50 protein-coding genes (1 of these 50 running past the window's edge) are annotated in these 57,671 nt (G+C 49.8%); 38 read left to right on the top strand and 12 right to left on the bottom strand.

What is annotated here, in order from left to right; all coding sequences use genetic code 11:
• The 4 genes from rfbA to IT527_RS06955 all read left to right on the top strand — a co-directional run.
• On the top strand, positions 1–717 hold the 3' portion of the coding sequence (rfbA, locus tag IT527_RS06970; protein WP_292967809.1) for a glucose-1-phosphate thymidylyltransferase RfbA. It extends 165 nt beyond the left edge of the window; 717 of the gene's 882 nt are visible here — the last part of the coding sequence; its start codon lies beyond the left edge, outside the window; it ends in the stop codon at positions 715–717.
• Positions 717–1,262 (top strand): dTDP-4-dehydrorhamnose 3,5-epimerase, encoded by a 546-nt coding sequence (rfbC, locus tag IT527_RS06965; protein ID WP_292967808.1) that lies wholly within the window; start codon positions 717–719, stop codon positions 1,260–1,262. The genes rfbA and rfbC overlap by 1 nt, the downstream gene beginning before the upstream one ends.
• 28 nt (positions 1,263–1,290) lie before the next feature.
• Positions 1,291–2,298: a UDP-glucose 4-epimerase GalE gene (gene galE / locus IT527_RS06960; RefSeq protein WP_292967807.1), complete on the top strand. Its 1,008-nt coding sequence runs from the start codon at positions 1,291–1,293 to the stop codon at positions 2,296–2,298.
• 166 nt (positions 2,299–2,464) lie between these two features.
• Positions 2,465–3,382, top strand: a complete 918-nt coding sequence (locus IT527_RS06955) for a formate/nitrite transporter family protein (protein WP_292967806.1) — start codon at positions 2,465–2,467, stop codon at positions 3,380–3,382.
• 47 nt (positions 3,383–3,429) lie between these two features.
• On the opposite strand, the gene IT527_RS06950 is transcribed toward IT527_RS06955, so the two are convergent.
• From IT527_RS06950 to IT527_RS06935, 4 genes are read right to left on the bottom strand one after another with little or no spacing between them, the layout of a single operon-like run.
• Positions 3,430–3,999 carry a hypothetical protein gene (locus IT527_RS06950; protein WP_292967805.1) on the bottom strand — a complete coding sequence of 190 codons (570 nt, stop codon included), beginning with the start codon at positions 3,997–3,999 and terminating at the stop codon, positions 3,430–3,432.
• The gene (locus IT527_RS06945) at positions 3,983–4,663 is read right to left on the bottom strand and encodes an SCO family protein (RefSeq protein ID WP_292967804.1); all 681 of its coding nucleotides are present in this window, start codon (positions 4,661–4,663) and stop codon (positions 3,983–3,985) included. The genes IT527_RS06950 and IT527_RS06945 overlap by 17 nt, the downstream gene beginning before the upstream one ends.
• A gap of 44 nt (positions 4,664–4,707) precedes the next feature.
• Positions 4,708–6,186 carry a cbb3-type cytochrome c oxidase subunit I gene (locus tag IT527_RS06940; protein ID WP_292967803.1) on the bottom strand — a complete coding sequence of 493 codons (1,479 nt, stop codon included), beginning with the start codon at positions 6,184–6,186 and terminating at the stop codon, positions 4,708–4,710.
• Positions 6,187–6,229: 43 nt separating this feature from the next.
• Positions 6,230–6,688 (bottom strand): cytochrome C oxidase subunit II, encoded by a 459-nt coding sequence (locus IT527_RS06935; protein WP_292967802.1) that lies wholly within the window; start codon positions 6,686–6,688, stop codon positions 6,230–6,232.
• Between the two features lie 424 nt (positions 6,689–7,112).
• Between IT527_RS06935 and leuC the strand changes: the two genes are divergently transcribed.
• The 17 genes from leuC (at position 7,113) to ilvA (ending at position 25,757) form a co-directional block, all read left to right on the top strand.
• Positions 7,113–8,528 (top strand): 3-isopropylmalate dehydratase large subunit, encoded by a 1,416-nt coding sequence (gene leuC, locus IT527_RS06930; protein ID WP_292967801.1) that lies wholly within the window; start codon positions 7,113–7,115, stop codon positions 8,526–8,528.
• 17 nt (positions 8,529–8,545) lie between these two features.
• Positions 8,546–8,677: an entericidin A/B family lipoprotein gene (locus tag IT527_RS06925; RefSeq protein WP_363278104.1), complete on the top strand. Its 132-nt coding sequence runs from the start codon at positions 8,546–8,548 to the stop codon at positions 8,675–8,677.
• Between the two features lie 5 nt (positions 8,678–8,682).
• Positions 8,683–9,342 (top strand): 3-isopropylmalate dehydratase small subunit, encoded by a 660-nt coding sequence (gene leuD / locus IT527_RS06920; protein WP_292967800.1) that lies wholly within the window; start codon positions 8,683–8,685, stop codon positions 9,340–9,342.
• 2 nt (positions 9,343–9,344) lie between these two features.
• Positions 9,345–10,415, top strand: a complete 1,071-nt coding sequence (leuB, locus tag IT527_RS06915; RefSeq protein ID WP_292967799.1) for a 3-isopropylmalate dehydrogenase — start codon at positions 9,345–9,347, stop codon at positions 10,413–10,415.
• A 124-nt stretch (positions 10,416–10,539) separates the two neighbouring features.
• Positions 10,540–11,661, top strand: a complete 1,122-nt coding sequence (gene asd, locus IT527_RS06910; protein WP_292967798.1) for an aspartate-semialdehyde dehydrogenase — start codon at positions 10,540–10,542, stop codon at positions 11,659–11,661.
• A gap of 139 nt (positions 11,662–11,800) precedes the next feature.
• Entirely contained in the window at positions 11,801–14,146 is a 2,346-nt protein-coding gene (locus tag IT527_RS06905) for a FimV/HubP family polar landmark protein (RefSeq protein WP_292967816.1), read from the top strand.
• 80 nt (positions 14,147–14,226) lie between these two features.
• The gene (gene truA, locus IT527_RS06900; RefSeq protein WP_292967797.1) at positions 14,227–15,012 is read left to right on the top strand and encodes a tRNA pseudouridine(38-40) synthase TruA; all 786 of its coding nucleotides are present in this window, start codon (positions 14,227–14,229) and stop codon (positions 15,010–15,012) included.
• 43 nt (positions 15,013–15,055) lie between these two features.
• Positions 15,056–15,682: a phosphoribosylanthranilate isomerase gene (locus IT527_RS06895; RefSeq protein WP_292967796.1), complete on the top strand. Its 627-nt coding sequence runs from the start codon at positions 15,056–15,058 to the stop codon at positions 15,680–15,682.
• The gene (trpB, locus tag IT527_RS06890; protein WP_292967795.1) at positions 15,669–16,868 is read left to right on the top strand and encodes a tryptophan synthase subunit beta; all 1,200 of its coding nucleotides are present in this window, start codon (positions 15,669–15,671) and stop codon (positions 16,866–16,868) included. Before IT527_RS06895 ends, trpB begins: the two co-directional genes overlap by 14 nt.
• Positions 16,869–16,918: 50 nt before the next feature.
• The gene (gene trpA, locus IT527_RS06885; RefSeq protein WP_292967794.1) at positions 16,919–17,743 is read left to right on the top strand and encodes a tryptophan synthase subunit alpha; all 825 of its coding nucleotides are present in this window, start codon (positions 16,919–16,921) and stop codon (positions 17,741–17,743) included.
• A 3-nt stretch (positions 17,744–17,746) separates the two neighbouring features.
• Positions 17,747–18,640, top strand: a complete 894-nt coding sequence (accD, locus tag IT527_RS06880; RefSeq protein WP_292967793.1) for an acetyl-CoA carboxylase, carboxyltransferase subunit beta — start codon at positions 17,747–17,749, stop codon at positions 18,638–18,640.
• Positions 18,641–18,795: 155 nt separating this feature from the next.
• Positions 18,796–20,088 (top strand): bifunctional tetrahydrofolate synthase/dihydrofolate synthase, encoded by a 1,293-nt coding sequence (gene folC / locus IT527_RS06875; RefSeq protein ID WP_292967792.1) that lies wholly within the window; start codon positions 18,796–18,798, stop codon positions 20,086–20,088.
• A 20-nt stretch (positions 20,089–20,108) separates the two neighbouring features.
• Positions 20,109–20,807, top strand: coding sequence for an SPOR domain-containing protein (locus IT527_RS06870; RefSeq protein ID WP_292967791.1), 699 nt, complete (start codon positions 20,109–20,111; stop codon positions 20,805–20,807).
• Complete coding sequence (locus tag IT527_RS06865) at positions 20,804–21,304, top strand: CvpA family protein (protein ID WP_292967790.1); 501 nt, start codon at positions 20,804–20,806, stop codon at positions 21,302–21,304. Before IT527_RS06870 ends, IT527_RS06865 begins: the two co-directional genes overlap by 4 nt.
• 110 nt (positions 21,305–21,414) lie before the next feature.
• Positions 21,415–22,935, top strand: coding sequence for an amidophosphoribosyltransferase (gene purF / locus IT527_RS06860; protein WP_292967789.1), 1,521 nt, complete (start codon positions 21,415–21,417; stop codon positions 22,933–22,935).
• Between the two features lie 16 nt (positions 22,936–22,951).
• Positions 22,952–24,133 carry an O-succinylhomoserine sulfhydrylase gene (locus IT527_RS06855; RefSeq protein WP_292967788.1) on the top strand — a complete coding sequence of 394 codons (1,182 nt, stop codon included), beginning with the start codon at positions 22,952–22,954 and terminating at the stop codon, positions 24,131–24,133.
• A 112-nt stretch (positions 24,134–24,245) separates the two neighbouring features.
• Positions 24,246–25,757: a threonine ammonia-lyase, biosynthetic gene (gene ilvA / locus IT527_RS06850; protein ID WP_292967787.1), complete on the top strand. Its 1,512-nt coding sequence runs from the start codon at positions 24,246–24,248 to the stop codon at positions 25,755–25,757.
• Positions 25,758–25,779: 22 nt separating this feature from the next.
• Here ilvA and IT527_RS06845 read toward each other — a convergent pair whose 3' ends face one another.
• The gene (locus IT527_RS06845) at positions 25,780–27,171 is read right to left on the bottom strand and encodes a sensor histidine kinase (RefSeq protein ID WP_292967786.1); all 1,392 of its coding nucleotides are present in this window, start codon (positions 27,169–27,171) and stop codon (positions 25,780–25,782) included.
• A complete protein-coding gene (locus tag IT527_RS06840) occupies positions 27,158–27,829 on the bottom strand; it encodes a response regulator transcription factor (protein ID WP_292967785.1) in 672 nt (223 codons plus the stop codon). The genes IT527_RS06845 and IT527_RS06840 overlap by 14 nt, the downstream gene beginning before the upstream one ends.
• A 48-nt stretch (positions 27,830–27,877) precedes the next feature.
• On the opposite strand from IT527_RS06840, the gene IT527_RS06835 reads away from it, so the two are divergent.
• Genes IT527_RS06835 through rhuM form a run of 5 tightly spaced genes read left to right on the top strand, consistent with a single transcriptional unit; the run spans position 27,878 to position 33,810 of the window.
• Entirely contained in the window at positions 27,878–28,063 is a 186-nt protein-coding gene (locus IT527_RS06835; protein ID WP_292967784.1) for a hypothetical protein, read from the top strand.
• The gene (locus IT527_RS06830; RefSeq protein WP_292967783.1) at positions 28,056–29,063 is read left to right on the top strand and encodes an efflux RND transporter periplasmic adaptor subunit; all 1,008 of its coding nucleotides are present in this window, start codon (positions 28,056–28,058) and stop codon (positions 29,061–29,063) included. The genes IT527_RS06835 and IT527_RS06830 overlap by 8 nt, the downstream gene beginning before the upstream one ends.
• Before the next feature lie 6 nt (positions 29,064–29,069).
• On the top strand, positions 29,070–32,159 hold the full coding sequence (locus IT527_RS06825; protein WP_292967782.1) for a CusA/CzcA family heavy metal efflux RND transporter: 3,090 nt from the start codon (positions 29,070–29,072) through the stop codon (positions 32,157–32,159).
• Entirely contained in the window at positions 32,156–33,409 is a 1,254-nt protein-coding gene (locus IT527_RS06820) for a TolC family protein (RefSeq protein ID WP_292967781.1), read from the top strand. Before IT527_RS06825 ends, IT527_RS06820 begins: the two co-directional genes overlap by 4 nt.
• Positions 33,406–33,810 carry a RhuM family protein gene (gene rhuM / locus IT527_RS06815; protein WP_292967780.1) on the top strand — a complete coding sequence of 135 codons (405 nt, stop codon included), beginning with the start codon at positions 33,406–33,408 and terminating at the stop codon, positions 33,808–33,810. The genes IT527_RS06820 and rhuM overlap by 4 nt, the downstream gene beginning before the upstream one ends.
• Positions 33,811–33,975: 165 nt before the next feature.
• On the opposite strand, the gene IT527_RS06810 is transcribed toward rhuM, so the two are convergent.
• Positions 33,976–34,485, bottom strand: a complete 510-nt coding sequence (locus tag IT527_RS06810) for a DUF2807 domain-containing protein (protein WP_292967779.1) — start codon at positions 34,483–34,485, stop codon at positions 33,976–33,978.
• On the opposite strand from IT527_RS06810, the gene IT527_RS06805 reads away from it, so the two are divergent.
• Entirely contained in the window at positions 34,484–34,729 is a 246-nt protein-coding gene (locus IT527_RS06805; protein ID WP_292967778.1) for a hypothetical protein, read from the top strand. The two genes, IT527_RS06810 and IT527_RS06805, sit on opposite strands and share 2 nt — an antisense overlap.
• Positions 34,730–34,870: 141 nt before the next feature.
• Here IT527_RS06805 and IT527_RS06800 read toward each other — a convergent pair whose 3' ends face one another.
• The gene (locus IT527_RS06800; protein WP_292967777.1) at positions 34,871–35,368 is read right to left on the bottom strand and encodes a hypothetical protein; all 498 of its coding nucleotides are present in this window, start codon (positions 35,366–35,368) and stop codon (positions 34,871–34,873) included.
• A 593-nt stretch (positions 35,369–35,961) separates the two neighbouring features.
• Between IT527_RS06800 and IT527_RS06795 the strand changes: the two genes are divergently transcribed.
• The 4 genes from IT527_RS06795 (at position 35,962) to IT527_RS06780 (ending at position 45,725) form a co-directional block, all read left to right on the top strand.
• Positions 35,962–37,995, top strand: a complete 2,034-nt coding sequence (locus tag IT527_RS06795) for a methyl-accepting chemotaxis protein (RefSeq protein WP_292967776.1) — start codon at positions 35,962–35,964, stop codon at positions 37,993–37,995.
• Between the two features lie 79 nt (positions 37,996–38,074).
• Entirely contained in the window at positions 38,075–43,252 is a 5,178-nt protein-coding gene (locus tag IT527_RS06790) for an Hpt domain-containing protein (protein ID WP_292967775.1), read from the top strand.
• A gap of 94 nt (positions 43,253–43,346) precedes the next feature.
• A protein-coding gene (prfB, locus tag IT527_RS06785; protein ID WP_292967774.1) for a peptide chain release factor 2 occupies positions 43,347–44,451 on the top strand; the annotation gives its coding sequence in 2 pieces (ribosomal slippage) (positions 43,347–43,427 and positions 43,429–44,451; 1,104 coding nt in all).
• Positions 44,452–44,471: 20 nt separating this feature from the next.
• Positions 44,472–45,725: a putative Na+/H+ antiporter gene (locus IT527_RS06780; RefSeq protein ID WP_292967773.1), complete on the top strand. Its 1,254-nt coding sequence runs from the start codon at positions 44,472–44,474 to the stop codon at positions 45,723–45,725.
• Between the two features lie 75 nt (positions 45,726–45,800).
• Here IT527_RS06780 and IT527_RS06775 read toward each other — a convergent pair whose 3' ends face one another.
• The gene (locus tag IT527_RS06775; RefSeq protein ID WP_292967772.1) at positions 45,801–46,964 is read right to left on the bottom strand and encodes a helix-turn-helix transcriptional regulator; all 1,164 of its coding nucleotides are present in this window, start codon (positions 46,962–46,964) and stop codon (positions 45,801–45,803) included.
• A gap of 356 nt (positions 46,965–47,320) precedes the next feature.
• Between IT527_RS06775 and IT527_RS06770 the strand changes: the two genes are divergently transcribed.
• The 3 genes from IT527_RS06770 (at position 47,321) to IT527_RS06760 (ending at position 49,886) form a co-directional block, all read left to right on the top strand.
• On the top strand, positions 47,321–48,265 hold the full coding sequence (locus tag IT527_RS06770) for a tachylectin-related carbohydrate-binding protein (protein ID WP_292967771.1): 945 nt from the start codon (positions 47,321–47,323) through the stop codon (positions 48,263–48,265).
• A 146-nt stretch (positions 48,266–48,411) separates the two neighbouring features.
• Positions 48,412–48,777, top strand: coding sequence for a hypothetical protein (locus IT527_RS06765; RefSeq protein ID WP_292967770.1), 366 nt, complete (start codon positions 48,412–48,414; stop codon positions 48,775–48,777).
• Positions 48,778–48,863: 86 nt separating this feature from the next.
• A complete protein-coding gene (locus IT527_RS06760; RefSeq protein WP_292967769.1) occupies positions 48,864–49,886 on the top strand; it encodes a patatin-like phospholipase family protein in 1,023 nt (340 codons plus the stop codon).
• 161 nt (positions 49,887–50,047) lie between these two features.
• Here IT527_RS06760 and IT527_RS06755 read toward each other — a convergent pair whose 3' ends face one another.
• Genes IT527_RS06755 through IT527_RS06745 form a run of 3 tightly spaced genes read right to left on the bottom strand, consistent with a single transcriptional unit; the run spans position 50,048 to position 51,501 of the window.
• Positions 50,048–50,731, bottom strand: a complete 684-nt coding sequence (locus IT527_RS06755) for a nucleotidyl transferase AbiEii/AbiGii toxin family protein (RefSeq protein ID WP_292967768.1) — start codon at positions 50,729–50,731, stop codon at positions 50,048–50,050.
• The gene (locus IT527_RS06750) at positions 50,728–51,024 is read right to left on the bottom strand and encodes a hypothetical protein (protein WP_292967767.1); all 297 of its coding nucleotides are present in this window, start codon (positions 51,022–51,024) and stop codon (positions 50,728–50,730) included. Before IT527_RS06750 ends, IT527_RS06755 begins: the two co-directional genes overlap by 4 nt.
• 60 nt (positions 51,025–51,084) lie before the next feature.
• Complete coding sequence (locus tag IT527_RS06745) at positions 51,085–51,501, bottom strand: hypothetical protein (protein WP_292967766.1); 417 nt, start codon at positions 51,499–51,501, stop codon at positions 51,085–51,087.
• Positions 51,502–51,970: 469 nt separating this feature from the next.
• On the opposite strand from IT527_RS06745, the gene IT527_RS06740 reads away from it, so the two are divergent.
• The 4 genes from IT527_RS06740 (at position 51,971) to IT527_RS06725 (ending at position 57,552) form a co-directional block, all read left to right on the top strand.
• On the top strand, positions 51,971–52,915 hold the full coding sequence (locus IT527_RS06740) for a multicopper oxidase domain-containing protein (RefSeq protein WP_292967765.1): 945 nt from the start codon (positions 51,971–51,973) through the stop codon (positions 52,913–52,915).
• A gap of 44 nt (positions 52,916–52,959) precedes the next feature.
• The gene (locus tag IT527_RS06735) at positions 52,960–55,716 is read left to right on the top strand and encodes a multicopper oxidase domain-containing protein (RefSeq protein ID WP_292967764.1); all 2,757 of its coding nucleotides are present in this window, start codon (positions 52,960–52,962) and stop codon (positions 55,714–55,716) included.
• Between the two features lie 289 nt (positions 55,717–56,005).
• Positions 56,006–56,893: an AraC family transcriptional regulator gene (locus IT527_RS06730; RefSeq protein ID WP_292967763.1), complete on the top strand. Its 888-nt coding sequence runs from the start codon at positions 56,006–56,008 to the stop codon at positions 56,891–56,893.
• 227 nt (positions 56,894–57,120) lie between these two features.
• Complete coding sequence (locus IT527_RS06725; protein WP_292967762.1) at positions 57,121–57,552, top strand: SpvB/TcaC N-terminal domain-containing protein; 432 nt, start codon at positions 57,121–57,123, stop codon at positions 57,550–57,552.
• Positions 57,553–57,671 lie beyond the last annotated feature (119 nt).

Here is a 57,671-nt window from a genome sequence, read left to right as displayed (position 1 = left end):
ACGCCGCAGGATACTCCGCGTTTTCAGCAGCTGCTGGGTGATGGCGACCAGTGGGGTCTGAATCTGCAATACGCGGTACAACCCTCACCCGATGGTCTTGCCCAGGCTTTTCTGATTGGAGAGGATTTCATTGGTAACCATCCTTCCGCACTGGTGCTGGGAGATAATATCTTCTATGGCCATGATCTCCAGCAGTTGCTGGCCAATGCAATGGCGCGCCCCGACGGAGCGACAGTATTTGCTTACCACGTACATGATCCGGAACGCTACGGAGTTGTTGAATTTGATACTGATGGCAAAGCGCTGTCTCTGGAGGAAAAACCCGCACAACCCAAATCCGGCTATGCAGTGACGGGACTTTATTTCTATGACAACCGGGTTGCCGGTTTTGCTAAAGCGCTTAAGCCTTCGGCACGCGGCGAACTGGAAATTACCGATCTCAATCGGTTTTATCTTGAACAGGGTAATCTCGGTGTGGAAATCATGGGTCGCGGCTATGCCTGGCTGGATACCGGCACCCATGAATCGTTGCTTGATGCCAGCCAGTTCATCGCCACCCTGGAAAATCGGCAGGGGTTAAAAGTTGCCTGTCCCGAAGAGATTGCTTACCGGCAACGCTGGATAGATGCAGCGCAACTGGAAACACTGGCCCGGCCTTTGGCCAGAAACGGGTATGGCAGGTATCTGCTGAGAATTCTCAGGGAGAATGTATTCTGATGAAGGCTGTATCACTTACTATCCCTGATGTTGTGCTCATTGAGCCCAAGGTGTTTGGTGACGGGCGCGGTTTCTTTTTTGAAAGTTTTAACCAGGCCGGGTTTGAAAAAGCGGTTAATCGATCTGTCCGGTTTGTGCAGGACAATCACAGCCGCAGCATGAGACATGTTCTGCGCGGCCTGCATTACCAGATTCAGCAGCCGCAAGGCAAGCTGGTGCGCGTGGTGCAGGGCGAGGTGTTTGATGTGGCTGTCGATCTGCGCAAAAGCAGCCCGACCTTTGGTCAATGGGTCGGCCAGGTTCTTTCTGCAGAAAACAAACATCAGCTCTGGATCCCGGAAGGGTTTGCCCACGGTTTTACTGTGCTGAGTGATACCGCTGAATTCCTCTACAAGACAACAGACTACTACGCGCCTGCTTATGAGCGTTGTATACGCTGGGACGATATTACCCTCAATATCACCTGGCCCGCGGGTATTCAGCCGGTCCTGTCCGCTAAGGATGCCGGGGGAGTGTCATTTGCTCGGGCAGAGGTGTTTGATTGAGATGGATTCGGAAAAGAGGAAAACAGATATGAATGTTCTTGTTACCGGTGGCGCCGGCTATATTGGCTCACATACCTGCGTGGAATTACTGACAGCCGGCTATGGAGTTGTGGTACTGGATAATTTTTGTAATAGCCACCCGGAAGCATTGCGCCGTGTTGAGCGGATTACCGGTAAAAAACCGGTTGTGGTAAATGGCGATGTACGGGATCAGGCTGCAATAGAAAAAGCCTTGAAAGAATACGGATGCGAAGCAGTGATTCATTTTGCCGGACTCAAGGCGGTGGGTGAGTCAGTCGGGAAACCGCTCGAATATTATGACAACAACGTTGTCGGCACACTGCGGCTGCTGGCTGCAATGCAGAATTGTGGTATTGGTACACTGGTTTTCAGCTCCTCGGCGACGGTTTATGGTGAGCCGCAGCGGTTACCCCTGACGGAAGATCATCCGCTGTCTGCTACCAATCCCTATGGCCGCAGCAAGCTGATCATTGAGGATATATTGCGTGATGTATATCAGGCGGATTCCCAATTCCGTATTGCTATTCTGCGTTACTTTAACCCCGTTGGTGCACATGAAAGCGGGCTGATTGGTGAAGATCCACAGGGTATTCCCAACAACCTGATGCCATTCGTTGCCCAGGTTGCGGTAGGGCGGCGTGAATATCTGAACGTGTGGGGAAGTGATTATCCGACCCATGATGGTACAGGTGTACGGGATTACATCCATGTTGTGGATCTTGCACTGGGGCATCTCAGCGCGCTGGATCGTCTTGCTGCGCCGCAATGTGTGGCAGTCAATCTGGGTACGGGGACGGGCTACAGTGTGCTGGATGTGGTTAACGCTTTTGAAAAAGCCTGCGATCGGAAAATCGCCTGCCAGCTGGCACCCAGGCGGGCCGGTGATGTGGCTGCCTGTTATGCCAACCCTGCCCTTGCCAGGGAACTTCTGGGGTGGGAAGCGCAACGTGATCTGGCTGCGATGTGCAGGGATCACTGGCGCTGGCAGAAGAATAATCCGGAAGGATATGCGTGAATCCGTGCCGTGGTGGAGTATTACCACAGATGGCCGTAACCTGCTAAATTCGCAGAACTATTTGCTTGCTGGGCATCTTGAGTTATGTCAGAATCCTGCCCGCCGTGCGTGAATTGCACAGCTTATTCATCATACATTCCCTCAATTAATCTATCTTGAAAAGAATATGAAAGAATCTGAACAACCTTCGATCATCTCGCATGAACGAGTCATTCAATCGGGTATTGCTGCGGAAACCATGTCGGCGGGTGGCTCTGCGATGGGTGCAGCTCCGGCTAAAGTGAGTAATGAGCCAACTGCAGTGATTGACAGTGTTACACCCGTTCAAATGGGAAGTGATCTTGTCGAGGATGCAACGAAAAAGAAAAAATTTAAAGTTGGCCAGATTCTGGTAAGAGGTTTTTTATGCACACCTTTTCTGGCTTATGCCACGGCGTTGTGTGCATTGCTGGTATCACAGGGTTGGCCAACGGCCGCTGCGGGTCTGTTGTTCCCGGTGGGTTACGTTATGCTGTCAATACTGGGCCTGGAAATGGCAACAGGCAGTTTTTCCGTGATGCCAATGGGGTTCTTTGCCGGCAGATTTGGATTGGGCAGTGTAATCCGCAACTGGATCTGGACATTTATAGCCAATCTGATCGGCGGTATTTTCTTTGCATTTTTGCTGTGGTTCTCACTGACCAAGGGGGGGGCTGTTGAACCGCCGGGGGTACTTACGACACTGGCGCATCTCGCCGAGAAGAAAGCTTCTTACTCGGGGTATGGAGTAAATGGCTGGGTTGCAGCGATTGGAATGGGAATACTGTGTAACTGGCTGGTGAGTCTTGCTCCGGTTTTTGCCAAGGGATCGCGCAGTGTGCCTGGCAAGGTCATGCTGATGTGGCTGCCACTGGCGACCTTCTTCTCACTTGGTTTTGAGCACGCAGTGGTAAATATGTTTGTTTTCCCGATTGGGATACTGTCGGGGGCTGATGTAACCATTTCCCAATGGTGGCTGTGGAATCAAATCCCGGTAACGATAGGAAATATGCTGGGCGCAGTCATATTCAATTCAACCTTGTGGTATCGCACACACAGTGCATAACACGGGACCTGCAGTGATCTGTTTAAAACCGGATCACTGCAGGTTTTTCAGGTATTGATGATTCTGGTTCCAAATGTGACACGAAGAGTCCAGGTGATTGCCCAGGCGCTTCCGGCCAGTAGCAGTAATTGCCCTAAAACACGCTGATCACTCAAGAGGTAATTGGCACAGAGTCGATCAGGCAGATCAAGGTAAAGCCACCCTAAACGCATAAAAGTTGCCCAGAATTCCAGTTTGAGAACACCCTGAGCAATTGGGTTGAGCTGAGGCCAGCTGACTCCCAATGCAATACCCATCGCCGGGATGGTAATAAATTTAGCCAGTTCAGCGTACCACTCAGCTACAGCTGCATCCAGTGCACGTGGCAACATCCAGTAAGTCATGATGGCAATAGCGAAAACCATGCCCGTTATACCCCATCGGTTCCATGGAGCTAATTGATTACCCCAGTTTTCGGGCAATGCCCTGCCGAGAAACCATCCGATAACTGCCAGTGCCGGTATCTGGACAAGCATGTGCGTTACCATGCTTTGCTCCAGAAATTTCTGCATTGGAGGGAGGGCGAGTATTACCAGCGCTGCCACGGGCAGCCATTCCATTTTAATTGTCAGATGCATTTTCCCTGTCCTCCAGAGCCTGGTTAAGGTAACTGCGAAGTTCATCCATCTCATCTACCCCGAATATGGCGATCAGCTTTCCGTCCGGGCTGATGATGTGATAGCCGGCAGAATGGGTATAGCCGCCGTATTCGTCAGGGATAACGACGACTTTAAAGAAATCCAGAATCGCTTTTTTTTGAGATTCGCTGGTGGGTCGGAGAGCCATCCAGTTTGTGAAGTCAGCAGAAAAATGACTCAGGTGCTCTTTTAATCTTTGGGGGGTATCTTTTTCCGGATCAAAGCTGATACTGAGAAAACGCAGCCTGTCAGATTTTCCCGCGGCGGAAAAATCTTTTTGCAAATTCCTAAGGTTGCTGCTGAGTATCAGACATACACTGGGGCAACTGGTGTAGATAAAATCCACAACGATGAAATGCCCGTGCCAATCTTGAAAGGTGAAGGGTTCTGCTTCCTGATTTTGTAATTGCCAGTCAGGCACAGGGCGGGGATTTTCACGGATTTCAAGGCGGCGCGCTTCTTCTGCTGTAAAAGCGCGCCCTCCGTCAGTACTTATCCAAAGAATGAGCGTTCCTGCGAGTGCGATGAAAAGCGTTGCCAGGAAAGTCCTCACTCCTTTTCCTCCTTTATGGTGAGGTGTGTCGACTGCCTTTTCAGATGCCAACAATCGCACACTTTATTCAGTGAGCGATTGTTGGGCTTTCTGTTTTAGCGGGGATTGCTGGCGCCAGGCAAACTTACCAGTGCGCGAACAATGAAGAATAACATCCCGATTACTACTAGTGAAGCAGCAACTGTACCTACCTGAGCATAACCTACCCATTCAGGCAAATGAGCTGCCCAGCGGCGGGGAATGCTGTTTGCTCCGCTGGCCAGGAAGACCATGGATGTCATGAAGGCACCGATCAGATAAGCATAGAAACCAAGGTTGTCAACAGTTTTGGTTTCTTCCTTGCTGTCACCTTCGCCTGTCAGATAATAAGTAAACCCGATAATCATGGGCAGCAAACCAATCAGAAGATAGAAATGAAAATGTCCTGGCACCCACAATGTGTTATGGAAGGTACGGTTTACGGTAATCATTGCATCCAGAATAGCCGGAACGACACCAGCTCCCCAGCCAAACATGGATAAGACTAACAGTTTGGCTGTGGTACTCCATTTGATGCCCGAACGATATACGATCATTAAAGCGCCGTAACCGGTAACGACCATAACCGGGATACCACTACCAAAGGAGAGTATCTGTGCAGCGATAAGTGCCCATGAAGGCATTGGAAAGTCCATCATAAGGTGATGCGGGTAGACACCCATTACCATGAATACGATGGCAAACCAGGCTGCATAGAATGGCTTGTTGGTTTTCCATGGACGGCCGGTGAAGCGTGGCAGCAGTTCATAAACAGCAATGACTGATGCGTAGATGGTGGCATTGATGATGACATGACCGAAGAAATAGATCAGATTTTTCATCAACAGAGCATCCGGCTTGAATTCCGGGTAATACAGATTGATCAGGCCCATAACCAGTACCACAGCACCGGCTGCAATACCCAGGAAATTGACGATCAGTACCATTGTGCTGGCAACTACGGCTGCAGGATGTTTGTAATCTACCGGCTCTTTACCAAAAAGCTGGGTAAGACCCAATGCACGAGCCAGGCTGCCGTAACGTGCCAGAATGGCGCGACCAAAATCCAGATAGAGGATCAGCAGACCAACACCGATGATGAGCACCCCTAGCTGGAAAAGTGCTGCGGCACCATTTGACCAGGCTCCCATTGAAATGGCGGGCAGAGGATAGAGAAAAGTCCAGGCGCCACCATATTTACCCACAAAAATGGAACCGAGGATCATGACGACCCCGGTCAGGAAAATAATGAAATTTGTCCAGAAAATACCATTGCTTAAGCGAACATACTGACGCAGAAAGTACCACTGAACGCCAGTTGATGCGATTACTGCCGCACCGACAACGCCTACGCCATGTACCGTCATGATCTGATAGAACAGATCTGCACCAATTTCCAGCCAGGTGCCTTGTGCTGCCCGCATGGTCAACCCGCCGAGCATCATCAGTAAAAACACCAGTAAACCCGCTATCAGGTGAGCCTTGACAGCGATCAGTGCATTCCGATTCACTGAATCGGAATACTCAATCTTCCCACTTGTTTCTGCTGCACTCATTGTATCCTCCAATATGTTCTTAACTTTGTTAATGCCGGATTAGTTACTCTACGGTCAATTCGGAAATCATGGCGTGGTGTGCCAGGCCGCAATATTCCAGACAAAGAATCTTGAATTTTCCCGGTTTATCAAATGTGTGAATAAGCTTGTTGGTATAACCAGGCATAGCTTGAGTTTGTGCAACGAGTTTCAGGTTTTCGTCATAGATACCAAAGCCATGGTTAACATCTGCAGCAGATACCTGAAATTCGACCGGCTGACCTGCTTTAATCGTGACAGGAGCGATGTTCCAGTACCACTGGTGACCATCTACAGTCACAACCTGGTATTCACTGCTTGAGTATTCTTTTTTCTGATCCGGAAGTGGAAATGGATTCAGTGAAAGGAAAGTGATGGTGATTCCCAGTGTAATCAGGAAAAGAAACCATTTACTGCGAAATCCATACCACTTTTTTGTGACTGACTGATAGTCAGCCTCGGCTTCCTTGGAGTTGACGATCACAAAATAAAAAACCGCTATGATCAAGCCTATACACGTAAGTGTAATGGCATAAACTGTTGAGACCATTTGAAATTACCCCCTCTATTTGTTGTTAAATGGCGCGCGGAATTTACCTTCGATAAAGGTTGCTGTCAACTAATTATTGAGGTGAGAAAAATCCATTTTTGCCTTGTGGTTTATTGAGTTAGCGTTACTGGCCTGATTATTTTTTTATGTGGCGGACGGGTATTAGTCTGGTGTTTTTCTTGCTGTAAAATATGCCATTGTATTGGGTGGTATTCGTGCTGATCTGTAAACACAGCCATTAAATACAGCTTTTGAAGTGTATTGAATGACAACTTGCCGGGTAAACAGTGAATCTGTTACTTGCACAGGCTTTATGGGATAATTTCGCGCACATGAAACCGGCACTCGTAATTGGAAAATGAAAACGTTATACGACAAACTCTGGAACGATCATATTGTGCACTCGGAATCGGATGATCCGAATGGCATGGTAATTCTCTATATTGATCGTCATTTGGTACATGAAGTTACCAGCCCGCAGGCATTTGAGAGTTTGAAACTGGCTGGCCGAAAACCCTGGCGAACTGATTCGATTCTGGCTGTGGCTGATCACAATGTGCCGACAACGGATCGAAGCAAGGGTATCAGGGATCCGGTATCTCGTTTGCAGATTGAAACTCTGGATCAAAACTGTGAAGAATTTGCCATTACAGAATTCAAAATGAATGATGAGCGCCAGGGAATCGTTCATGTAATCGGTCCCGAGCAGGGAGCAACTTTACCCGGCATGACAGTGGTGTGTGGCGATTCTCATACCAGTACACACGGAGCGTTTGGCTGTCTGGCTTTTGGCATTGGGACTTCTGAAGTTGAACATGTCCTGGCGACACAGTGTCTGGTTGCCCGCAAATCTAAAACGATGCTTGTCAGGGTTGAGGGTGATTTGCCTCCCGGGATAACGGCCAAGGATATTGCACTGGCTGTTATCGGTGAGATAGGTACTGCTGGTGGCACGGGCTACGCTATTGAATTTGCGGGCAGCGCGATACGATCACTTTCCATGGAAGGCCGGATGACGCTGTGCAACATGGCAATCGAAGCGGGTGCACGTGCCGGCATGGTGGGTGTGGATGAGGTAACGATCAGTTATATTAAGGGGCGGCCCTTTGCCCCACAGGGTGATTTATGGGATCGGGCAGTCGCTCGCTGGCGCACTTTGATCAGCGATGAAGGTGCGATCTTTGATCGGATGGTTGAGCTGAAAGCCACCGACATTAAGCCACAGGTGACCTGGGGGACTTCTCCGGAAATGGTAGCCTCGGTTGATGGTTATGTACCTGATCCCGCGGAAATCAGTGATCCGACTAAACGTAACGATATTGAACATGCGCTGCAGTATATGGGGCTGAAGCCAAAGATGCCCATTCAGGAAATCTCCCTGGATAAAATTTTTATTGGATCCTGTACCAACTCGCGCATAGAAGATTTGCGTGCGGCAGCGGATGTTATTAAAGGAAAACAAATTGCTCCCAATATCAAGCTGGCATTGGTGGTTCCCGGCTCCGGCCTGGTTAAGTCTATGGCGGAGAAAGAAGGGCTGGATAAGGTTTTTCTGTCGGCCGGGTTTGAATGGCGTGAGCCCGGGTGTTCAATGTGTCTGGCGATGAATGATGACAGGTTATTGCCGGGAGAACGCTGTGCGTCGACTTCCAATCGTAATTTTGAAGGTCGGCAGGGGCCGGGTGGCCGAACGCACTTGGTTAGCCCGGCTATGGCGGCTGCAGCTGCCATAGCCGGACATTTTGTTGATATCCGTTCTTTTTCCGTTAAATAAAATTTTTTAGGAGATTAATGATGAAGATGTTTTCCACATTATTTCTGGTGCTGGTAATGGCTGCTCAATTAGCTGCCTGCAATACCATGCAGGGGTTTGGTAAAGATGTTCAGCGAGGTGGAGAGGCCATTGAAAGAGGCGCCAGATAGGCAGAATGAAAAAATTCAGGAAATTTAAGGGAATCGTTGCGCCGCTGGATCGTGCAAATGTGGATACGGATGCGATTATCCCCAAGCAGTTTCTAAAATCAATCAAACGTTCTGGTTTTGGCCAGAATTTATTTGATGAATGGCGTTATCTTGATTACGGAGAGCCAGGCAAGGATATGTCATTGCGCCGGCTGAATCCGGATTTCATACTAAATCAGCCGCGTTACCAGGGGGCCGGAATACTGGTTACGCGTGATAATTTTGGTTGCGGATCCAGCAGGGAGCACGCGCCCTGGGCTCTGCAGGATTATGGTTTTGATGTAATTATTGCCCCTGGTTTTGCTGATATTTTCTATAACAATTGCTTCAAGATCGGCCTGCTGCCAATCATATTGGATACATCTGTTATTGACAGGCTGATCGGAGATGCGCTCGCGATAAATGGTTACCGGCTGGAGGTGGATCTGGATGCACAAACTGTAACTGCCCTGTCCGGCGAGGTTTACCGGTTTGATGTGGATCCGTTTCGCAGACATTGCCTGTTGAATGGATTGGATGAAATCGGGCTGACGTTACAACATGCCGATAAAATCAGAAAATTTGAAGCCAATCGGCGAAACGATCAGCCCTGGTTGTTTTTACAACAGGGCAGGGGCGGGCTGTAAATATGAAAATTGCACTGCTTGCCGGTGATGGTATCGGCCCTGAAATTGTGGCCCAGGCTGAACGGATACTGCTGCATTTCAGGCGGGAAGGTTTGAAGATTGAGCTTGAACCGGGTTTATTGGGTGGCTGTGCCGTGGATGCGACAGGCGAGCCTTTCCCTGATACGACACGTAAGCTCGCGGTAGAGGCGGATGCGATATTGCTGGGCGCTGTGGGTGGAGTGCAATACGATAATCTTCCACGTGAAAAACGGCCGGAGCAGGGTTTGCTGGCGATTCGGAAGGAATTGAACCTGTTTGCCAATTTACGGCCTGTTGTGTTGTATCCCGAATTGGCGAATGCTTCGACATTAAAACAGGAAGTTGTAGCCGGATTGGATATTCTGATTGTGCGTGAATTGACCGGGGATATTTATTTCGGAAAACCGCGGGGTATTGAATTCAGAGAGGGGCAGAAAGTGGGGTTCAATACGATGATCTACTCTGAATCAGAAATCAGGCGTATTGCTCATGTGGCTTTTCAGGCAGCCGGCAGACGAAATGGCAGGCTGTGCTCGGTGGATAAAATGAATGTTCTGGAATGTACCCAGCTATGGCGTGATGTGGTAACGGAAACAGCGCAGTTTTATCCGGATGTAACGCTCTCACATATGCTGGTGGACAATGCTGCAATGCAGCTGGTACGCAACCCCGGGCAGTTTGACGTAATGGTTACCGGGAATATGTTCGGTGATATTCTTTCTGACGAGGCGTCTATGTTGACAGGCTCGATCGGGATGCTTCCTTCTGCTTCTCTGGATGACAAAAACAAAGGGTTGTATGAGCCCATTCACGGATCGGCTCCTGATATCGCCGGTAAAGGAGTTGCTAACCCGTTAGCAACGATTCTGTCTGCTGCAATGATGTTGCGATACTCTTTTAATGAAGAATCAATAGCGTCACAAATTGAACATGCCGTTCAAAAAACATTGGAGCAGGGTTACCGTACCGCTGATATCTATGAAACAGGTACAAAAAAGGTGGGAACCTTGGAAATGGGAGACTGTGTTTTGGAAAATCTGCAATCCCGCTAACCTGATACTGTTTTACTTATAGCCCGGTTTTACCCCTTTCTTCTGATTTATTGATGGTATGCCGGGTAGTAAGCTGTCAAAGCTGGTATGGATAAAACTATTTTGTAAAGGCTGGGTGAATTACATGAAACGTGTTGGGTTTGTAGGCTGGCGTGGTATGGTGGGTTCTGTTCTGATGCAGCGGATGCGTGAGGAAAATGATTTTTCATTGATTGAGCCCGTATTCTTTTCAACTTCACAGGCGGGTGGAAAAGGCCCGGATATTGGTCGGGAAACGGGTGTGCTCAAGGATGCCTACGATCTTGCTGCCCTGCGTGAAATGGAGATCATCATATCCTGCCAGGGTGGGGACTATACCAGCGATGTTGTTAAGAAACTTCGGGATTCCGGCTGGCAGGGCTACTGGGTTGATGCCGCTTCCAGTCTCAGGATGAATGAGGATGCCATTATTATTCTTGATCCGGTTAATCGATCAGTTATTGATGATGCATTGAACAAGGGTGTTAAAAACTATATTGGTGGGAACTGTACGGTTAGCCTGATGCTGATGGCGGTTGGCGGGCTGTTCGATCAGGATATGGTTGAGTGGGCCAGTATCATGACTTATCAGGCGGCATCGGGTGCAGGTGCACAGAATATGCGTGAACTGTTGCAGCAAATGGGTGAAACCCATGATGTTGCAAAAGATCTGTTGAATGATCCGTCTTCCAACATATTGGATATTGATCGCAAGGTCGCTGAAAAATTACGTGATAAGGAATTTCCTGCCCGGAATTTTGGTGTGCCGCTGGCTGGAAGCCTGATTCCATGGATTGATCGTGAAGTTGCGCACGGGCAGAGCCGAGAAGAATGGAAAGGGCAGGCCGAGACCAATAAAATTTTAGGCCATGCAGATAATCCGGTCCCGGTTGATGGGATTTGCGTGCGGGTGGGCGCTATGCGCTGCCACAGCCAGGCACTGACAATCAAGCTGAAGGAGGATATTCCGCTGGAAAAAATTGAGGAAATTATTGCTGCGTCTAATAAATGGGTTCATGTTATTCCTAACGAAAGAGAAGCCACTACCAGGGAACTGACTCCGGTAGCTGTTACCGGAAAACTGGATATTCATGTTGGCCGCATACGCAAATTGAATATGGGAGGTGAATATCTCTCTGTTTTCACAGTAGGAGATCAGTTATTATGGGGCGCTGCAGAACCATTGCGCAGAATGTTGCGTATCCTGGTCGAAGATAAGGCAGCATAAATCTTTCAAAGGTTTTTTGGTTTTTATGTTGATTCAATTACTGATAAAAGCAGTTGGCAGTATTTCTGCAGGGCTGCTGTTTTCTGGATTCTTGAATCAAGGGATTCGGATAACGTCAAGGAGTGTTTGTGTGAAGATAATGAATTTCAGCGTTAAGAAGGTATCTCCTTACGTTTTATACAAAACGTTATTCCTGGCCGGCATATTCACGTCTGTCTCTATTGCCCAGGCAGCCGGCCTGGGAAAGCTGAATGTAAGCTCATATCTTGGCCAACCTTTAAAAGCAGAAATAGTGCTGGAATCTGTGACTGACAAAGAGGTTGATACATTAGCAGCCAAACTTGCCTCACCCAGGATTTTTCAAAAAGCGGGTATCAATCTTGCCCCCTACCATGCAACCCTGTCTGTTGCTGTAGAAAAACGAACAGACGGACAGCCTTACATACGCGTGACTTCATCTCAGGCGATTAGCGAACCTTTCCTGAAGCTGCTGATTGAGCTTCATTCATCCTCAGGGCGTATGTTGCGTGAGTACAATGTACTGCTTGATCCTGCAGATACCCGAAAACCGACTGTGGCGGCCCCGGTTGTGCAGTCCGCCGCCAGCAAGTCTGCTGAATCTGCGTCGATTGATGTTCCAGAGGAGATCCGGCACCCTGCTAAAGCTGAAAAACAGTCACCAGCATCTCGAATAAAACCGGCAGCTCAGGATGGCAATACATACGGACCGGTTATGCATGGTGATACATTAAGCAGAATTGCAAGACAGGTGTCGCCTGATGGAATTAACCTTAATCAGATGCTGGTTGCCCTGTACCGTGCCAACAGGGATGCATTCCTTGAAAAGAATATGAACCTGCTCAAGGTTGGCGTTATTCTGCGCATTCCTGATGAAAGCGAAATTACTTCCATTACCACAAGAGAAGCTTCCCGCGAAGTAACGGTACAAAAAGAAAACTGGGAGGATTATCGCCAGAAAATTGCAGAGTTGGCTGGCGGCACGCCCGGCAAGAGCAAGAATAAGCTGGAGCAATCTCAATCAGGGAAAATTACAACTGTTACTGAAGAATCCGCTGGTGCAGGGGCAGGGAAACCTGAGGAAGTACTGATTCTCTCAAAAGGAGAGTTGCTGGATGACAGCCATACATCTGATAAACATGCGGATAATAAGACTGCCCAGAATTATTTGCACATGATGGAAGAAGATGCGATCGCAAAAGAGCGGGCGCTGCATGAAGCAAATGAGAGAGTGGCTATTCTGGAACAGAATGTTGCCAAATTACAGCGTTTGTTAGAACTGAAAGGTGAAGCAGCTGAAAATAAAGCCGGGCCGGAATCAGCAGAGGCTAAGCCTATTCCCGGCCTTCAGCCTGCCCCAATAGGGGTTGAACAAACCGGATCTGCAACTGAAACTGCAGAGCCAGCAGTTCATGCGCCAGAAAAATCAGCGCTGCCTGTTACCATTCCTGTACAGCCGGTAAACCCGGCACCATCGGCGAAACCACTACAACCGGCCAATTCTGGACCGGAAGAGCCTGCTCTGATGGATACACTGGTCGGGTTTGTTACAGAAAATACTGAATGGGCTGCAGGTGGTATAGCAGCACTGCTGGTACTGGTGCTGGGAGCTTCGGTGATTCGTCGCAGAAAGGCACAGGCGGATGATACAGATGCCGAAGATGATATTTATGATTATGACGACAAGGCTAGTAATTCAGCAGACGCAGGGGTAACTGCAATCACATCTTCAGATCCGGGAAGTGCGATCGAATTGAATGAGCAAGCGGTTCATTTAACGGAACAGGAAAATGTTAATTCAGCCGACAGCCATACTGATATTGCCCCGGGGGTGTTTTTTAGTGGCAGGCAGGATGAGGCGACTGATGAAAATTTCTTCCTTGATCCGGATTCAGATAACCCGGCCCTGCAAGAGGATAATTCAACATTTAACGAATTGGATCATGAAATCAGGATTAGCACAGCTGAATCTGAGCAAACTCAATACGGAAGCGATGCTGCTGAATCAGAAAAAGACGATCAGAACACGAATACCGGTATAGGTGAACAGTGGATTTTTACTGTTCCTGATATGAGCCAGGAAGGCAAGACAGACGCAGTACAGACGCAGAATGTTATTGAAGGGTTTGCTGCACCGCATGGTGAGCACCAAATTGATTTTGATCTGCATCTGCCGGGTGATCAAGAACCTGGTGTGGTAAGTGAATTGTCAGATATCAGTGCCAGCCTGGCAAATATTGACCTTGATCTGGGAGATGGGGCGGATACGAAACGTCAACCCGCGAAAGAATATTCTGAGGCAGAGGAAATGCAGTGGCAGGAAGTGGCAACCAAGCTTGATCTGGCCAGGGCCTACCTTGAAATGGATGATCAGGAGGGTGCCAGGGAAATTCTTGAAGAAGTCTTGCGTGAAGGCGATGATGAGCAACAGTTGACAGCGCGTTCCATGCTGGAAAAAACAGGTTGACAGCCCGGTTTTTAAGAAAGACCGGAATTTGTATGATAAAAAATATTGCGGCATTGTCCGGAGGATAAAAACCTTTACTCGTGAAAATTGCCTTAGCGCTGGAATACAATGGCTGTGGTTATTATGGCTGGCAAAAACAGCCTGGCCATATCACTGTACAGAGTCAACTGGAAAAAGCATTATCAGGAGTTGCAGGCGAAAAAATACAGGCTGTTGCAGCGGGAAGGACGGATACCGGGGTACATGCGCTGTGTCAGGTGGTACATTTTGAGACTCAGGCAAAACGGCCCCTGACTGCCTGGGTAAGAGGTACAAATGCGCTTTTGCCGGGTGACATCTCGGTTCTGAATGCTTTCGAAGTGAGTGACGATTTTCATGCCAGATTTAGTGCAACTGAGCGCACCTACTTGTATTATCTGTTGAGCCGTTCGGCTCGTCCCGGGGTAAATCATGGAAAGATCGGCTGGGTACATTACCCGCTTGATCTGGAAAAAATGAGAATAGCAGCAGGGTTGTTAACGGGTGAGTATGATTTCAGTGCTTTCCGCTCGTCAGAGTGTCAGGCAAAAACTGCTGTGCGGCAACTGACCCGGTTGAGCATTGTCCGGCACCGGCAATATTTTATCTTCGAATTTCGTGCCAATGCATTCCTGCATCATATGGTTCGAAATATCCTTGGCGCACTGGTTTATGTGGGGCAGGAGAAATACCCTCCTGAATGGGTGCAGATGCTCCTGGAAAAGCGGGATCGAGCACTTGCCGCGCCAACCTTCTCTCCCAATGGGCTGTATCTGTCCGGGGTCCGGTACGATGCCAGATGGAATCTGGCTGTTTCTGGCGTTACCCGGCCAATCGATACCCTGTAAGACACATTATTTAATCAGAAAATTACTATCAGAGGGAAATTGAGTGCGTGTCCGTGTCAAAATATGCGGTATTACTCGCCTGGAAGATGCCATGGCTGCTGTGCAGCATGGAGCAGATGCGATTGGTTTTATTTTGTGGTCACAGAGTGAGCGGTATATTTCACCGGAAGAGGCAGGTCGAATTGTGAAACATCTGCCTCCATTCGTGCAGGCAGTAGGGGTTTATGTTAATCCTGATAAATCATGGGTGGATACTACAAGTACAGTTGCCGGGCTTGATCTTTTGCAGTTTCATGGTGAAGAAGCTCCTGATTTTTGTAATCAGTTCTGTCTGCCGTATATCAAGGCTGTCCGTGTCCGGAACGGGTTGAATTTGCTACAATATGCGCAGCAATACGAAGGGGCAAGGGGGGTATTGCTGGATACCTATACAACAGGAATACCGGGAGGGACGGGGCACGTTTTCGACTGGAAGCTGATTCCTGCAGAGTTACCGTTGCCGTGGGTACTGTCAGGTGGTCTGCACCCGGATAATGTTGCCGATGCAATTATTCAGACGCATCCATCGGCAATTGATGTTTCAAGTGGCGTTGAAGCGGCCAGGGGCATCAAGGATGCGAATAAGATTTCTGCTTTTATGCAAGGAGTAAGATCTTGTGAAGACGTATGATCTTCCCGATAAGCGCGGTCATTTTGGCCCATATGGCGGTACGTTCGTTGCAGAAACCCTGATTTCTGCATTGGATGAGCTTTGTACGAAGTATGAATATTATCGTGATGATGCCGAGTTTCAGGCCGAATTTTTTCATGAACTTAAGCATTATGTAGGTCGCCCCAGTCCTGTTTATCATGCCAGACGCTGGTCAGCGTATTTGGGTGGCGCACAGATTCTGCTGAAACGCGAAGATCTGAATCACACGGGTGCGCATAAAATAAACAATACAGTTGGTCAGGCACTGCTTGCACGACGCATGGGGAAGAGCCGTATCATTGCTGAAACAGGTGCCGGTCAGCACGGTGTGGCAAGTGCCACCGTTGCTGCACGTTACGGAATGGAATGTGTTGTTTACATGGGTTCCGAAGATGTCAAACGGCAGGCAACCAACGTTTACCGTATGAAGTTGCTCGGCGCTACGGTTATTCCGGTGGACTCCGGCTCACGCACGCTTAAAGATGCGTTGAACGAAGCTATGCGTGACTGGGTTACCAATGTAAATAACACTTACTACATTATTGGAACAGTTGCGGGTCCGCACCCTTATCCGATGATGGTCAGGGATTTCCAGGCAATTATTGGTAACGAAGCAAAAAAACAAATGCTGGAGGAATACGGCAGGCAGCCGGATGCTTTAATTGCCTGTGTGGGAGGAGGATCTAATGCCATTGGCCTGTTCTATCCCTATATTGGCGAAGAAAATGTACGAATGATTGGTGTGGAAGCAGCCGGTAAAGGGATTGATACACAGGAGCATGCTGCTACCCTGGTAACGGGCAGGCCGGGTGTATTGCATGGTAATCGTACTTATCTGATACAGGATGAAAACGGTCAAATTATTGAGACTCATTCGATCTCTGCCGGTCTGGATTATCCGGGAGTGGGGCCCGAGCATGCATGGTTAAAAGATTGTGGCCGAGCTGAATATGTGGCCGTAACAGATGATGAGGCACTGGCTGCATTTCACGCGCTGTGCCGGTTTGAGGGCATCATCCCCGCACTGGAATCCAGTCATGCCCTGGCATATGCGGCAAAGCTGGCACCAACGCTTAATAAAAACCAGCTGCTCCTGGTAAATTTATCGGGTCGTGGGGATAAAGATATGATAACGGTGGCACAGCAATCAGGTATTACGCTCTAAACGAGCTTAATCCGTTTTTCCAACCTTGAGTTCTTCAGATTGTCAGTTAAATGAATCGTATCGAATCTGTTTTTTCCCGACTTAAATCACAAAATCGAGCTGCCCTTATTCCTTTCATTACGGCCGGTGATCCGGATTCAGCTGCAACAGTCGCCCTGATGCACCGACTGACACAGGCTGGAGTGGATTTGATTGAGCTGGGAGTGCCGTTTTCTGATCCTATGGCAGATGGTCCAACTATCCAGCGTTCTTCAGAGCGCGCGCTGAAGCATCACATCAGTTTGAAAGATGTGTTTGCAATAGTGGCTGAATTTAGAAAAACAAATCAAAATACTCCTGTAGTTCTAATGGGATACGCTAACCCGATAGAGGCGATGGGTCATGAAAATTTTGCGCAGGCTGCAAGCCATGCCGGGGTCGATGGTGTACTCGTTGTTGATTACCCGCCGGAAGAATGTGCTGAATGGGTGGCACACTTAAAAGCGCAGCATATTGATCCAATTTTTCTGTTATCTCCAACAACACCGGAGTCGCGAATCAAACAGGTCGCGGAGCTTGCCAGAGGGTATGTTTATTATGTTTCCCTGAAAGGGGTGACAGGTGCGTCACATCTTGATCTGCAGGAGGTTGGCAATAGACTGTCACAACTTCGGGCCCATATCAAAATACCGATCGGAGTAGGATTTGGCATAAGGGATGAGCAGACCGCCCGCAGTATTGCTGAACAGGCAGATGCAGTCGTTATAGGCAGCCGCATCGTGGAAGAAATCGAACATTCTTCAAAAACGGACCTGCTGATGAATGTGGGTGCTTTGGTTGAATCCCTGCGACGTGCTGTCGATACCAGATCCAATTCTTCTGCTACAGGGAAATAATATATGAGCTGGTTTGAAAGCATCATTCCACCCAAAATCAAACGTAAAGAAAACGGTGAGAAGAAAGCTGTTCCTGAAGGGTTGTGGAGCAAGTGTGCCAACTGCGAGGCCGTTCTCTATTACACAGATCTGGCAAAAAATCTGAATGTATGCCCGAAATGCGGCCATCATAATCGTATTTCGGCGCGCAAACGGCTTGAGTTTTTACTGGATCCTCGGGATCGTCATGAAATCGGGGCGGATGTCGTGCCGCAGGATCTTTTGAAATTCCGCGACAGTAAGCGGTATACAGACAGACTGAATGATGCTCTTGAAGCAACTGGCGAATCTGATTCGCTCGTGGTCATGCGCGGGAATATTAAATCAGTCCCGGTTGTTGCTGCTGTTTTCGAATTTGGTTTCATGGGAGGGTCAATGGGATCCGTGGTTGGCGAACGTTTTGTACGCGCCATAAAAGCCTGTGTGACACATCACCTTCCTTTTATCTGTTTCAGCGCAAGTGGTGGGGCCCGTATGCAGGAGGGTTTGTTTTCATTAATGCAAATGGCGAAAACAACTGCCGCACTGGAGCAGTTAAGCCGGGAGAAACTGCCTTTTATCTCGGTATTGACAGACCCCACGATGGGGGGAGTTTCTGCCAGTTTTGCATTTATTGGAGATGTTGTCATTGCAGAGCCCGAAGCATTGATCGGCTTTGCCGGGCCGCGCGTCATTGAACAGACCGTCCGTCAGACATTACCGGAAGGCTTTCAGCGAGCAGAATTTTTATTAGAACACGGTGCCATTGATCTGATAGTTGATCGCCGTGAAATGCGAAATCGACTGGCAAATCTCTGCACTTTACTGATGCGTACCCAGGCGCCTGCATTACAGCTCACCATGCCTACAGAAGCCTGATACCACGTTTATTGTTGCTCTGGCACAAATGTATTCTGATTTTTTTCCTGAAGTCTGCAAATTTTTTGACTGACTGCCATGTCAACCGCAGGTGATCGTGTAAGTCTGTTGCCTGTTAATATGACCGCTGTTTTCATTCCATTTGGTCAGAATTAATGATGGATATCCGGCTGTCAACCCTTGAGGATTGGTTAAGTTACCTCGAAAAACTTCACCCTAAAACAATCGATATGGGTCTGGAGCGGGTAAAAAAAGTAAGGGATACGCTGGGATTAAAGCCGGAATTTCCTGTTATTACCGTTGCCGGTACAAATGGCAAGGGTTCTGTCTGTACAATGCTTGAATCAATTCTCAACCATGCATCCTATCGGGTGGGGTGTTATACCTCGCCGCACTTGTTGCGTTATAACGAGCGGATCAGGATTAGTCAGCGTGAAATCAGCGATGAAGCCTTGTGTGAGGTATTTGCAGAGATCGAAGCTGCTCGCGAATTAACGCATACAACACTCACTTACTTTGAATTTGGCACTTTGGCTGCCATGCTGTTATTTCTGCGATCCCGTATTGATGTGGCAATCCTGGAAGTCGGGTTGGGCGGTCGCCTGGATGCGGTTAATGTTTTTGATGCCGACTGCGCGATTCTGACCAGTATTGATCTGGATCACATGGAGTATCTTGGGACTACCCGAGAAGCTATTGGTCAGGAAAAGATCGGGATTTTCAGGGAGAACAGGCCGGCGATCTGTGCTGAACCGGAGATACCGGGCAGTCTGTACAAAAAAATGCTGGCGACAAACGCTAACTTGTATTGTATCGGTGAAGCTTTTAGCTACGTTGCTGATAATCAGCAATGGTGTTACCGGGGAATTTCCGGACACCGCCAGAATTTACCCTTGCCGGCCTTAAAGGGACGTTACCAGCTGCAAAACGCGAGTGCAGTTTTGGCAGCGTTGGAAACCCTGGAAGAAACTTTGCCGGTTCCAATGGATGCCGTCCGGCGAGGGTTGGTTGATACTGCTTTACCGGGCAGATTTCAAATGATTTCGGCACGTCCGATAATCATTCTGGATGTGGCACATAATCCGGCAGCAGCGCGTAAGTTATCCGCCAGTCTGGAAAGCATGCCTGTAAAGGGGTGCACTTATGCTGTGGCAGGGATGCTCGGTGATAAGGATATGACTGGTACGCTGGGTGCTTTAAAAAAAAATATTGATTACTGGCTGATTGCCAGGCTGGACGTGGCGAGAGGTGCATCCGAGGATGAAATGATGCAGGCCCTGAAAGAGGCAGGTATTGAGCAGAAAGATATTTTGTACACATTCCAGAACGTGTGGAGTGCCTACGTTTACGCACGTGATCACGCTGGTGATAATGATAGAATATGCGTGTTTGGGTCGTTTTACACCGTTAGCTCGGTGATGAGGGGTCTTGAAGGATTACATTCTTAAAGGTAAGCGGATAAGTAAAAATGGTTAAAAATGTCAGCGAAGAAGAAATCCTCCTGAGAAAGCGCGCCAGAAGGCGCCTTATTGGTGCTATCACTTTCGTGATTCTGTCAGTTGTTTTTTTACCCATGATTCTTGATGATGCACCTCAGCAGGAAGAGCAGCAGATTGATATTAAAATTCCTTCTGAAGAATTAACAGCAGAAGCTTATCCCTGGATGACCCCGGAAAGTGCTCCAGTACCTGATACTGATGAAGCTGAGATAGCACCTGATCCTGATAAACCACAACCTTTCAGTGATTCAGAACTCCCGGGAAAATCCAAAAATATAAAATCGGGCAATGAGGGCGTGGATAGCATGCCGGTTCCGGCACGCAAGCCTGCATTCGTAAAATCTGCTCCGGTAGTGCAGGAAAAAGCTCCTGCCCTTCAAGAAAAATCACCTGTTGTGCAGGAGAAAGCCCCCGTCAGTAATACAGCAAAAGTACAGGAAGGCGCATTCGTTATACAGCTGGGTGCATTTTCCGATGTGGCCAAAGCCAGGCAGCAGCAGCAAAATCTTGTTGCAAACGGGATCAGGGCCTACACCGAGACAATCAGGGTCGGAAGCAGTGAGATGACCCGTGTACGTATTGGTCCGTTTACCACACGTGAAGCAGCTGAAGCAGAGCATGAGCGGTTGAAAAAAACCGGTTTGAGTGGAGTTGTGACAACTAAATGACCGTCTTTGACTACGCAGTTATTGGCATTGTGGCTTTCTCGGCTTTGCTGAGTATTACGCGTGGTTTGGTACATGAAATTGTGTCATTGCTTGCCTGGGTCGTTGCATTTTTTACAGCCAGCCGTTATTCAGTAAACGTGGCACCGTTATTATCCGGGCTGATTGAAAATGAATCCATGCGCATGCTGGCTGCATTCAGTGCGACTTTTTTTATAGCGCTCCTGATAACGATGCTGGTATCCCAGCTGTTATCTGCATTGGTAAAGGGGGTAGGACTCGGCCTGATAGATAGAATGCTGGGGGCGTTATTTGGGGTGGCACGCGGACTGGTGATAGTGCTGTTCCTGATGACAGCAGCCGGGTTTACGCCATTGCCGCAACAACCTTTCTGGAAACAGGCGGTATTGAGTGAACCTCTTGAGATACTGACCGCAGACATCATTCCCTGGCTGCCACAGGATTTCAAAAATCTTATTGGTTTTGGCAGGGCGGGCTAGCGTATTTTTCAGGTTTGCCGGACAGAAGTTTTATACCCTGTAGCTGATGCGGATACGGGGAGTTTTGGTTTCGTAAAATTTTTATAATCCACTTTTTCAGCGAGCTCGCTATGTGTGGAATTCTAGGTGTGGTTGCCCGATCACCTGCTAATCAGCTGCTTTACGATGGCTTGCTCATGCTGCAGCATCGTGGCCAGGATGCTGCCGGTATCGTTACAGCACAAGGTAACAGTTTTCATATGCATAAAGGGCTTGGCCTGGTACGGGATGTTTTTCGTACCCGGGATATGCGGGCGCTACCCGGAAATATGGGTATTGGACATGTACGCTATCCCACCTCAGGATCTTCAACTTCACCGGCAGAAGCACAACCTTTTTACGTAAACTCTCCATTTGGTATTGTACTGGCCCATAACGGCAATCTGACCAATGCAGAGACGCTCAATCAGGAGCTGTTTCTTTCCGATCGACGGCATGTCAATACACATTCCGACTCGGAAGTGCTGCTGAACGTGCTGGCACATGAGCTGCAGGAACGAACAACCGGTTATCAGCTTGATCCGGCTGAAATTTTTTCAGCCGTGGCCGGTGTTCATGAGCGCTGCCAGGGAGCGTACGCTGTTATTGCCATGATTGCCGGCTATGGACTGCTTGCATTTCGTGATCCTTACGGAATCAGGCCGCTGGTATTCGGTTCCGTTGAAACGGATGCCGGAGCCGAATACATGGTGGCTTCCGAAAGTGTTGCGCTGGATACAATGGGATTTCGCCTTATTCGCGATGTGGTTCCCGGGGAAGCTGTTTTTATTGATATGGACGGGCAATTTTATAGTCAGCAGTGTGCTGCCCGATCCAGCCTGAATCCCTGTATTTTTGAATACGTTTATCTCGCTCGACCTGATTCCATGCTGGATGGTCTTTCAGTTTATGAGACCCGCCTTAATATGGGAGTGAATCTGGCAGATAAAATCAGTACTGATATGAAGCATCTGGATATTGATGTCGTCATTCCGATTCCTGAATCCAGCCGGCCCAGTGCCTTGCAACTTGCCAATCGCCTTGGCATCAGTTTCAGAGAAGGATTTGTCAAAAATCGCTATGTGGGCAGAACTTTTATCATGCCGGGCCAGCAGCAGCGCCGGAAATCAGTCCGGCAAAAACTGAATGCGATTGAAATTGAGTTTCGTGGCAAGAATGTTCTGCTGGTTGATGATTCCATTGTGCGCGGGACAACCAGCCGGGAAATTGTCCTGATGGCACGTGAGGCGGGAGCCAATAAAATTTATTTTGCTTCAGCTGCGCCGCCGGTACGCTTTCCTAATGTCTATGGTATTGATATGCCAACCCGCCAGGAGCTGATTGCAACAAACCGTACCGATAAGGAAATCTGCCGTGAGATTGGTGCAGATTATCTGATCTATCAGGATCTGGATGCACTCAAACAGGCGATTATCCGGATTGATCCACATATCAGAAATTTTGAAACCTCCTGCTTTGACGGGCGATATATCGCAGGTAATATCACACAGGAATATCTTTACAGGATAGAGTCACAGCGCAATAACCCCGGTTTATCCCAGGGAGAGCGTACCACCCAGCTTGATTTAACCCTGTCGTCAATGGATCAGTAATATAAAAAAAACAACTATGAATGATGAATTAGACCCGGAAACACTGGCCATACATACAGGTATACACCGCAGCCAGTTTAATGAACACTCGGAAGCGCTTTATCTGACTTCAAGTTTCGTATTCGGCAGTGCCGAGCAGGCCGCAGCGCGCTTCTCAGGGCAGGAGCCCGGCAATATCTATTCGCGCTTTACCAATCCGACTGTAACAGCCATGCAGGAACGGCTGGCTGTTCTGGAAGGTGCAGAGGCCTGTATTGCAACATCAACCGGTATGTCTGCGATTCTTACCTGTGTAATGGGCCTGTTATCCGCCGGGGATCATATTGTCGCTTCACGCAGCCTGTTCGGATCTACCGTTAGTCTGTTCAGCAATATTCTCAGTCGCTTCAATATCCAAACAACCTTTGTTTCAGCCACTGACCCCGCTGAATGGCAGGCTGCAGTCAAATCCGGCACCCGGTTGTTTTTTCTGGAAACACCCTCCAACCCGTTAACTGAAATTTCTGATATTGCCGCACTGGCAGAAATCGCCAAACGAGCTGGGGCGTGGCTGGCTGTCGATAACTGTTTCTGTACCCCGGTCATACAGCAACCGCTCAAGCTGGGGGCAGATCTGGTAATCCACTCGGCTACAAAATATTTGGATGGACAGGGCCGGGTGCTGGGAGGAGCAATCCTGGGAAAACGCGATTTACTGATGGACAGCGGGATTTTCAGTTTTTTGCGAACAGCCGGCCCGTCTCTGAGTGCATTTAATGCCTGGATTATTTTAAAAGGACTGGAAACATTAAATCTCAGAGTGAAGGCACATTCTGATCATGCTTTGGAAATGGCGCGCTGGCTGGAAGCGCATCCCCGGATAGAGCGGGTGTTTTACCCCGGTCTGTCATCACATCCACAGCATGAACTGGCAATGCGTCAGCAAAAAACAGGTGGAGGTATCGTTTCATTTGAGGTGAAAGGTGGCAGGGAAGCCGCCTGGCGTGTAATCAACGCAGCCAGGGTGATATCGATTACCGCAAATCTGGGAGATGCCAAAAGTACACTGACTCACCCGGCGACTACAACCCATGGGCGCATCAGCCAGGAAGCCCGTGAAGCTGCCGGAATCCGGGATGGTTTGCTGCGCCTTGCCGTTGGCCTGGAATCACCGGATGATCTCAAAGCTGATCTTGCTCGCGGACTGCAACAGGCCTGACGTTTGTGATAACCGATCACAAACCGGGTTCATTTCTCATCAGAATCTGATACAGATACAAAAAACAGTTTTTTTCTCCGTACGACGCTGAACACCTCCAGGCATTCATAACATGGCAAATGACTACCTTGAAAGAATACTGACTGCGCATGTTTATGATGTTGCCAGCGAGACGCCGCTGGACTCTGCTCCATCGCTGTCTGCCCGAATTCATAACCGGGTATTACTGAAAAGAGAAGACATGCAGCAGGTTTTCTCATTCAAGTTGCGCGGCGCGTATAACAAGATGGCCAGGCTTGCTCCTGATGTGCTGCAGCAGGGGGTGGTTGCGGCTTCGGCGGGAAATCATGCGCAGGGCGTGGCGCTGGCTGCACAGAAACTGGGTTGTTCCGCCACGATTGTCATGCCGGCAACAACACCGCAAATCAAAATTAATGCCGTGATGGCAATGGGTGCAGCCGTGCTGCTGCAAGGGGATTCTTACAATGATGCCTATGAATATGCCCGGAACCTTGCTGAAGAAAAAGGGGTTGCATTTGTTCATCCTTACGATGATCCGGATGTAATTGCCGGGCAGGGTACGATTGCCATGGAAATCCTGCGCCAGCATCCGGGCAAAATTCACGCTATTTTTGTACCAATAGGTGGTGGCGGGCTGATTTCAGGTATTGCTGCGTATGTGAAACGATTGCGCCCGGATATCAGAATTATTGGGGTGGAGCCTGTTGATTCAAATGCCATGTATCTCTCTTTGCAGGAGGGGCGTCGTGTTGAACTTCCGCAAGTGGGTTTGTTTGCCGATGGGGTAGCCGTTCGCCTGGTTGGTGAGGAAACTTTCCGGCTGTGCCGCGAACTGGTGGATGAAATCATACTGGTAGATTCAGATGCAATTTGTGCGGCCATCAAGGATATTTTCGAGGATACGCGTTCTATCGTTGAACCTTCCGGAGCACTTTCAGTTGCCGGGCTAAAGCTGTATACCCGGCAAAAAAACATAATGCATGAAACCCTGGTTGCAGTTGCCTCCGGTGCAAACATGAATTTTGATCGCCTGCGTCATGTTTCTGAGCGGGCTGAGCTGGGTGAACAGCGTGAAGCGGTATTTGCCGTGACGATTCCGGAAAAACCGGGAAGCTTCAAAAAATTCTGTAACCTGCTGGGAGCTCGTAATATTACAGAATTCAATTATCGCTATGCAGATCCCAGGATGGCTCATGTTTTTGTAGGTGTGTCAGTGCGTAATCGTGAAGAGTCACAGCACCTGATCCGGATACTGCGGGAAAACGATCTGAGAACCGAGGATATGACCGATAACGAAATGGCCAAGCTGCACATCCGCCATATGGTGGGCGGGCGTTCCCGGGGGGTTGAACATGAAATCCTGTATCGCTTCGAATTTCCGGATCGCCCTGGTGCGCTGATGAATTTTCTGAATAACATGAGCGATCACTGGAATATCAGTTTATTTCACTATCGCAATCATGGCGCTGATTTTGGCCGTGTCCTGATAGGTATACAAGTCTCGCCGGAAGAAAAACAGACATTTAATCTGTTTCTCGATAAATTGGGCTACAACTTCTGGGATGAGAGCAGCAACCCCGCTTACCGGCTTTTTCTCGCCTGATTGTCCGGTAATTTTTTCGGTGTCAGACCGCTGTTACAGCTGGAATTTCAACCGTTACACATAATCCGGTATTTTGTGGTGCCGCGGCAAGTGTCAGACGTCCGCCATGCAGTTTGAGAATCTCCTGCGCGATGGCTAATCCCAGACCGCTCCCTTCAGTACTGACTTCAACTCCCCGATAGAAACGCTCCAGAACGTGCTCCCTTTCGGCTTCAGGGATCCCCGGGCCATTGTCCGTGATAATCAGGATCACGCTTTCATCAGCGTACTGGGCAACAATCTCGATTTTTCCATCTGCCTGTGTATAGCGGATGGCATTATCAACCAGATTAGCCAGCATTTCGAACAGGAGCTGCCGGTTTCCGCGTATCGCCGGCATGTCATCTGCAATGCTGACACTGACTTCGATATGTTTATCCAGCGCAGCCGGTACATATTCGGCAACAACATCTTCGACCCATTCACCCACTCCAAATCGGGTGAATTTTGTTGTATCCGTCAATCCGGCTTCGGCCCGGCTCAGATTAAGCAACTGATTGGCCAGGCGGGAAAGACGGGCTGAAGCGGCTGCCAGTTTTATAACAAAAGTATGCAAATCTTTTGCATCGGCTCGCAGAGCAAGCTCGGCCTGGGTGCGCAGGACAGTGATGGGAGTGCGTAACTGGTGAGTGGCATCCGCAATAAAACGTTGCTGTGTTGTAATCGTCCGGCCTAAACGCATCATCAGATCATTGATGACACGTACCTGTTCACAGACCTCCACCGGTAATCCGGTTTCATCCAGCGGGCTTAAATCCTCGTGAGTACGCAGCGCTATCGCATCGCGTATCCGGCTCAGCGGGGCAATACCACGGCCAATACCATGCCAGACAAGCAGCACAATGCCGGTAAGAAAAAGAAACTGTGCTGCCAGCACATAGATAAGAATTTCGCGTGCGAGTGTTTCGCGTTTGTTCAATGTTTCGGCTACACGAACATAAATTTCACCCCTGTTATGTTCATTTGCAATGACATATTCCGCCAGGCGTAAATTCACTCCGTTGATAGTGTCGCTGTAAAACCGGGTTTTTTCTGGTGTTTTGCTGCTTTCCGGGTTGGGGGGCAGTTTGTGATTACCGGCCAACTGTTGCTCATGTTCATCCGAAACACTGAAATAGACCGTATCCATCTGATCGAACTCCAGCATACGGTGTGCAGCCGGTGGCAGGTTGATGTTAATCCGGTTTTGTTCAATATGAACCTGTCCGGCCAGCGTCTGCACGGTATCTTCCAGTGCCCGGTCATGGGCGAGATTGGCGAAATACAAAACGATTGCGTAGGTGGCCCAGGCCCAGATTGCGATCAGCCCCACAATGGGGAGTAATAGCCAGAGCAGCAGTCTCTGACGTAATGTCAGACGATTAAGTGGTGACATAAGGCTCAAGTAAATAGCCTAATCCGTGAATCGTACGAATGCGTACCCCTCTCGGCTCCAGCCTTTTGCGCAGCCGGTGGATATAAACCTCAATCGTATTAACACCGATTTCATTTTCCCAGTCACTGATTCTCTGGGCAAGGCGGGTTTTAATTACCACTTGTCCCGAACGCTGCATCAGCACTTCCAGAATCGCCATTTCGCGTACGGAAAAATCTGCCGGTTTGCCATCGATCAATACAATACGGCCGTCCAGGTCAAATTCCAGTGGCCCGTGAACGAGCTGCATTTTTCCACCGGATGCACGGCGAAGCAATGCTTTGATGCGGGCTTCCAGCTCCGGTAGTGCGAAAGGTTTGGTGAGGTAGTCATCGGCCCCTGTTTTAAGCCCCTGTACACGTTCACTGATGTCATCACGAGCAGACAGGACCAGAACGGGAGTGTGGTCCTGTCGGTTACGCAGGCGTTGCAGTACTTCTATGCCGTCAAGATAGGGTAAACCAAGATCAAGCACCACCAGATCGTAGGAATTAGCCAGTAATGCGTTGTCTGCCGCCTGACCATCCGACACAGGATCAACACCGTAACGCGCCAGTCGCAATGCCTGAGAAAGTGCATCGCGCAGTGCACTGTCATCTTCAACCAGAAGAATTCTCATCTCGTTATTTTTATGCTGCTTTCAGGATTTTTTAAGGAATGCCCTGTTATGGTGCGTGCTCTTGATTTGCTCAAAAAACAATTACTTCTCCTACTGGATTTGAATGAGGTTAATAAGTTCCACTTTACATTACCTCTGCTTGTTACTGGCTATGATGTTTCCGGCTGCCTGCTCGCAATCGGGGGAACCTGTACTGCAACAGAAAAGCAAAACAGATGGATTGACGATGGCTGAAGCCTCCCGCCGGTTTATTGTGGTTGAAGCAGCCGGTACAGGAGGGAGCGTTTTAAGCGGCATCCTGCCCGGGAGAATCGCTTTCAGGCCACAGGCAATGGCAGCGATCGGTTCTCCTGTGACAGCACGTGTTCTTTCAGTTGATGTGCGGCCAGGCGAAGTTGTCAGGGCCGGTTCGCCACTCATGACTTTGCAAAGTGCGGATGTGGCAGCGGCGCGAGCAGAACTGAATCAGGCTCTGGCCAGAAATGCAGCAGCAGAAGATCTGTTGCGCCGCCAGAATGAGATGATCAGAAAAGGTATCGGTCTGGAGGTGGAGCATTTCAGTGCGGCAACCGCTCTCAGGGAGGCCCGGGCCGAGCTGGAGCGGGCCAGGCATGCTGTTGAGTTATTCGGAAGCGGCAAAGGGGATCATTTTGTGCTGCGTGCACCAGCAAATGGTACCGTTCTCAGCATTAAAGCAAGTACCGGCAGCGTGGTATCTCCAGGAGATGAAGCACTGGCAGAGATAGGTGATCCTGACAGATTATGGGTAATTGTCGATATTCCGGAGAACGATATTGGCAAGATTGCCGCTGGCCGGTCAGCCGATGTGTATATACCGGGAACGGGAGCCAGGCTGGAAGCGGTGATAGATGGCATGGGGCAGGTTGTCAGTGCAGATCAGCGTCGTGTTCCCGTTTACCTTGCTTTCAGGGGACGATCGGAACAATCAGGGCGATCGAATCATCTGTCAGCCGGAATGCTGGCCGAGGTGCAATTAAACATGACGGATGATGCCATTCGTTTGAACCTGCCAGCCACAGCTGTTTTGATTAAAGAAGGCGGTCAGCAGATTGTGTATGTTCAGCGCGCCGATGGTTCGTATGAATCGCGCTCAGTTCGTACCGGCAATTCATACGGTAATCGTGTAATTATTCTGGAAGGGGTGCAGGCAGGTGAAAAAGTGGTGGTAAAAGGAGCTTTGTTGCTGGATGGTGCTGCCGAACAACTGCTTTAAGTGCCTATGCTGAACCCGGTTATTGAAAATAGCGTTCACCGGCGGCTGGCTGTGTTGTTCTTCGCAGTCATCGTTGCCATCTTTGGTATCCGGGCTTATCAGGCGATTGCAATCGAGGCTTTTCCGGACGTCACCAATGTTCAGGTGCAGGTCATTACGCAGATGCCAGGTTATGCAGCCGAGGAGATTGAACGCCAGGTGACCATCCCACTGGAGCGCGCACTTAACGGCACACCAGGCATGACACTGTTACGCAGCGAGAGTCTGTTTGGTTTATCGCTGGTAACACTGATTTTTGATGACCATGCGGATTCCTTTGTCAGCCGCATGGTTGTCAATCAGCGGCTGGCCCAGGCGGATCTGCCGGAAGGTGTCATACCGGCACTGGCGCCCGATGCCACGCCGCTGGGCAAGATTTATCGTTTTCGTGTGATGAGTGATCGTCATGACCTTTATCAGATACGCTCGGAAATGCAATGGAACATTACCCGTGTTTTACGGCAGATTCAGGGAGTCGCTGATGTTATTCCTTTTGGTGGGTTTCTCAGGGAAATCCATGTTGAGGCAGATCCGGCCAGGCTGTATGGTGCCAGTCTTACACTGGAGAAGCTTGAAGAAGCGCTCCGCAAGGCCAACCTTAATGTTGGAGGAGGGTTTTTGCGCCACGGCGACCAGGAACTCACCATTCGCGGGATTGGCTATATTGATTCGGCGGAGGATATTAAGAAAATTCCCCTGAAAACCAGTAACAGCTCACCGCTTACTCTCGGTGATGTGGCTGTTGTTAAACTCGCAGCCACGCCGCGACGGGGATCAGTGGCATGGAACGACAGGAAAGAAGTCGTTGAAGGGCTGGTTTTGATGCGCCGGGGCGAAAATCCTTCCCGTGTACTTGAAGAAATTCACCATCAGGTTGAAATGCTGAATTCAAGCATTCTCCCGGCCGGGATGAAAATTGAAGCAGTGTACGACCGAAGTGTGCTGGTGAACCACACACTGACGACTGTGCACGAAAACCTTCTGCACGGTTTCCTGCTGGTGGTCGGGATTGTCTGGTTCTTTCTGCGCAGCATTACCGGATCCATTATTGTCGCGGCTGTCATCCCGCTATCGCTGCTGGTGGCTTTTTGGGGTTTGCACGCCCTGGGGTTGCCCGCCAACCTGATTTCCATGGGAGCAATTGATTTCGGCATTCTGGTCGATGGTGCTGTCGTGCTGGTTGAAAATATCATCCATGCCATTCGGCACGAACGGCCCGCCAGCAGACAGGCCGTGCGGCAACTGGTAATCCGTTCGGCGAGGGAAGTCGGGCGCCCGGTCCTTTTTTCCATGTTGATCATCATTGCTGCACTGATGCCGGTATTTACCCTGCAATCAGTGGAGGGACGCATTTTCCGGCCGCTTGCGCTTACCTATGCTTTTGCTCTTGGGGGAGCGCTGGTTTTTTCACTGACAGTGGTGCCTGCACTGTGCGCCTGTCTGTTCAGACCGGAGCATGTCAAATTGACTGAACCCGGCTGGATTGGAAGGCTGCGCAACAGTTATCGCAGACTGTTGACTCAAATCCTGACATTGCGCGGTGTTACCGTTGCGCTGGCAGCCATTCTCCTGATAACGGGTACATTTACCTCCACCCGACTGGGAACAGAATTTCTGCCTGAACTGGATGAAGGTGATCTGGCCATATTTGTTGAAATGCCAGCCAGTATTGCGCTGGAAAAAAGCCAGGAAGTGCTGCAGGAGGTTCATCAGCGTTTACGCACCTTCCCCGAGACGCTGGATGTGCATACCGAACATGGACGGCCGGAAGATGGCACTGATAATGAAGGTGTCAATATGCTGAAAACATTTGTGCGGCTGAAACCCCGGAACGAGTGGCGCAGTGGACAGGATAAGCCACAGCTGATTCAGGCGATGCGTAACTCGCTTGCGGCAATCCCCGGCGTGCGCTTCAATTTTTCCCAACCGATCAGGGATAGTGTTGAAGAAGCGGTAAGCGGAGTACGGGGTCAGGTTGTCCTGAAGATCTTTGGTCATGATCTGACTCTCATGCGCGACACCTTAAAACAGGCCAGGGCAGTGCTCAAAGAAGTACCCGGTGTAACAGAGCTTGATCTGTATCGGGATGTATCCAGCCCGCAGCTGCATATCCGGCTGAATCGCCCAGCGCTGGCGCGTGCCGGAATTCCGGTTGAAGATGCGGCAAGATCAGTTGAAACCGCGCTTGCCGGGCGGGTGGTAACACAATACTGGGAAGAAGAGCGGCCCGTTCCCGTGCGTCTTCTGCTGCCCAAACCCGCTCATGATGATCTCGACAAAATAGCAGATCTGCCTGTTGCTGCCCCGTCAGGAGCCCGTATTCCATTACGGCAGTTGGCCGATATTCAGATCAGTAACGGGGTAGCCTCGATTGTACGTGAAGGTAATATCCGTTTCCTCGCACTTAAATTCAATGTGAAAGATCGTGACATGGGGTCGGTAATTCAGGATGCGATCACGGCCGTCGAGTCCGGAATCAGGGCGCCGGATGGACATTATCTGGTCTGGGGAGGTGAATTTGAAAATCAGGAACGTGCAGCCAGACGGATGCAGCTGGTAATACCGGTTGCAGTGCTGCTGGTATTGGGGTTGCTTTACGCTGCCCTGAACAGCGGTCGCAGTGCTCTGGCAATTCTGGCTGCGGTTCCTTTTGCCCTGACGGGTGGCGTATTTGCTCTCCTGTTTGCCGGCATTCCGCTTTCAGTCAGCGCTGCCATTGGTTTCATCGCGTTGCTGGGGCAAGCTTCCCTGATGGGTGTCCTTGTTCTGTCAGCAGCTGAAATGCGTTGTCAACATGGTGAAAAATTGCTGTCCGCCCTGCTGGAAGGTGCGACAGAACGGTTACGCCCTGTTCTGATGGCATCCTTGCTGGCGCTATTCGGTTTATTACCAATGGCGTTATCTACTGGCGTTGGCAGTGAAACGCAACGTCCTTTCGCGCTGGTCGTGGTTGGCGGCATGCTGACTACACTGGCAGTGGTGCTGCTGGTGCTGCCGGTGATCTACAGTCTGATTGCTCCCGGGCAGCTCAAGACATCTGCAAAAACTGATACATGATTCTGCATTCGATTCTCCTGCCGCTCCTGCTGATGGGACTGACCGTTTTACCGGCCCGGGCGGAAACTCCGCCAGAATCGGTTGATCTGGCTACTGTGCTGGCTCTGGCAAGGAAAGCCAATCCACGGCTGGTACTTGAGCAGCAGAATATTGCCGTTGCCCGGGCCGAGCGGCGCACTGCCAGCGCTTACCCGAACCCGACGGTGAGTTACAGCTATTTGCGTCAACCCAACGCTTTTACCAATTATGAAGGCACGAAGGCTCAGGAAATTTCGATTGAACAGCCTCTCCTGATAGCCGGGCAGCGCGGTGCGCGTATTGAAGCTGCTGAACGTAATATCAGTGCCGCGCAGGCCCGTTTTGACGCTTCCGGTAATCAGCTGGCTGCTGATGCCGGAGTTGCCTTCATAACGCTGCTTGCCGCCCAGAAAAAACAGGCTGCTCTGGCAGCAGGAATGACAGAACTGGGCCGACTGCAGAATATTGTGGCAGGCCGTCAGGAGAATGGTATGGCGAGCCGGTATGATTTGCTGCGCATAGATGTCGAGCTGGCTGCATGGCACACGCGATCTGCAGAAGCCGATGCCGAACTGACAGTTTGCCAGGCCCGGCTGGCAACGCTCCTTGGTTTTGCGGACTGGAAACCTCGCGGGACTGGAGAATTATTTCCCTTGAGTATGGGTACAGAGCACCCGGATGATGTGGATAAAAACCCGATACTCGTTGCAGCCGGTCAGGAGGAAGCGGCTGCCCGGGCCAATACCGAGACAGCACGTCGGGAACGTTTCCCCAATGTCTCGCTGACAGCCGGCCGATTCTGGACAAGTGCGCCATTCGGGGCAACTAATACGATTGGTATTGCAGTTGAAGTACCAATTTTCGAAACACGTGGCGGCGCTTTTGATAGAGCAAAAGCGGAAGAGCAATTGGCCGGCCTGCGCCGATATCTGGCGAAAGCAGAGGTACAGGCGGATGAACAACGCTACGCCACACTGGTAGCTCAGCGAATGGCCGCACTGGATCACTTCCGGGAGCAGCTGGAGCCGCGCCTGCCTTCCCTGAAACAAATGGCAGAGGATGCCTATCAACTGGGTAAAAGCTCGATCATTGAGCTGCTGGATGCGGTGCGCGTGCGATATGAAACGCAGCTCAATCATCTTGAGCTGTTGTCCGGTCTGATAGAAGCACAGTTGCGGCTGCAGGCGGTACGGGGTGATTTTGCAATGGATTGGCCTGATATACCAAAATGAAAACGCTGAAAATAAACAAGTCTATTTGTTATCAATCGGAAGATGGCCAGGTGCAGCTTGATCTGCGTGTGAAAGATGGCAGTATCTGGCTGAATCAGCTGGAAATTGCAGAATTGTTTCAGACTACCAAGCAAAATATTTCTCTCCATATCAGGAATATTCTTGAGAGTGGAGTGCTGTGCCGGGATGTCGCTGTCAGGGAATTTCTGGTGATCCAGCCAGAGGGCAGGCGGCAGGTGCGACGTCATCTGACTTACTATAATCTCGATCTGATCCTGGCTACCGGTAATCGCCTGCGCTCCCTGCAGGGCGTGCGATTTCGCCAGTGGGCGGATATTCATCTCAGGGAATTCCTCTACAGAAATTTTGCCCCGGATGAAGAACGCTATATCCACATGTAGTTTGCAGGGTGTGAGGTTTGTCGCAGGCAGGGTTAAGGCGATAGGGTAATAAAGTGATGAGGTGATTTTACAGTTATCCCTTTGATAACCGGCCCGTTAATCCTCCGGTTGGTGCAGGGTAAATTTTTCCGGCAGAAATTTCTTAACAGCTTATATTGCCCATGACTACCGGTATCTGATACTTGAAGCACCCTGAGTATGAATCGATTCCCGAGGCGGGTTGCAATAAATATTGAAATGCACAGCGCCGGAAAGTGACCCTGATACTGATTCCTTAGCACATACAGATACATTGCCTGCACCGGAGGCATCCACTTCAACTTCATTTGTTATGAGATTTCTTGCCACTGTATTGCCAGCCCCAGACAGGTTCAATACGAGGTAGCTTGCCTGCCCCCCGATATTTATATTACCTGCCCCGCTTTTTCTGACAGATAAACCATGGGGGAAATCACCATAAACTTCGGTATTGCCCGCTCCGGAGATTTCAAGTGTCTGGAGAGCAGAGCCCGTCACGGTTACATTGAGGTTGCTGTTTCCCGTATCTGGCCAGTGGATGGCCAACACTCCGCCTGATGAATTAACCTCAACAGATTCCACGTAATTGCCACCCCCGGAAACGATGACACTGTTTTCACTGCCGGTTCTTATTTCAACATTGCCTGCACCAGACATGACCAGCGATGTATACAGGCCGGGTGAATATGATTTGCTGGTTGCAATCCCGCCTGGCACCACTGAATCCTGCCCGCTGCTGTTTGTGCAACGCACGCTCGAATGTGAAACACCACTTCCTGAACGGGAATATGCGGATGCTGAACCATTACCGGAACAACTGACGCTGGCTGAGGTATCGGCGACACTTGCGCGGGCGCAGAGTAACAGCACGGTCGGGATAATTATTTTTTTTAACGTTTGACTCTGCATAAAGCGCTCCTGTGGGTGCTAAGGGCTCTTTGAAATAAGGGCCCTCTGAAACACTGCCTGTGTGCTGCTATTTTTATATTCCCTGAGTTACATTCCCTGAGCTGACCATCCCGCTGACGTTTCTCAGCGTTTCTTAATTATTGATATGCTCTGCCAGACAGGTATCACGCCATTGATTGAGCAGCCCGGCAAGTTCCGGTGCAGAATAACCGTATGTGTCAGGAAGCCCAGCTTCCACGCTCGTCAGTATTCTCGATAAATTTCTTCTGTGCTGTTTCGTATTAAAACCCGGAGTATAGTTCCAGCAGACCATAGCCTGACCACCCGCTGACAACACAAAAAACCGGGAGGTGTCTGACCAGCTGATATACCAGGTGCGGTACAGAGAACGTATCAGCATTCCCTCGGGCTCAAGCCGGAGATAACTGCTGCCCGGAATAAGCGTAATCAGCACAATGATTACACCTGAGCCAAAAAAGCCGATGATGAGCCACCCGGACACGGGATGCTCGCGTAAAGCGTGAATCCCCAGCAGGGTAAAGCAGCCCGAGAATATCAGTAACCATAAATGCTTCCAGGGGCTGGGTTTAAGTTCCACGAAATTTTCCGGCACACTGATATCTGAATTCATTGGTTTCGCTGATCTGACTGATTGATTAAAACCGTTACGCGGACGCGGAAAGCCAGCCTGATACCTGACACGGATTTACCCTGCTTCCCTTCCTGATGATGAGGGCTATTTTGCAGTTTTTTACGAGGGTAAGCCAGTACGGCACACAATTTTCAGCCGGCGTTTGTCCAACAGGAGCTCCTGCTATTCCCATGACCTGAAACAAAAAGACTGGCGCCCGGGGCAGTTGACACCCATAACCCGCATTGCCCGGTAGTCGGGAGGGGTATTCACTGCAAGGAATTTTTTCACCAGAATCTGATCCTGAATGAAAAACACGCTGTTTCCACGTGAGACAAAACAGATTTACACCCGGCTTCCCCCGGAAATTCCATTTCAAAACCATAATAAAGAAGTGTTTTACGAATTTCTTCTGTTTTTTGCTCCCATCAGGCAGCGACTATCCTATCGCTCAGGAATTATGTCATCATAATATTGGCTTTTCAGATGTATACGGTGTATACGGGAATGCCGGCAAGGGCGTTTTTGACAGAAATTCCACCAAAAATAAGGCTTGATTCCAGCATATGACAGGTTGCGATAACTCCGGCGATATGACTGTTTTACTTCCCGTTACCAAATATCTGCAGATATTCCGCCAATCGTGGTTTATGGGGGCGCTGTTTGTCCTGTTTCTGCTGATTACCCTGATCCTGTTGCGTATTGATTCCCAACAGATGCGCAGCCATACCGCTTCTCTCGAAGTGGCTGGACGAATTCATACTGACAGTCAGCATCTGGTGATCGTTTCCCGGGAAGCGCTGCGCGGTAATGAACAGGCTTTTATTCAGTTGCGTACCAACCTTGATCAGCTGGGGCAGTATTCAACCCTGCTGCAACATGGAGGGGAATACCGGCATGAAACTCTCCCGGCCATAGCAGAGCAGCTTCCCGCCGATTTGTTCAAAAATTTCCAGAATACGCTGCACATGAAGGAAAACCGGGCTCGCCAGATTCTGGAAAGCCGGAAAGCACTGACTGGCCTGGCAGAAATCCTGAAACGGGTGGATTCCGTCAATCACAGCCTGCAAATGAAACTGCAGGAATTTTCTGTTGAATTGTCACAAACGGGGCACGCTTCCACTCAGGCGGTGGCGGTTGAAACTGTAAAAATTCTGGTCCAGTTTATTACCGGCAGTGTCAGCTCCATGTTGCAGGGAGGATTTCAGGTTCCCGCCGCTGCAGATCAGTTGCCGGGTGAATCCGAGCAGATCACCGGGATGATCCAGACACTGGTGAAAGGGCGGGACTGGTTATATGCAACCGTGCTGGGCAATCAGATTTCTTCTGAGGCGCTATCCCAGATTCGTGTTCAGTTCAATGCGCTGGAAGATCTGCTGCGTGCCGCCCAGAAACTGGCTCCGGAAGCAACCGGTGCCTGGCACGCCATGTATGAAACCTTCTCGGCTAATGACAGCATGGCAACGCTGGTCAGTCAGATTGAGCAGGCAATTAATGAATACAACCGTGATAAAAATGTACTTGTATCGGTTCTGTTTTATCTGTCCATGTTTCTGACTGTCGCCAGTGGCCTGATATTTATCTATATGTTCTCAACCAGTATGCGCAAGCGCATCTACCAGGGGGAGCAAAGTGTTGAAACAACCCAGCGTGCAATACTGCGCCTGCTGGATGAAATGGAAGTACCTGCCGGCGGAGACCTCACTGCCCGGATGTCTGTCACGGAAGATATTACCGGGACGATTGCTGATTCAATCAACCTGACAATCGAAGCATTGCAGGAACTGGTTAAAAAAATCAATCTCGCCAGTTCTCAGGTGATGAGCGCCTCTCATCAGGCGGAAAGTATCTCATCCGATTTGCTGAACGCCACACGGGAACAGGCACATAAAATTGAAGATGCCACTGTGGCCGTGCTGGGGATTGCTGAATCACTGGAAGCCGTATCCAGCTCTGCAGAAGAGTGTGCAGATGTGGCCAAACAGACATTGTACGCCGCAGAGAGTGGTGCCAGTGCCGTTCAGGATGCCATGGCCGGCATGAACGAGATCCGCGTGTATATTCAGGAAACATCCAAACGAATCAAGCGGCTGGGTGAAAGTTCGCAAGAAATCGGCGAGATTGTCACACTGATTTCAGATATTACCGAGCAGACCAATATCCTGGCACTGAATGCTTCCATCCAGGCAACGGCAGCAGGCGATGCCGGCAAAGGATTTTCCATCATTGCCCGGGAAATACAGCGGCTGGCTGAGCACTCAGCTGAGGCAACCCGCCAGATCAGCACACTGATCCGTAACATCCGTGGCGATGCGCAAGACACCATTACTGCCATGGAGCGCAGTACGGCTGGCGTGGTGGAAGGAACCCGGCGGGCCAATGCGACAGGCAGCGCACTGGAAGAAATCGAAACCGTTTCAAAACGTCTGGCACAGCTGGTCATTCGAATTACCGAAGCGACACATAAACAAACCCGGGTCTCCAACAGGGTTGCCAAAAACATGGAAGAAATTCTGGCCATTACCCGCCAGACTTCACAGGGGACACAACAAAATGCTGACTCTATCCAGCAGATTGCCAAACACGTAACTGATCTGAAATCTTCCGCAGCTAATTTCAAGGTATGACAAACCAGTATATTCAACTGTACCGCAACCAATCCGGAATAGCCGTTACCACCAACCTCAGGACTAATAAGGCCGCATCATGAATACTGTAACCAGGATAAGCATCTCCTCCGTTATGGGGATTAGAGAAGCCATTGAGCAGATTTTTACCCTGATCCACCGTCATTTTGATTCCTACGCTGCAGATACCGGCGATACCAGGCAGATTGAGGAATGCCACTATTACATGCATCAGCTGAATGGCATGCTGGAAATGCTGGAGCTGAACGGTGTTGTGTTCGTCGGTCAGAACGTGGAGGGGCTGCTTGCGGCCCTGAAGGAGCAGCGTATCACACCGGATACACAGGTATTGACCGCTGCCCGGCAGGCTATCCGCTCTATTTATCGTTATCTGGATGCGCTGATTGATGGTGAAGCCGATAATCCGGTCAAACTCTTTCCGGTTTATCGAAAAATCATGCAGCTGCAGGGATTGGAAGAGATTCCTGAAAGTGATCTGTTTTTTCCGGAAATACGTGAATCTCTGCCATTACTGCCTGTGGAGCTGGATCTGGACGACTTATCCCGGCAGGAAACGGCCAGGCGGGCGCGCGCGCAATTTCAGTCGGGGCTGCTGAACTGGTTAAAGGATACAGAAGACAGATCAAGCCTGCAGAAAATGGTTGAAGCAGTGCGTTCAATCGAAAAACTGCCTGCTCCCGTTGAACAGCGCAGATTCTGGTGGATCTCTTCCGGGTTCCTGGACAGTCTGCTCCATCAGGCGCAGGCAGCTGATAAATCCGCTCGCAAATTATGCGGAAAGATTGAACAGGAAATCAGGTACCTGAACAAGGAATCACATGTTGTGGCGGATCGTCTGGCAAGAGAACTGCTCTATCGCATTGCACGCAGCCAGCCGGTGAGCGAACGTCTGCAGGAATTCGGGCGTGTTTACGACTGGCAGGTTCCGCTGTCTGCGATCGACAAACAGGAACACCTTGATGAATCCATCCTGGAGGAAGAAGCAACAGCTGCAGATCTGCAAAGTATGCGCACCCTGCTGGAAGACATCAACGATCAATGGCGCAGATTCAGTGTTGATACGCCTGAAAATCTGATTTCACTGCTCACGCTGGTTGAGCGACTCAAATCCCAGGCATCCCGGATAAACTGCGCACCGCTGGAAAAGCTGGCAAGCGTCATACATGGTGCCCTGTCCTATCTGCGTATTCGCCCGGAGAGCATGAACGAAGGGATTGCGCTGGATATCGCTTCATCTCTGCTGCTGACTGAAAATGCGATTGATAATTTCCATCGCCTGTCGGCAGAATTTCCTGCACAGGTCGAAGCACTTGCCACCCGCATCCGTGCAGTAACTACCGGCAGGGGCGGTGATAATGATTTACCTGATCTGCCCAGTCCGGATCAGGCAGGCCATCTTGCACAAGAGAAAAAACTGCTTAAGCAGGTTGCTCAGGAAGTGCTCACCAACTTGTCACAGGTTGAAGATATTCTTGACCGTTTCTTCTTTGAACCGGAAATACGCAATGATTTAGCGGCTTTACCCGAGCTGTTCAACCAGATCAGCGGTGTGCTGCACATGCTTGAGCAGGATCGTGCCGGTTCGTTACTTGAATCCTGTCGTGAGCTGGTTGAAAAACTGACCGAGCCGGGTCGTCCACTGAATCAGATCGAACAGACCCTGCTGGCGGATGCATTGAGTGGTCTTGGTTTTTATATTGAAGCACTCAGAAATTCCCAGTCTGATTCCGAAGCAATCCTGGCCGCAACCATCAATCAGTTCAATCAGCAACTGGCTGAACAGGCCCTGTCAGCAGATATTCCTGCAATTTCAGCCGGACCGGCACCGGTTATTACTGAAACCGTACCCGGTACTGTTACAGATCAGCAGTATGACCCTGAATTGCTGGCTATTTTTCTTGATGAGTCTGTCGATGTACTGGCAAGCATTGCAGACAATCTGGAAGCCTGTTACAGCGACCGCACGAATGCGGATATGCTGGCAGCTATCCGCCGCAGTTTTCACACCCTTAAAGGCAGTGGCCGTATGGTGAAGCTGGAAGCGCTGAGTGAAGTGGCCTGGCGCATCGAGCAGCTCATGAACCGCTGGCTGAGCGAACAAAAACCGGCAACGGATGCACTTTTGAGTTTGCTGGCAGAAAGTCACCGGCAGTTCAGCAGCTGGTGTATCAGCCTGAGAAAAAATGGTGCTGCGGAAATCAACGCCCAGCCTCTGCTTGATCAGATCAGAGAGATGATGTTTGGTGCAGAAGAACAGCCGGCCAGTGATACAGTGACTGCCCCATCTTCCCTGTCTGCTGTGCCGGAGCTGGAAATGAATCCGGTCATGGAGCCTGAACCGGTTGCATCTTCCGCTGCTGAAGTGCCTGAAATCGTGCCTGAAACGGTGGTACAAATCGGGAATATTGAGGTGCCGGCAGAGCTGTTCAGGATTTTTATCCAGGAAGCCAGTAATCATGTTGAGGCCCTCAAGCAGGCGCTTGGATTATCCGGAAACAATACAATCCTGTCGGTTTCTCATGAATCCATGCTGGCGGCGCATACACTGGCCAGTACTTCAGGTGCTCTGCAACTGGGTTTTATTGCGCAGATTGGACAAATACTGGAGCACTGGTTTAACCGTTTGCTGATGACTTCCGGCATGCCGGAACAGCTGGTGCTGTCTTATCTGTCGGCAGCGGTCAATCTGCTGGATGTCATGGTGACATCTGTCCGTAACCGTCAGTATCCTGCCATTGAAATAATAGAGGCAGGTGAAGAGACAACACATGAACTGACACGTCTGCTGGAAGAAGCAGCTGCTCAACCGATTGAAACGGAATCAGCTGAACTGGAATCAATCGAGCCGGAAGGTGCTGAATCCGGATCGGCTGAAATATCAGCCAGTGAGATCCTGCAGGAAATTGCACCGGTACTGTTGCAGATGCCGGTTGATGAAGTACAGGCGTTTATCCCGGATCAGCCGGATAAAACGGAATCTGCCGGTATGGATCGGGAATTACTGGAAGTTTTCCTTGAAGAAGCGCAGGAACTGCAGTCTGAAATCGGTTCAAATCTGCGTGCATGGCGTAAACAGCCTGATCAGGCGGGAGCGCGTAAAGCCGTGCTGCGTGCATTGCACACGCTGAAAGGCAGTGCCCGTATTGCCGGTGCATTACAGGTCAGCGAGCAGGCGCATCAGATGGAAAGCGATATTGAATCTGCCTATGAACAGACCGTACCCGCTGCATTGCTCGATCAGCTTGAAACCCGGTTTGACACGATTGCGGATGATATCGGGCAGCTGCGCCTGTCCCTGCAGCCTTCGCAACCCGAGCTGCGATCCGTTCCGCTGACGGAAACAGCCGGACAACCCGTATCAGAAGTGGCTGCTGATGATTTATCTGTTTCTCCGGTGCCGGTGGAGAATGAACAGGCTGCATTCAAAACCGTTTTGCGTGTGGATGCCGGGCTGATAGACCGTTTAATCAATGAATCGGGCGAAGCGAGCATGATTCGTTCCCGGATAGAAACACAACTGTATGATCTGGAACAGTACCTGCTGGATCTGGGTGAAAGCGTGGATCGAATGCGTGGCCAGCTGCGTGAAATTGAATTGCTGGCTGAAACACAGATCCCGTCCGGTACATTGTCTGCCGAAACCGGTCAGGCCGGGTTTGATCCACTGGAGCTGGATCAGTTTACCCGTTTTCAGGAGTTGACCCGGCTGATGGCGGAAAGCATGGATGACGTGGTCACCATCCACAAAAGCCTGCGCGAAGTACAGCGTACCGCCGGTATGACTGTGGATCAGCAGGCTCATCTGAATCGCCGGTTACAGCAGGATCTGGTGCGCATTCGTACTGTCCCGTTCAGAAATTATTCCGAGCGTCTCTACCGTACTGTCAGGCAGGCAGCAAAAGATACCGGCAAACAGGCCATTCTGACGATTCAGGGGGACAGCATCGAATTTGATCGCAGCGTGATCGATAAAATCAGCGCTCCCCTGGAACATTTGCTGCGTAATGCACTGGTGCATGGTATCGAGACACCGGAAGAACGTACGGTCGCCGGCAAGGCGGAAGCCGGCCGGATTACGCTGGATCTGCGTCAGGAAGGCAATGAGATTGTTATGGTGCTGCGGGATGATGGTGCCGGACTGGATGTCGGGCGTATCCGCGACAAAGCGCGCCAGCTTGGATTAAGCGATCCGGAGAATGCACAGGAAGATAAACAGTGGTATCCGCTGATTTTTACCCATGGATTAACCACATTTGATGATGTGACGGACATTGCCGGACGGGGAGTGGGTCTGGATATCGTCAGAAATGAGCTGGGCGGGATCGGTGGCAGCATTACGGTCGATTCGGAAAAAAACCGGGGAGTTACCTTTACGCTGCGCCTGCCGGTCACACTGGCCGTAACGCAAGCACTCATGGTGAAAGCTGCTGAGAATACCTATGCCATTCCGGCAGCAATTGTGGCGCATGTGCTGGAGATGAATGCTGCAGCCCTTGGCACAGCGTATCAGGAACATCATCTGATATGGAATGATCAGCGTTTTCCGCTGGTCTACCTGCCACACCTGCTGGATGTGCCGCATGGTTTTCCTGAGATCCGTCGCCATAACCGTATCATATTGCTGCAGGCCGGGCATGAGCGGCTGGCGATTCATGCGGATGCACTGGCCGGTCAGTGCGAAGTGGTTGTCAAGAATGCAGGGGCCCAGCTGGCCGGAGCACCGGGGATTGAAGGTGCCACCATTACCGGGGATGGCAGTGTGGTGCTGATCATTGATCCGCTCAGACTGCTGCAGCGTGAACGGGTTAGGGAATTGCTGGCTTCCGGCCCGACTTCACCTGAATCAGCAGATACACTTTCTTCCGCAACGGCGCCGGTCGTAATGATCGTCGATGATTCACTGACAGTACGTAAGGTCACCAGCCGCCTGCTGGAGCGGCAGGGCTACGAAATCCTGGTTGCCAAAGATGGGGTGAGTGCGCTGCAGTTACTGCGTGAAACTGTACCTGCCATTATGCTGGTGGATATCGAAATGCCGCATATGGATGGTTTTGAGCTGATTCGGGCCGTGCGCAACAACCCGCAGCTGCAGCAGCTGCCGATTATCATCATTTCCTCACGCACTGCGGATAAGCATCGCAAGGTGGCTGCCGAGCTCGGTGTGGCTGAATTCATGGGTAAACCCTATCAGGAAGATGAACTGCTGCACCATATTGAACGCCTGATCAGGCATTGATCTTAAAAACGGAGCGAAGGCGGGGGCAGGGCAGCCATGGCGGGTTGTATGGCTATTGTATAATCCGGATTTTGGATAACTCACAGGGATCACCATGGAAGCAGAACAGATCAATGCAATAACCGGCCAGCTGGAAAGCATGAAGCAAAGAAATCTTGATTTACGGAGGTATCTTTGACTTCGATGCCAAGCAAATGCGGCTGACGGAGCTCGAACGCCAGTCTGAAGACCCTGCCATCTGGAATGACCCTGACCGCGCTCAGGAACTGGGGCGCGAAAAAAAATCCCTCGAAAATATTGTACATACCCTGCAATCCGTGGATCGTCAGCTGCGTGATACTGATGAGCTGCTGCAGATTGCCCAGGAAGAAAACGATGATGACACCCTGCAAAGTATTGCCGGTGATGTCGCAGCACTCGACGGAACACTGGCCGGAATGGAATTTCGCCGGATGTTTTCCGACCCGATGGACCCGAACAACTGTTTCATTGATATTCAGTCCGGTTCAGGTGGAACAGAAGCGCAGGACTGGGCATCGATGCTGGAACGGATGTATCTGCGCTACTGCGAACGGCGCGGCCTGGGAGTGGAGCTGCTGGAAGAATCCCCCGGTGATGTGGCTGGTATCAAGAGCGCAACCATCAAGGTAAGCGGTGAATATGCCTACGGCTATCTGCGGACAGAAACCGGTGTCCATCGGCTGGTGCGCAAATCGCCATTTGATTCCGGCAATCGCCGGCATACTTCTTTCGCCAGCGTGTTTGTCTATCCGGAAGTGGATGACAGTATCGAAATCGATATTAATCCAGCCGATCTGCGGGTGGATACCTTCCGTGCTTCCGGTGCGGGCGGTCAGCACATCAACAAAACGGATTCAGCTGTGCGGATCACGCACCTTCCAAGCGGCATCGTCGTACAGTGCCAGAGCGGCCGCTCTCAGCACCGCAACCGTGCTGATGCCATGACCGTGCTGAAATCCAGATTGTATGAAGCCGAGCTGAGAAAACGCAACGAAACCAAACAGGCGATCGAAGATTCCAAAACCGACATCGGCTGGGGTCACCAGATCCGCTCCTATGTGCTGGATCAGTCCCGCATCAAGGATCTGCGCACCAATATCGAGATCGGTAATACCCAGGCCGTGCTCGACGGGGATCTGGATACATTCATCGAAGCCAGCCTGAAACAGGGTGTGTAGTACTCTGATACAGGGCGGGAATGCCGGCTGCAGCTGAGCTGGCTGGCGCAGTGCTGTTTGCACTGGCCATCCTGCATACGTTCAGCATCGGGTTTTTCAACCGGCTGGCGCGTATCCAGCCGGCACATGCCGGATTGTGGCACCTGCTGGGGGAAGTGGAAGTCGTATTCGGCTTCTGGGCACTGATACTGGTTATCACGCTGTTCATTACCGCGGGTGAAGAAGCGGCAGTACGTTACATCGATTCATGCAATTTTACCGAGCCGATGTTCGTGTTTGCCATCATGGTGATTGCCGGTACGCGCCCGATCCTGCAGATAGCGACGACTGCGGTACATCTGGCTGCCCGTATCCTTCCTTTGCCAGACAGCATGCGGTTCTACTTTGCCGTGCTGTCGCTGGTTCCTCTGCTGGGGTCATTCATTACCGAGCCGGCGGCCATGACACTGGCCGCACTTATTTTGGCAGACCATTTCTTCGGAAAAGGTATTTCTGCTCACATGAAATACGCCACGCTGGCTGTATTGTTCGTCAATGTTTCCATTGGCGGCACGCTGACCCATTTTGCCGCGCCGCCGGTATTGATGGTGGCTGGAAAGTGGAGCTGGGATAGCGCATTCATGCTGTCAACATTCGGCTGGAAAGCAGTTATCGCCGTAGGAGTGAATGCCTTGGGTGCAACGTTACTGTTCCGCGAGGAACTGAAGCTGCTGCCTCGGATGGAATTGAGCCGCAGTGATACGGTGCCGCCTGTCCTGACAGGCATACACCTGACATTTCTTATCGGGGTAGTGGTGTTTTCCCATCATCCGACAATATTTATGGGGTTATTCCTCTTCTTTCTGGGAATTGCTCACGCCTATCAGCATTATCAGGATCGTCTGCTCCTGCGCGAAGGGCTACTGGTTGCTTTTTTTCTGGCCGGGCTGGTGGTGCTGGGTGGCCAGCAGCAATGGTGGCTGCAGCCACTATTGATTAGCATGTCCAGTGAGCAGATGTTCCTCGGCGCAACCCTGTTAACAGCCGTGACTGACAACGCGGCACTGACCTATCTGGGCTCTCTGGTTGAAGGGTTATCCGATAACCTCAAATATGCGCTTGTCAGTGGTGCAGTGACAGGAGGTGGTTTAACCGTCATCGCCAATGCACCAAATCCGGCGGGTATTGCCATTCTGCGTGATCATTTTGATGATGAAACTGTGCACCCGCTCAGACTGCTGCTGACTGCAACAATCCCCACATTCATCGCCGCATTGGCGTTCCGGATGTTGTAGGCTGGCCGTCATGTTCTTGTTATACATCAGCAGTTTATGCTGGCAGAATGAACCTGATATAGCTGCTGGGGAATATTATTTCAGATTTGTATCGATATCGATCCCGGCATGCAGCGTCAGCAATAACCTGGCCAGATCAGCCTGTCGATGTGTACCTGTTTTTTCGAATACATGCTGCAGATGGGTGCGCACGGTTGAAAGCGAGATTGACAGCCTGTCCGCAACATCCTGAAGTTTTTCGTCCTTTATGACCTGGAGTGCCACCTTCGCTTCTGCTGCAGTCAGATCAAAAAGATTATGCAGGGTAGCAGGGAGTGGTTCAGGTGCATTTTCCGGATCAACGATCAGCAGCATTGCGCTGACAGATGAATCAGTCAGATCAGGTAATTCATTGCCCAGCGGTAAGGTATGCACAAGAAAGGCCCGTTTGCAGGATGGCCGCGAAATCAGCATATTTCCCCCTGACCGCAATCCATCATGATTTTTCTGACAGGCTGCACCAATCATTCTTTTCAGTTTCAGGCTTTCATTTATCAGGCAGGTATGAAGATACCCCGTTTTATCAGCAGATAACCCATCGGATAATCTGAGTAGGGTTTCTGCTGCCGGGTTGATAAAAACAACACGACCGCTCTGGGAAAGTAATACTGCGCCATAGGCCAGTCTGGCAAGTATTTCCAGTGTGCCGTACTGTCTGAGCTGTAATTCTCCCAGCCTTTTCTGAATCTGGAGTGATTGCCGAAAATGTGGCAGGAGTCGCTGTATGAGCCTGTATCTTTCAGTAGTCGCGAATGACCGCTTGCGCAACGGAGAAGTGATGGTGAGCCAGTTGGTGCTGTTTTTATGCTGCACCAGATTAGTAGCGATACAGTCGCCTCTCTCCCGGGAATTTACCCAGGTGCTGATCCATTCATTGAAAAATCTCGAATGGCGGATGGCCGGGGGTGGCGTGACCTGGCGGCTGCAGAGCATCGTCCCAGGCTCAGACCGGTGGATGATAACCGCCATGTCATCCAGACGGCTGTAGTAGTCGTTATAGCTGTTTACCGCCTCCGGATTAGCCGTCGTACTGGTTGCAACGATGCGGCTGAGTCCCGGTTCTGTAAGGAGCATGCCCGCTGCAGTTCCGCCACACATAGCAACCAGTTTATCCAGCACTTCTTCCCAGGTACTTACCCCAACGGCCGCATCGTAAATACAGCTTGTAAATTCCGAGAATTGCTCCAGCCTGATCACCATACGGATACCCGTAACCCCTGTACAGAAAATTATCCGGCAAACATCCTTAACTGATTCCAGCATTATATGCCAGCAGCAATTCAGTCACCCCGATTTATCGAAGCTATTTCTTTAAAAAAGTACTGTAGTTGAACAGATTGGGGAAAGGGAAATCAACAAATAATTCGCAATAAATTACGCGCTACCCCACTCATTTTTATACGATTTTATTCTAAAAATCACCCTTCTCCATGACATGCAAGCTGCATCAATAACATTCCAGCATCGTATGTTCATATGATGACATTCCTCCCGAGATATATTGAAATAAAAGCTGTTTCAGGGTAGTTTTTAAGAACCTGTTTAAAGGAATTGGGATGGGAAATTTTAAACCAGGCGATATATTTAAAGTGGTAGATCAATTTGATAACACAATTTATACAGTTTGCTCCAACAGTAAACCGGTTCCTCCAGGCGGTGGCCTTGGTGTCTGGAGTGATGACTTATGTTGGCGTCAACATAAAGGTTACGATGACGGAAGCCCTTCATGGAATGGCCCACGCTTAATCAAAACGGATTGGTTGGGTTGGTTTGATAGATACCAGCCATGTGTACCGGGTGGCAATGGATTGATATATGTCATTGGAAAAGATGGCAAATTACAGTTGTATAACCATCGCGGAAATGCGAATGGAGCTGCCAGCTTGAGCGGTCCATATGATGTAGGCGATGGCTGGTATATCGGTGATTTGAATTCAAAACCAGAAATCTGTCTCGGCATATTTTGTGACACAGGAAATGAATCATATACAGGTCTAGTTCCAAAAATTCTACGCCAAAAACCGATCATCTATGCCGTAAGGCGAAATGGACAGCTTCTTTGGTATCGCCACGATGGGGCTTGGGATGGGACGCGCTCTTGGGCTAATGGGGGGGTACCCAAGCCTGTCGGAAATGGCTGGGTTGAGGGTTTTCAGCGTGTTTTTTCTGGATGCAACGGTATTATCTATTTGATTAAAGATGACGGCAGACTTTTCTGGTACAAACATAAAGGCTATCAGGATGGAAGCAACAACTGGGAGCAGCCACAAGAAGTTGGCTCAGGTTGGAATAATTTTTCCAATGTATTTTCTATTGGGGAAGGAGTTATCTACGCCATTGATAATGCGGGATTCGTGTGGTGGTACAAACACAAGGGTTATCAAGATGGCACTCCCGCTTGGGAACAGCGCAAAAAATTAGGTAGTATCGGAAACCTTGATTTTGATCGAGTTATCTGTAACAGCGTTTACTTGAAATATAAGCCGCAAATTATCAAATAAGACGACATATGAGTAAGTTAGGCTGCTATTTGGGAGGCGATTGTATAAACGGTATCCATTATCTTATTTATAGCGCGAATTATCATAAGAGTATCGTTGATATGCCAATCAGTTAGGCTTTCTACAATTACTGTAATGAGGGAGAAATGAGCGAAATCAAACCTGTAGAAAACGAAAGTCAAGCAAAAAAGTTTGTCGTCTGGGCGACGCTAATTGGATCGGTAATGTTTTGGGGTTTGTTTCTCGCATACATAGCCTTAAATTTATTCTGTGATCAGAATAGTTGGATCATCCAGCTGATGAAGGAGCATGCTCCGGCCATGCTCCTTCTGCCACTCGCAGCTCTTGCTTCTTTCTGCAATGTTCTTCTTCTCAAGATCACGGATGGGAAGATTGAAATAGAAGTATTGAAATTAAGATTCCAAGGGGCTTCCGGTCCTATCATTATGTGGGTTATCTCCTTTGGAACGATGGCGACTGCAATCTACTTTCTGTGGTCATTAAAAGTTTGACTTGGTAATACAGGGGGCGTTGCGCGATAAAACCACGTAGTGCCTTTGACCTTTCACACTAGATTTATAGACAAGGAGAAATAGTCGTGGCATATGAATTTCGAAATCTTGTATTTGAAGGTGGTGGTGTAAAAGGAATTGCTTATGTTGGTGCCTTGGGTGTGTTGGAGGAAAAAAATATTATTTCCAGTATCGAACGGATTGGAGGAACATCTGCTGGAGCGATTAACGCGATATTGCTTGGTCTTGGTTTTACCTTGGAAGAAACAATGGATATTCTTGGTTCACTTGATTTCAACAAATTCATGGATGATTCGTGGGGCATAGTTCGTGATACAGACCGACTAATTAAACAGTTTGGCTGGTATAAAGGTGACTATTTCAGGAATTGGATTGGAAAACTGATAAAAGAGAAAGCAGGAAATTCTGAGACAACATTTGCTGATATCGAAGCAATGAAAACAAAATACGGATTCAAATCCTTGTATTTCATGGGGACTAATTTATCAACCTTGTTTTCAGAGGTTTTCTCCGCAGAGCATACGCCAAGATGCTGTATTGCCGACGCGGTAAGAATATCAATGTCCATTCCTCTTTTTTTTGCGGCGAAGCAAAGTGCCAGAGGAGATGTCTACGTCGACGGAGGGGTATTAGATAATTTTCCGATCAAACTGTTTGACAGGGAGAAGTACCTTAGATCTGGAAATTATAAACAAACAGAATACTACAACAAAATTAACTTACAGCTAGAAAATGCTGAGAGACCGGTATCCTCTTATGTGTATAACAAAGAAACATTGGGCTTTCGGTTAGACACGAAAGACGAAATTGCAGTCTTTCGTGATCATGCAGAGCCCGTAAAAAAGGATATAAATAATTTCTTCGACTATACATGGGCACTAGTTAATACAGTATTAGAAGCACAGCAAAGTACGCACCTCCATAACGATGATTGGTCACGAACAATTTATATTGATACTCTGGGTGTAGCTACAACTGATTTTGATCTATCGGAAACTAGGAAAAAAGAACTAATTCAATCTGGGAGAGATGGTGCACTAGCATATTTTAAATGGTACGACGACCCTACGGCCAAAGCCAATAAGTAAAGATAACCACTCCGAAAACTCCCTTCTGTCACAATAGATATCCGCTTGGTTGATCAAACCATTTGGGGGGATTGCCCTGCCTGTCTCAAAGAGGTGATTTGAAAAAAACAGAAGCCGAAATAGGGAGCACCCGATAACTGGTCATGGTAAGACAGATCTTTTCAACTCAGGACGCTCAAAGACTTCGATCTCAGCGTCACGTCAGGCAGATCGCGCACCCTTTTTACAGCTTCGATCAGCGTAGTTTTCTCATCAGTAGTCAGTGCTTTCAAATCACCGTCATTGAAATAAACCAGTGCTTTCAAGCTCTCGCTGGGCTGAAAGTTCGGTCCATACAACTCACGAGCCGATGCAAGTCCGCGAGATAGGCTCACACCAGCGTTGACCATTGCGGCGACATCGCGATAGTCCTTGGCCTCCGCGTGCTGGAGCACGACCTTGACCTTGGTGGCCATCAGATCATCAAAAGACGCCACCAGCAAAACACCGTCATCGGTCAAGTCCGGCTCGCCCATCCGCCCGAAAGCAATAGTACCGAAGAATGAGACTTTCACGTGCTCCCGCCCTGGATTTTCATAGGAGATAAGCACCACCCACGTATTGTTTTGATCTTGCAGGGTCGTGGACTGCGCCATGAACAGAAAAGCTGCCCTGATGGCATCCCTATCAAGTGGTTTTTCTGAGAAAAAATCGAAATCAACAGACTCCCGGTGCCCCAGCCGGAGTGCAATGGCGGTGCCCCCATACAGCGTGAACCCGAGCTTCGGGGCATTGCCAAGCTGCGGCCACAAGCGCTTCTGGGCAGAAGGCAATATATCCATGCAAGGTTTGAACTTGCCGGTCATGTCAACTTTCGTACAGGCAAAGCCGGCACATCATCCCCACTCGCCAACCCCAGGCGATAGTGCCAATACGCCCAGGAGCGCGCGTTGAACTGACCTGCTTCTGCGTGCATAACGATTTCGCGAAGTACCTCATCGCCTACTTGCGAGACAAGGGCCTGAACGTCAGAGTAGTCACCGATGTTCATAACTTGAGCAATCACCCGCTCGGGCATGACTACCGCTTCTTCTGGCGTTTTCCACCAGATGTACTTACTGGCAAACAGCTTCAGCGACTCCTGACTGATCTGGATCATAATGGCATCTCTTCAATATGTTTTTACGATTTTCAATTGAGGGATCTTATGCCACCAAAGTCAAGAATGAAACACGCTTTTGCGAATAGCTGGATATTCCCGCAGCTTTCCGGCAGGCACTGAGGCTTGAATCCGGTGACCACCTGATTGCTCGTATTGAAAATGGCCGGTCTTGTGTTGGAAAAAGCTGAAACAATCAAAAAACGCCTTAAAAACTGTTTTGCCCATATCCCCAAATCCATCAGTCTGGCTGACAAATTGATCACTGAGCGGCGCGAAGAAGCTGAAAAATGACTGTTGTGCTGGATGCCTCGGCGCTGCTGGCTTATTTGCAGAATGAACCAGGACACGAGCAAATTGATGCAGTGCCTTTACATCGGGGACTTCAAAGCGAGTCACACGAGACGGTGATTTCATACCCTGTTTGATATTGGCAACTTCCTGAAGAGAAGCGTTTAATTCATTGAAACCACTCATTTCAAACCTCGTCTTTGAGTAATTTTCTCAGTTTTTCAGCTCAACCTTTTCCGCGCTGGTTAAGTTATCTTTCACGTTTTTGGAGTAAGCAAGTACCAGACTTTTCCTCTAACCACTAGCTGCCATCCTGATTTTCCGCAATCCCCAAATATAGAGTCCACGTGTTCAAGCAACGGCAAAATTTGCATAGTGTTGTTTGAATTCTGCTAACGATAAATACCCGGCCCAGATCAATTTCCATGATTATCTTCCTCCCACGGTATGCAAACCACATCGATAACACCTCAATATCGTATGTTCATACGATGACATTCCTCGCGAGATACGCTGAAATAAAACCCGTTGCAGGGTAGCCCCCAATCAGACAGGGCGTTAGGCAACGATTCAAAAAAACAGTAAAAAATACGAGGAGAAGCAAAAAATGGGAGTTGATTTTTATTGCGGATTATCCGCAAAGGGGAATGATCCAGTGCCCTGGAAGAAAACACCGCACAACACCAGCCTGTCAATAACAAGTGTGTTGACGGGCTGTTTTATTTTGTGGCTGATGTTATCCGGATCGTTTGCCAATGCGGGCAATCTTCACAGTATCCAGATGTTCGCCGAGAAATTACCCGGTGGATTTTACGGATACCGGATGTTCCAGCACATTATCAGGCAGCCAAACGGCACTGAAACAGACATTACCAGCCGCTATGAGACAAGCAAGGCAACCGTTCCGGGGCCGGTTATTGTTCTGAAAGAAGGGGATGTTGCCGAGATCGAGCTTTTTCACAAATTTGCACCGGATACGCCTTTCCATAATCACGTGAGCCTTCATGTGCATGGGGTGCACTACGACATCGAGAGTGACGGCACGCTGAAATATATCAATGCTTACAAAGATGAAAGTGCTACTGCTCAACCGTATCTGTCTTACAAATACCGCTGGAATGCCGCACCGGGTACAGCTGGCACATGGCCGTACCATGACCACAACATGGAAACCCACAATGGCGCGGAAGATAAGGGGCTGTTTGGCACGCTCATTGTTAAGCCGGCAAACGCACCTGAACAGGATGGTGTTGCCAGGGAATATGTTTTTTACATAGGGGATGATGCTTTCTGGGGAATTGAAATCAACAATGCTACCGGCAAACAGACCGCAATGGGATCCAACCCCACCCTCACTGCAAAACAGAATACCAATGTCAGGTTTCATCTGATTGCCCTGGGTACCAATTTTCATCAGTTCAGATTGCCTGGTTATGAATGGGTTGATCCGGGCACGCGCTTTAAAATCCGTGAAAAAGTTATAGGCCCGCTTGAGAAACACGTCTTTACAGTCAAGGCCACGCACTCTTCGCAATACCAGGATGTTGCCTTTTCCAGCTGGCTGCTGGGTATGCGGGGTAACTTCTTTGTGAGCAGGTAACACCTGGCATAGCAGACTGTTTTTCAAATTAAAGGGAATTAAACATGAAATCCAATAATGTAAAGCACTACCCGGCAAAGCTGATCCTGTTTGCGATCAGTTGCCTGTTTCCAGCCTGGATACTGGCGGCCACGCATAATATCCAGCTCTCGGCAGAGATTCTGCCAAACGGCCAGCCCGCGTTCAAAATGATCAGTCATAGCGGTAAAGGCGGCGATGTTTCCGGTTATCCTGCCGAGGCGACCATTCCGGGGCCGACTCTGTTTGTCAAAAGAGGGGATCGGATCAAGATTCAATTGACGAATAACACCAAAGCTCCCGTCAGCCTGAAAACGCCTGGCCTTGCATCCGGCAGTGGGGCACCTGCGGCTCCTGGGCAGAGCAAAACCTATCTGCTGAGCGCGACTCAGCCGGGAACATTTGCTTACCAGGATGAGCGCAACCCGATGACAGGTCTGTTTGGCGCAATTGTGGTGGATGATCCCAATGGCGCTGTCCAGAGCTATGTCGATGGTGATGGCAAAATTGTTGCAGCCGGGCACGACCAACTGGCCAGGGAGTTTGTGCTGTTCATGGTGGGTTCTACCTTCTGGGGAACAGAAATCAATCATGATGGTGTACAGAAACCACTCTGGACCAACCCTGAACCCGGTATGTACATGAATGATCTCGTCCGTTTTCATGTGCTTGCAGTTGGCCCGGGGCATACTTTCCATCTGCATGCGCATCGCTGGATAGAACCCGGTACCGGACAGGGAGTTGCACCGCATATCATTGATACCCATCAGCTCAATGACGCCAATAACAGCCACAGCTTTATCATCAAGGCTGGAACAGGTGTCGGACCGGGCGTCTGGCAATATCACTGCCATCTGATGGCGCACATGAAATCAGGTATGAATGGCCGTATCCACGTGGTAGAACGCGATTCGGGACAACCTGCTGACAGTGTGGCGGGCGCATCTCCCAGTGGTGCCATTTTTGGCAATAACAGTGATAAACCGGGGCTGGTGACATTCATTGTTTCGGATGAACCTGCCACCTGGTTTAGAAGTGCCCGCGGAGATGCACTTAGCCCGGTAACTAAAACCAGATCACTGGAAATTATCCCACCTGGCAGCAGTGTTCATTTTGTAATGTCGGATACTGAAGGAGTGCACACCGTGACCAGCCTGTTGTGGCCCAGCAAAGCAGGCCATAACGACCATGGCGGTGATCACTTCATGATCCCGTTCGATGAAGGCAAAGCCTATCGGGGAGGCGGTATCCTCAAACTCAATGTGCCTGGCCTCTATGTGTTTACCTGTAAGGTTCATCCGTTTATGTTCGCTGCTGTCATCGTGGATGATCCGGCGACCGATGGGCTGGATCTGGGAGAAACCATTGATCTGGTATCAGGCGTCAAGGATCTGCCAACCAGTAGCGACCTTGCCACTCGTCTGTTGCAGACCTTCTTTATTACGACGGTACCGGAAAACTGGCAGAACTTTACGTCATCCAAACCCTGGACACTTGAATATCCCAATGTGGATGTGGTTGTCGATGCCGGTAAGGTATCACTGCCGGGCGTGTTGAATAGCCGATACGGCAACAATATCAGCCTGCAGCCATTACCCGTTCCCGCTGTCCCGGGTGTGGGCGAAGTATGGGTGGATACGCAATTTGAGAAAACTGCCGGTAAAACCAAGCCAGGTACGATCACGGTGGTGGATGCCAGCAACTGGATGCTCAAACGTAAAATTGCGCTACCACAGATCAACATGAACAACCCACATAACATGTGGCCCAATCGTGATCATTCGGTTGTTTACGCAACCCAGTGGTTTGATACCAAACTGACCTTAATTGATCAGAAAACAGGCAAGATGATCAAAAACATCCGCGTGGGAGATTCACCCTCGCATGTGATGACACTGCCCAATACTGATGATGTGACGGTAGCCATTAACGGTGAAAACAGTGTGGTGATCATCCCCAGGGGCACAACGCAGGTCAATTATGCGCTGCCCACCCAGGAACACGGGCAGGCAGCCGCCAGCCCGCATGGTCACTGGATTTCATCCGATGGCTCGCGCATTGTTACACCCAATATCAATACGCATGATGCCGGGTTTTATGATGTTAGAACGGGTGAAATCATCGCGCGGACAGAAACTGGGCAGACCGGAACCGGCGATGTTATGCCGGGTGCACACCCGATCGCTATTGGTATGCTGCCAGATGCCAGCAAAGTGTATGCAGCCAATTTGCTGCACAGCACAGTGACGGTAATGGATGGCAATGGCAGTTTCCTGAAAAACATCAACCTGCTTGAGCACTACAATCCGATAACCGGGGAGGTTACCGGGCCAATCGGAATGTTGCCGATCCAGTCACCGGTATCACCGGATGGCAAAGTGATGGTGACCGCTTCTTACGGTGGACAGATCGTAATAATCGATACGAGAACCGATACCATCGTTAAAACCCTTCCGGGTGATCCCGGCAGTCATGGCGCCAACTTTGGTGCCAAAAAGGGAGGCGGGTACTATGCCTACGTTACCAGCAAGTTCTCCAACCGGCTGATCGTGGTTGACCCTGATCCCAATGGAGACGGTGATTTAAGTGATGCTGAAGTGGCCGGTGCAGTAGTATTGGCAGCCGGTAACAACGTGGCCAGAGATGACACCGTTAGCAGTAACCCTGGTTTTGGTGGTCAGGGTGTAGTGGCATTGCCCAATGTTTATAACGGCTGGGTGCAAACCCTGCCAGCCAGATGGGCAGCTGGATTAACCCCGCAGCAACGTAACCCGGTGCAGTAAGAAAATTGATCAGGGCCTGCCATGGCTCTGATAAATTTCATAGTTTCCTGATAAAAGCATGGTATCGGGCACCGCAATTCGTGGTATGAAAACAGGATAATAAAAAAAGCGGGCCTGAACGATGTCATGACACAACAATAAATATTCTGGCAGCACAGGCTATGCAGGGCAGGATCAATATCGAAGTGAATGAGGTGTTGATATGGGCCGGTTGAAATCTTTCTTCTGTGATTATCCTAAAAATGAGTGTGTCTCTGCATTCCGGGAGGATCACACCGCGACTGCTGACATGGATACTCAATCCTATCCGGATAAATTTTCTTTTACAGGTGGATGTCGGCAACTGTTACAGAATCTCAGAATCTGTGTGGCAACTGCGATGTCATGCCTGCCTCAACCTGTTCATACTGCTGATAGCAATAACGCCAGCTTGATGCTGTTAGTGCCGTTCAACGAAATGACAGTCCTTAACGAGCAGAGTAGTGGCGACCCTGTCTGTTGTCAGCCTGAAGACGCTTTACTGGTGCTGGCTATCCTGATTCATCAGATACACATTGCCAATGTAGTACCCATTGCAATTATCGATATACCTGCCGCACTGACTGCTCTCCAACCCTCTAATCCACCAGATGACTGTCTGATCAGGAAAATCAGCAGCACATCCATCCCGGCGTTGCACCTGCTGATTGGCTATACAAAAATGCTGATACAAGTAGGGGATAACCTGTCTCCCGATCTTACTGTACTGGTTTCCACACAAATACAGGATCTGGTCACGCTGCTGCTTGGCCCGAAACAGGAAGAAACACAAGTTACGAGTAAATGTGGCTTGCGTGCAGCACGATTCGAGGCAGTCAAGCATGACATCCTGGAACATATCGCCGAAAGTGAATTGTCTATCACCCAGGTTGCCCGGCGTCAGGGTATATCGCCCCAGTATATCCGCACTCTGTTTCACTGCGAGGAAACCACCTTTGCCGATTACGTAACCAACTTACGCCTTGAACATGCTTATCAGCATTTATGCAACCCCGCATACAGTGATTGCTGTATCAGCACATTGGCGTTTGATATGGGTTTCAACAACCTCTCCTGGTTCAACCGCGCTTTCAAACAGCGATTCAACCTCACTCCTTCGGAAGTTCGGAATCTGGCCCGACGATCTGCAAATCAATAATGGAAATAGTAGCGCTCAGTATCATTCTTTGTAGCGCTCAGTAGTAGATCGATTTATTGATCCAGTCAAAAATATGCCAAAGGGGTGTAACTTGCCTTCATTAGAAACACTATCGAAATGGAGCAGGTCACCCTGATACCGTATGTTCATATGATGATATTTCTTGCAGAGCGCATAAAAATGGAATTAGTAACGGGTTAATTCTAATCAAACATGGCGTAAGGCTAATGGGTAAAGAAGAAGAGCAAACCAGTAAAGGGACTGATAAAGGTAGTGCGGCGCCAAAGGGTATCTCACCTTTGTCTTCACCTCCGCAGATAAACCTACCCAAAGGTGGTGGTGCGATCCACGGCATAGGAGAAAAATTCGCCGCTAACCCGGTCACTGGCACGGGCTCCATGACAATACCCATTGCCACCAGCCCGGGGCGTTCGGGTTTTGGTCCGCAACTCGCCCTCAGCTACGACAGTGGGAGCGGCAATGGCCCGTTTGGCTTCGGCTGGAGCCTGTCGCTGCCGTCGATCACGCGCAAGACCGATAAAGGTCTTCCGCAGTACCTTGACGCGGTCGATTCCGACGTCTTCATCCTTTCCGGCGCGGAAGACCTGGTGCCGGTGCTCCAGGCTGACGGAACGCGCTTCCGCGACGACATGAGGTAGGTCGTCAATCACAGAGTCCAACGGGTTAAGCGGTCATCTGTTTTGCATAGTATTGTTGGCTGAAAGCAGCAGGCGACAGATAACCAAGTCGTGCCTGTTTGCGGGTGCGGTTGTAGAAG

It is taken from the genome of Nitrosomonas sp. (assembly GCF_020852615.1).
Taxonomy (GTDB): Bacteria; Pseudomonadota; Gammaproteobacteria; order Burkholderiales; family Nitrosomonadaceae; genus Nitrosomonas.
Note: the sequence above shows the minus strand (reverse complement) of the source record. Positions and strands in the feature narration are given on the sequence as shown.

Excerpts from the sequence above, each read along its gene's own strand:
- folC (WP_292967792.1), top strand. The coding sequence starts at position 18,796 with ATGATGGATATCCGGCTGTCAACCCTTGAGGATTGGTTAAGTTACCTC.
- IT527_RS06855 (WP_292967788.1), top strand. The coding sequence starts at position 22,952 with ATGAATGATGAATTAGACCCGGAAACACTGGCCATACATACAGGTATA.
- IT527_RS06745 (WP_292967766.1), bottom strand. The coding sequence starts at position 51,501 with ATGAGTGGTTTCAATGAATTAAACGCTTCTCTTCAGGAAGTTGCCAAT.
- IT527_RS06835 (WP_292967784.1), top strand. The coding sequence starts at position 27,878 with ATGGTGCGTGCTCTTGATTTGCTCAAAAAACAATTACTTCTCCTACTG.
- IT527_RS06905 (WP_292967816.1), top strand. The coding sequence starts at position 11,801 with ATGAATTTCAGCGTTAAGAAGGTATCTCCTTACGTTTTATACAAAACG.
- leuD (WP_292967800.1), top strand. The coding sequence starts at position 8,683 with ATGAAAAAATTCAGGAAATTTAAGGGAATCGTTGCGCCGCTGGATCGT.
- IT527_RS06865 (WP_292967790.1), top strand. The coding sequence starts at position 20,804 with ATGACCGTCTTTGACTACGCAGTTATTGGCATTGTGGCTTTCTCGGCT.
- ilvA (WP_292967787.1), top strand. The coding sequence starts at position 24,246 with ATGGCAAATGACTACCTTGAAAGAATACTGACTGCGCATGTTTATGAT.
- IT527_RS06805 (WP_292967778.1), top strand. The coding sequence starts at position 34,484 with ATGACCAGCGATGTATACAGGCCGGGTGAATATGATTTGCTGGTTGCA.
- IT527_RS06825 (WP_292967782.1), top strand. The coding sequence starts at position 29,070 with ATGCTGAACCCGGTTATTGAAAATAGCGTTCACCGGCGGCTGGCTGTG.
- IT527_RS06780 (WP_292967773.1), top strand. The coding sequence starts at position 44,472 with ATGCCGGCTGCAGCTGAGCTGGCTGGCGCAGTGCTGTTTGCACTGGCC.
- trpA (WP_292967794.1), top strand. The coding sequence starts at position 16,919 with ATGAATCGTATCGAATCTGTTTTTTCCCGACTTAAATCACAAAATCGA.
- IT527_RS06770 (WP_292967771.1), top strand. The coding sequence starts at position 47,321 with ATGGGAAATTTTAAACCAGGCGATATATTTAAAGTGGTAGATCAATTT.
- accD (WP_292967793.1), top strand. The coding sequence starts at position 17,747 with ATGAGCTGGTTTGAAAGCATCATTCCACCCAAAATCAAACGTAAAGAA.
- leuC (WP_292967801.1), top strand. The coding sequence starts at position 7,113 with ATGAAAACGTTATACGACAAACTCTGGAACGATCATATTGTGCACTCG.
- IT527_RS06765 (WP_292967770.1), top strand. The coding sequence starts at position 48,412 with ATGAGCGAAATCAAACCTGTAGAAAACGAAAGTCAAGCAAAAAAGTTT.
- IT527_RS06735 (WP_292967764.1), top strand. The coding sequence starts at position 52,960 with ATGAAATCCAATAATGTAAAGCACTACCCGGCAAAGCTGATCCTGTTT.
- IT527_RS06800 (WP_292967777.1), bottom strand. The coding sequence starts at position 35,368 with ATGAATTCAGATATCAGTGTGCCGGAAAATTTCGTGGAACTTAAACCC.
- IT527_RS06790 (WP_292967775.1), top strand. The coding sequence starts at position 38,075 with ATGAATACTGTAACCAGGATAAGCATCTCCTCCGTTATGGGGATTAGA.
- IT527_RS06795 (WP_292967776.1), top strand. The coding sequence starts at position 35,962 with ATGACTGTTTTACTTCCCGTTACCAAATATCTGCAGATATTCCGCCAA.
- IT527_RS06940 (WP_292967803.1), bottom strand. The coding sequence starts at position 6,186 with ATGAGTGCAGCAGAAACAAGTGGGAAGATTGAGTATTCCGATTCAGTG.
- rhuM (WP_292967780.1), top strand. The coding sequence starts at position 33,406 with ATGAAAACGCTGAAAATAAACAAGTCTATTTGTTATCAATCGGAAGAT.
- IT527_RS06955 (WP_292967806.1), top strand. The coding sequence starts at position 2,465 with ATGAAAGAATCTGAACAACCTTCGATCATCTCGCATGAACGAGTCATT.
- asd (WP_292967798.1), top strand. The coding sequence starts at position 10,540 with ATGAAACGTGTTGGGTTTGTAGGCTGGCGTGGTATGGTGGGTTCTGTT.
- IT527_RS06830 (WP_292967783.1), top strand. The coding sequence starts at position 28,056 with ATGGCTGAAGCCTCCCGCCGGTTTATTGTGGTTGAAGCAGCCGGTACA.
- IT527_RS06870 (WP_292967791.1), top strand. The coding sequence starts at position 20,109 with ATGGTTAAAAATGTCAGCGAAGAAGAAATCCTCCTGAGAAAGCGCGCC.
- IT527_RS06810 (WP_292967779.1), bottom strand. The coding sequence starts at position 34,485 with ATGTCTGGTGCAGGCAATGTTGAAATAAGAACCGGCAGTGAAAACAGT.
- IT527_RS06820 (WP_292967781.1), top strand. The coding sequence starts at position 32,156 with ATGATTCTGCATTCGATTCTCCTGCCGCTCCTGCTGATGGGACTGACC.
- IT527_RS06925 (WP_363278104.1), top strand. The coding sequence starts at position 8,546 with ATGATGAAGATGTTTTCCACATTATTTCTGGTGCTGGTAATGGCTGCT.
- IT527_RS06755 (WP_292967768.1), bottom strand. The coding sequence starts at position 50,731 with ATGACCGGCAAGTTCAAACCTTGCATGGATATATTGCCTTCTGCCCAG.
- IT527_RS06725 (WP_292967762.1), top strand. The coding sequence starts at position 57,121 with ATGGGTAAAGAAGAAGAGCAAACCAGTAAAGGGACTGATAAAGGTAGT.
- galE (WP_292967807.1), top strand. The coding sequence starts at position 1,291 with ATGAATGTTCTTGTTACCGGTGGCGCCGGCTATATTGGCTCACATACC.
- purF (WP_292967789.1), top strand. The coding sequence starts at position 21,415 with ATGTGTGGAATTCTAGGTGTGGTTGCCCGATCACCTGCTAATCAGCTG.
- IT527_RS06840 (WP_292967785.1), bottom strand. The coding sequence starts at position 27,829 with ATGAGAATTCTTCTGGTTGAAGATGACAGTGCACTGCGCGATGCACTT.
- leuB (WP_292967799.1), top strand. The coding sequence starts at position 9,345 with ATGAAAATTGCACTGCTTGCCGGTGATGGTATCGGCCCTGAAATTGTG.
- IT527_RS06845 (WP_292967786.1), bottom strand. The coding sequence starts at position 27,171 with ATGTCACCACTTAATCGTCTGACATTACGTCAGAGACTGCTGCTCTGG.
- IT527_RS06775 (WP_292967772.1), bottom strand. The coding sequence starts at position 46,964 with ATGGTGATCAGGCTGGAGCAATTCTCGGAATTTACAAGCTGTATTTAC.
- rfbC (WP_292967808.1), top strand. The coding sequence starts at position 717 with ATGAAGGCTGTATCACTTACTATCCCTGATGTTGTGCTCATTGAGCCC.
- IT527_RS06730 (WP_292967763.1), top strand. The coding sequence starts at position 56,006 with ATGGATACTCAATCCTATCCGGATAAATTTTCTTTTACAGGTGGATGT.
- IT527_RS06950 (WP_292967805.1), bottom strand. The coding sequence starts at position 3,999 with ATGCATCTGACAATTAAAATGGAATGGCTGCCCGTGGCAGCGCTGGTA.
- IT527_RS06750 (WP_292967767.1), bottom strand. The coding sequence starts at position 51,024 with ATGATCCAGATCAGTCAGGAGTCGCTGAAGCTGTTTGCCAGTAAGTAC.